Source organism: Paenibacillus sp. 7523-1, from assembly GCF_002276415.1.
Classification (GTDB): domain Bacteria; phylum Bacillota; class Bacilli; order Paenibacillales; family Paenibacillaceae; genus Paenibacillus; species Paenibacillus illinoisensis_A.
On the sequence record NZ_NPBR01000004.1, the window covers coordinates 1 to 57671 of the forward strand.

Annotated in this window: 50 protein-coding genes (1 of these 50 running past the window's edge); 46 read left to right on the top strand and 4 right to left on the bottom strand. The window is 44.2% G+C overall.

The features are described from left to right. From CHH60_RS02025 to CHH60_RS02035, 3 genes are all read left to right on the top strand, one after another. A partial coding sequence (locus CHH60_RS02025; RefSeq protein ID WP_095357667.1) for a glycoside hydrolase family 13 protein occupies positions 1-1356 on the top strand: 1356 nt, incomplete at its 5' end. Positions 1357-1595: 239 nt separating this feature from the next. Continuing rightward, on the top strand, positions 1596-3263 hold the full coding sequence (locus tag CHH60_RS02030) for a glycoside hydrolase family 13 protein (RefSeq protein WP_095357668.1): 1668 nt from the start codon (positions 1596-1598) through the stop codon (positions 3261-3263). A 263-nt stretch (positions 3264-3526) separates the two neighbouring features. Beyond that, positions 3527-4414, top strand: coding sequence for an aldo/keto reductase (locus tag CHH60_RS02035; protein ID WP_095357669.1), 888 nt, complete (start codon positions 3527-3529; stop codon positions 4412-4414). Between the two features lie 115 nt (positions 4415-4529). Here the strand turns inward: CHH60_RS02035 and CHH60_RS02040 are convergent, their stop codons facing one another. Continuing rightward, positions 4530-6290, bottom strand: a complete 1761-nt coding sequence (locus CHH60_RS02040) for a methyl-accepting chemotaxis protein (protein WP_095357670.1) — start codon at positions 6288-6290, stop codon at positions 4530-4532. A 340-nt stretch (positions 6291-6630) separates the two neighbouring features. Here CHH60_RS02040 and CHH60_RS02050 point away from each other — a divergent pair, with 340 nt between their 5' ends. The 9 genes from CHH60_RS02050 to CHH60_RS02090 all read left to right on the top strand — a co-directional run bounded on the left by CHH60_RS02050 (position 6631) and on the right by CHH60_RS02090 (position 15428). Continuing rightward, positions 6631-7032, top strand: coding sequence for a hypothetical protein (locus tag CHH60_RS02050; RefSeq protein WP_095357672.1), 402 nt, complete (start codon positions 6631-6633; stop codon positions 7030-7032). A gap of 177 nt (positions 7033-7209) precedes the next feature. Then, positions 7210-7758, top strand: coding sequence for a PadR family transcriptional regulator (locus CHH60_RS02055; RefSeq protein WP_095357673.1), 549 nt, complete (start codon positions 7210-7212; stop codon positions 7756-7758). 1 nt (position 7759) lies between these two features. Further along, positions 7760-8479: a CPBP family intramembrane glutamic endopeptidase gene (locus CHH60_RS02060; protein WP_095357674.1), complete on the top strand. Its 720-nt coding sequence runs from the start codon at positions 7760-7762 to the stop codon at positions 8477-8479. A gap of 214 nt (positions 8480-8693) precedes the next feature. Next, positions 8694-9392 (top strand): response regulator transcription factor, encoded by a 699-nt coding sequence (locus tag CHH60_RS02065; RefSeq protein WP_095357675.1) that lies wholly within the window; start codon positions 8694-8696, stop codon positions 9390-9392. Next, a complete protein-coding gene (locus CHH60_RS02070; protein WP_095357676.1) occupies positions 9393-10862 on the top strand; it encodes a HAMP domain-containing sensor histidine kinase in 1470 nt (489 codons plus the stop codon). Continuing rightward, positions 10855-12000, top strand: coding sequence for a hypothetical protein (locus tag CHH60_RS02075; RefSeq protein WP_095357677.1), 1146 nt, complete (start codon positions 10855-10857; stop codon positions 11998-12000). The genes CHH60_RS02070 and CHH60_RS02075 overlap by 8 nt, the downstream gene beginning before the upstream one ends. 211 nt (positions 12001-12211) lie before the next feature. After that, positions 12212-14005 (top strand): acyltransferase family protein, encoded by a 1794-nt coding sequence (locus CHH60_RS02080; protein WP_369680171.1) that lies wholly within the window; start codon positions 12212-12214, stop codon positions 14003-14005. Then, positions 13968-14213: a hypothetical protein gene (locus CHH60_RS02085; protein ID WP_141236927.1), complete on the top strand. Its 246-nt coding sequence runs from the start codon at positions 13968-13970 to the stop codon at positions 14211-14213. The genes CHH60_RS02080 and CHH60_RS02085 overlap by 38 nt, the downstream gene beginning before the upstream one ends. 222 nt (positions 14214-14435) lie before the next feature. Further along, entirely contained in the window at positions 14436-15428 is a 993-nt protein-coding gene (locus CHH60_RS02090; protein WP_095357680.1) for an LCP family protein, read from the top strand. A gap of 142 nt (positions 15429-15570) precedes the next feature. On the opposite strand, the gene CHH60_RS02095 is transcribed toward CHH60_RS02090, so the two are convergent. After that, the gene (locus CHH60_RS02095) at positions 15571-16728 is read right to left on the bottom strand and encodes a DUF418 domain-containing protein (protein ID WP_441339378.1); all 1158 of its coding nucleotides are present in this window, start codon (positions 16726-16728) and stop codon (positions 15571-15573) included. Between the two features lie 375 nt (positions 16729-17103). On the opposite strand from CHH60_RS02095, the gene CHH60_RS02100 reads away from it, so the two are divergent. The 5 genes from CHH60_RS02100 (at position 17104) to CHH60_RS02120 (ending at position 22644) form a co-directional block, all read left to right on the top strand. Beyond that, on the top strand, positions 17104-17904 hold the full coding sequence (locus CHH60_RS02100; protein WP_217989968.1) for a carbohydrate ABC transporter permease: 801 nt from the start codon (positions 17104-17106) through the stop codon (positions 17902-17904). Further along, on the top strand, positions 17904-18779 hold the full coding sequence (locus CHH60_RS02105) for a carbohydrate ABC transporter permease (protein ID WP_095357681.1): 876 nt from the start codon (positions 17904-17906) through the stop codon (positions 18777-18779). Before CHH60_RS02100 ends, CHH60_RS02105 begins: the two co-directional genes overlap by 1 nt. 34 nt (positions 18780-18813) lie before the next feature. Beyond that, on the top strand, positions 18814-20154 hold the full coding sequence (locus CHH60_RS02110) for an ABC transporter substrate-binding protein (protein ID WP_141236928.1): 1341 nt from the start codon (positions 18814-18816) through the stop codon (positions 20152-20154). Positions 20155-20386: 232 nt separating this feature from the next. Next, positions 20387-21319, top strand: a complete 933-nt coding sequence (locus CHH60_RS02115; protein WP_095357683.1) for a glycoside hydrolase family 43 protein — start codon at positions 20387-20389, stop codon at positions 21317-21319. 164 nt (positions 21320-21483) lie between these two features. Then, the gene (locus CHH60_RS02120; protein ID WP_095357684.1) at positions 21484-22644 is read left to right on the top strand and encodes an alpha/beta hydrolase; all 1161 of its coding nucleotides are present in this window, start codon (positions 21484-21486) and stop codon (positions 22642-22644) included. A gap of 233 nt (positions 22645-22877) precedes the next feature. Here the strand turns inward: CHH60_RS02120 and CHH60_RS02125 are convergent, their stop codons facing one another. Then, entirely contained in the window at positions 22878-23921 is a 1044-nt protein-coding gene (locus tag CHH60_RS02125) for a pectate lyase family protein (protein WP_095357685.1), read from the bottom strand. A gap of 381 nt (positions 23922-24302) precedes the next feature. Between CHH60_RS02125 and CHH60_RS02130 the strand changes: the two genes are divergently transcribed. Genes CHH60_RS02130 through CHH60_RS02150 form a run of 5 tightly spaced genes read left to right on the top strand, consistent with a single transcriptional unit; the run spans position 24303 to position 29906 of the window. After that, positions 24303-25220: an ABC transporter permease gene (locus CHH60_RS02130; RefSeq protein WP_239297551.1), complete on the top strand. Its 918-nt coding sequence runs from the start codon at positions 24303-24305 to the stop codon at positions 25218-25220. A gap of 29 nt (positions 25221-25249) precedes the next feature. Next, entirely contained in the window at positions 25250-26131 is an 882-nt protein-coding gene (locus tag CHH60_RS02135; RefSeq protein ID WP_095357686.1) for a carbohydrate ABC transporter permease, read from the top strand. 54 nt (positions 26132-26185) lie between these two features. Next, complete coding sequence (locus tag CHH60_RS02140) at positions 26186-27775, top strand: extracellular solute-binding protein (RefSeq protein WP_095357687.1); 1590 nt, start codon at positions 26186-26188, stop codon at positions 27773-27775. A gap of 28 nt (positions 27776-27803) precedes the next feature. Then, the gene (locus CHH60_RS02145) at positions 27804-28784 is read left to right on the top strand and encodes a LacI family DNA-binding transcriptional regulator (RefSeq protein ID WP_176475944.1); all 981 of its coding nucleotides are present in this window, start codon (positions 27804-27806) and stop codon (positions 28782-28784) included. A gap of 27 nt (positions 28785-28811) precedes the next feature. Beyond that, on the top strand, positions 28812-29906 hold the full coding sequence (locus CHH60_RS02150) for a pectinesterase family protein (protein ID WP_095357689.1): 1095 nt from the start codon (positions 28812-28814) through the stop codon (positions 29904-29906). A gap of 219 nt (positions 29907-30125) precedes the next feature. Here the strand turns inward: CHH60_RS02150 and CHH60_RS02155 are convergent, their stop codons facing one another. Next, positions 30126-30575 carry a MarR family winged helix-turn-helix transcriptional regulator gene (locus CHH60_RS02155; protein WP_095357690.1) on the bottom strand — a complete coding sequence of 150 codons (450 nt, stop codon included), beginning with the start codon at positions 30573-30575 and terminating at the stop codon, positions 30126-30128. Between the two features lie 273 nt (positions 30576-30848). Here CHH60_RS02155 and CHH60_RS02160 point away from each other — a divergent pair, with 273 nt between their 5' ends. From CHH60_RS02160 to CHH60_RS02275, 24 genes are all read left to right on the top strand, one after another. Beyond that, entirely contained in the window at positions 30849-32045 is a 1197-nt protein-coding gene (locus CHH60_RS02160) for an MFS transporter (RefSeq protein WP_095357691.1), read from the top strand. Positions 32046-32387: 342 nt separating this feature from the next. Further along, positions 32388-33935, top strand: coding sequence for a response regulator (locus CHH60_RS02165; protein WP_095357692.1), 1548 nt, complete (start codon positions 32388-32390; stop codon positions 33933-33935). A gap of 195 nt (positions 33936-34130) precedes the next feature. Further along, the gene (locus CHH60_RS02170; protein ID WP_095357693.1) at positions 34131-35096 is read left to right on the top strand and encodes an ABC transporter permease; all 966 of its coding nucleotides are present in this window, start codon (positions 34131-34133) and stop codon (positions 35094-35096) included. Between the two features lie 14 nt (positions 35097-35110). Next, complete coding sequence (locus tag CHH60_RS02175; protein ID WP_095357694.1) at positions 35111-35980, top strand: carbohydrate ABC transporter permease; 870 nt, start codon at positions 35111-35113, stop codon at positions 35978-35980. 88 nt (positions 35981-36068) lie between these two features. Continuing rightward, complete coding sequence (locus CHH60_RS02180) at positions 36069-37712, top strand: extracellular solute-binding protein (RefSeq protein WP_095357695.1); 1644 nt, start codon at positions 36069-36071, stop codon at positions 37710-37712. Positions 37713-37810: 98 nt separating this feature from the next. Continuing rightward, positions 37811-39559: a sensor histidine kinase gene (locus CHH60_RS02185; protein WP_095357696.1), complete on the top strand. Its 1749-nt coding sequence runs from the start codon at positions 37811-37813 to the stop codon at positions 39557-39559. Further along, positions 39556-40905 (top strand): ABC transporter substrate-binding protein, encoded by a 1350-nt coding sequence (locus tag CHH60_RS02190; protein WP_095357697.1) that lies wholly within the window; start codon positions 39556-39558, stop codon positions 40903-40905. The genes CHH60_RS02185 and CHH60_RS02190 overlap by 4 nt, the downstream gene beginning before the upstream one ends. 338 nt (positions 40906-41243) lie before the next feature. After that, positions 41244-41462 (top strand): isochorismatase family protein, encoded by a 219-nt coding sequence (locus CHH60_RS02195; protein ID WP_255247809.1) that lies wholly within the window; start codon positions 41244-41246, stop codon positions 41460-41462. Between the two features lie 167 nt (positions 41463-41629). Then, positions 41630-41830, top strand: a complete 201-nt coding sequence (locus CHH60_RS02200) for a hypothetical protein (protein WP_095357698.1) — start codon at positions 41630-41632, stop codon at positions 41828-41830. A gap of 135 nt (positions 41831-41965) precedes the next feature. Continuing rightward, the gene (locus CHH60_RS02205; protein WP_095357699.1) at positions 41966-42544 is read left to right on the top strand and encodes a FeoB-associated Cys-rich membrane protein; all 579 of its coding nucleotides are present in this window, start codon (positions 41966-41968) and stop codon (positions 42542-42544) included. Positions 42545-42633: 89 nt separating this feature from the next. After that, complete coding sequence (locus CHH60_RS02210; RefSeq protein ID WP_095357700.1) at positions 42634-43251, top strand: histidine phosphatase family protein; 618 nt, start codon at positions 42634-42636, stop codon at positions 43249-43251. 201 nt (positions 43252-43452) lie between these two features. Beyond that, positions 43453-44082: a TetR/AcrR family transcriptional regulator gene (locus CHH60_RS02215; RefSeq protein ID WP_095357701.1), complete on the top strand. Its 630-nt coding sequence runs from the start codon at positions 43453-43455 to the stop codon at positions 44080-44082. Positions 44083-44100: 18 nt separating this feature from the next. After that, positions 44101-44610 (top strand): DUF4188 domain-containing protein, encoded by a 510-nt coding sequence (locus CHH60_RS02220; protein WP_095357702.1) that lies wholly within the window; start codon positions 44101-44103, stop codon positions 44608-44610. Between the two features lie 286 nt (positions 44611-44896). After that, positions 44897-45028 carry a sporulation protein YjcZ gene (locus CHH60_RS02225; RefSeq protein WP_095357703.1) on the top strand — a complete coding sequence of 44 codons (132 nt, stop codon included), beginning with the start codon at positions 44897-44899 and terminating at the stop codon, positions 45026-45028. Positions 45029-45597: 569 nt separating this feature from the next. Next, the gene (gene ppsA / locus CHH60_RS02230) at positions 45598-48219 is read left to right on the top strand and encodes a phosphoenolpyruvate synthase (protein WP_095357704.1); all 2622 of its coding nucleotides are present in this window, start codon (positions 45598-45600) and stop codon (positions 48217-48219) included. 382 nt (positions 48220-48601) lie between these two features. After that, complete coding sequence (locus CHH60_RS02235; protein ID WP_176475945.1) at positions 48602-49264, top strand: GntR family transcriptional regulator; 663 nt, start codon at positions 48602-48604, stop codon at positions 49262-49264. 74 nt (positions 49265-49338) lie between these two features. Beyond that, positions 49339-50676 carry an ABC transporter substrate-binding protein gene (locus CHH60_RS02240; RefSeq protein ID WP_176475946.1) on the top strand — a complete coding sequence of 446 codons (1338 nt, stop codon included), beginning with the start codon at positions 49339-49341 and terminating at the stop codon, positions 50674-50676. 23 nt (positions 50677-50699) lie between these two features. Further along, positions 50700-51596 carry a carbohydrate ABC transporter permease gene (locus CHH60_RS02245; RefSeq protein ID WP_095357707.1) on the top strand — a complete coding sequence of 299 codons (897 nt, stop codon included), beginning with the start codon at positions 50700-50702 and terminating at the stop codon, positions 51594-51596. A gap of 2 nt (positions 51597-51598) precedes the next feature. Next, a complete protein-coding gene (locus tag CHH60_RS02250) occupies positions 51599-52468 on the top strand; it encodes a carbohydrate ABC transporter permease (RefSeq protein ID WP_095357708.1) in 870 nt (289 codons plus the stop codon). A gap of 34 nt (positions 52469-52502) precedes the next feature. After that, positions 52503-53558 carry a DUF6282 family protein gene (locus tag CHH60_RS02255; protein ID WP_095357709.1) on the top strand — a complete coding sequence of 352 codons (1056 nt, stop codon included), beginning with the start codon at positions 52503-52505 and terminating at the stop codon, positions 53556-53558. A 53-nt stretch (positions 53559-53611) separates the two neighbouring features. After that, positions 53612-55012 carry an allantoinase AllB gene (gene allB / locus CHH60_RS02260; protein ID WP_176475947.1) on the top strand — a complete coding sequence of 467 codons (1401 nt, stop codon included), beginning with the start codon at positions 53612-53614 and terminating at the stop codon, positions 55010-55012. A 49-nt stretch (positions 55013-55061) separates the two neighbouring features. Further along, a complete protein-coding gene (locus CHH60_RS02265; protein WP_095357711.1) occupies positions 55062-55466 on the top strand; it encodes a PucR family transcriptional regulator in 405 nt (134 codons plus the stop codon). Positions 55467-55887: 421 nt separating this feature from the next. Then, a complete protein-coding gene (locus CHH60_RS02270; RefSeq protein WP_095357712.1) occupies positions 55888-57189 on the top strand; it encodes an ABC transporter substrate-binding protein in 1302 nt (433 codons plus the stop codon). A gap of 314 nt (positions 57190-57503) precedes the next feature. Further along, positions 57504-57671 carry the beginning of a carbohydrate ABC transporter permease gene (locus CHH60_RS02275; protein WP_255247781.1) on the top strand. 507 nt of this gene lie beyond the right edge of the window, so only the first 168 of its 675 coding nucleotides appear in the window; the start codon lies at positions 57504-57506; its stop codon lies off the right edge, out of view.

Here is a 57671-nt window from a genome sequence, read left to right on the forward strand (position 1 = left end):
CGAGATATTCGGATCATTATGGATCTGGTGTTGAACCACACATCGGATGAACATCCTTGGTTTCAAGAAGCCAAAAAAGGGAAAGACAATCCGTACCATGACTACTACGTCTGGAGAGATGGTGTGGAAGGAACGCCTCCGAACGATTTAGGATCCACATTTGGTGGCTCAGCCTGGGAATGGGTTCCTGAAATTGGGCAATATTATTTGCATCTCTTTTCCGTAAAACAACCAGATCTGAACTGGGAAAATCCCAAAGTCCGGCAAGAGATTTACGACATGATCAATTGGTGGATCGACAAGGGAGTCGGCGGGTTTAGACTTGATGTAATCGACTTAATTGGTAAAGAGCCGGATGCGAAGATTACGGGGAATGGGCCCAATTTGCATAAATATATTAGGGAACTTAGCAAGGAAACGTTTCAAAAAGCAGAAAATCTGCTAACGGTTGGAGAAACATGGGGCGCTACTCCTGAGATTGCCAAACTGTACAGCAACCCGGACGGCAGCGAGTTCTCAATGGTGTTCCAGTTTGAACACATCGGCTTGGATGAACAAGAAGGCAAAGGAAAGTGGGATCTCAAGCCTTTGGATGTGCTGGAATTGAAAAAAGTGCTGTCCAAATGGCAGACAGAGCTCAAAGGCGATGCCTGGAACAGCTTGTTCTGGAACAACCACGACTTGCCTCGAATCGTCTCCCGTTGGGGAAATGACGGAGAATATAGAATTGAATCGGCTAAAATGCTTGCGACCCTTCTTCATGGCATGCAAGGCACACCTTATATTTATCAGGGTGAAGAATTAGGCATGACGAATGTTCAATATGCGATTGAAGACTATCGGGATATTGAATTGCTCAATCTCTATAAAGAAAGAATGGGGAAAGGATATCCTGAAAGCAGTGTGATGGAGTCGATCTTCGCCAAGGGACGCGATAATGCGCGAACACCGATGCAGTGGGATTCTTCCGATAACGCTGGGTTTACAAGTGGCGAGCCTTGGATCAAGGTGAATCCGAACTATACCGATATCCATGCCCAAGACAATTTGAATAACCCTGAATCCATATTTCATCACTATCGGAAGTTAATCCAATTAAGAAAAGATCATGAAGTCATCGTGTATGGAGATTATGAGCTGGTTTTCCCGGATGATCCAGAGGTGTTTGCCTATACCCGAACGCTTAATGGAACAAAAGTCCTTGTTGTATGTAATTTTAAAGGAAATACGATCGAGCTCCCGCTTCAGGAACACTTGGCAGAGACGAATCAGCTGCTGATATCGAATTATGCAGGTGAACTGCCTCTGAACGAACTGCGTCCATATGAAGCGAGAATGTACCTTATGCATGCGTAAAGAAAAATACTATAAATAAAGTCTATATAAACTGCTTAAACAGACACACGTTAACGGAGAGGCAGAACCAATCTGGAGAAGCGAAGCGTTCGCCTTTATCACCGGATTTTCCCCTTAGAGAAGGGGATTCAAGAAATCTGGGGATAACAGCGATCGGAAGATGGTACTGCGCTCGTAGTGCCCTTGTGTGATCGATTAGTGCAGTTTATATCGTGGTTGAGAAAGAAGGATTGCATCAAATGAAAAGAGTATGGTGGAAAGAAGCAGTAGCTTATCAAATCTATCCTAGAAGCTTTATGGATTCCAATGGGGATGGGATTGGAGACATCAAGGGAATCATTTCAAAACTGGATTATATTCAAGACCTCGGTATTGATCTGATATGGATCTGTCCGATGTATAAGTCGCCCAACGATGATAATGGTTATGATATCAGTGATTACTGTTCCATTATGGATGAATTCGGCACGATGGATGAATTTGATGAATTATTAAAAGAAGTACATCACCGTGGCATGAAACTCATCATGGACTTGGTGATCAATCATACCAGTGACGAACATCCGTGGTTCATCGAATCGAGATCTTCGCAGGATAGTCCCAAACGGGACTGGTACATCTGGAGAGATGGGAAGAACGGAGAAGAACCGAATAACTGGGAAAGCATCTTCGGTGGTTCTGCTTGGGAATATGATGAAGTCTCCGGACAGTACTATCTTCATCTGTTCTCCAAAAAACAACCGGATTTAAATTGGGCAAATGAAAACGTGCGGAAATCCATATATGAAATGATGAACTGGTGGCTGGATAAAGGTATCGATGGTTTCCGTGTGGATGCAATCAGCCATATCCACAAAGAAGAGGGCCTACTGGATATGCCAGTCAAAGAAGGCTTTAAATATATCTCTTCGTTTGAGAAGCACATGAATGTCAAAGGCATTCAGCGTTATCTGCAGGAAATGAAAGAGGAAACTCTATCCAAATATGACGTGGTAACCGTTGGGGAAGCCAATGGGGTAAAAGTAGAAGACCAGGAAGATCTGTACGATTGGATCTGTGAAGTCAGAGGCAAATTTAATATGGTCTTCCAATTCGAACACCTTGACCTGTGGAAAAACAGCACAGACCGGCAATTGGATGTTCCCAAACTGAAAAACGTCTTGACCAAGTGGCAAAAATCACTGGAAGGCATCGGTTGGAATGCTTTGTTTATTGAAAATCACGATCAGCCACGTAAAGTTTCATCCTGGGGAAATGATGCAGAGTATTGGTATGAAAGTTCAACAGCTCTTGGAGCCATGTACTTTTTCATGCAGGGCACTCCGTTCATATACCAAGGACAAGAAATAGGCATGACGAATGTGGCTTATCCTTCCATAGAGGACTATAACGACGTAGCTGACCGGAATCTATATCAGATTAAACGTGAAGAAGGGATGTCTCATGAGGAAATCATGAACATCATCTGGGCATCGAGTCGCGATAACTCCAGAACGCCAATGCAGTGGTCTTCAGCAGAACAAGCCGGGTTCACCAACGGTACGCCATGGCTTAAGGTGAATGACAATTACGTTCATATTAATGTAGAGAAACAGCTGCAGGATCCGCGTTCCATCCTTCACTTTTATAAACGAATGATTCAGCTGCGAAAAGAACACGACACGCTGACATATGGTATCTATGAGCTTCTTATGCCGGAACATCCTAGTGTATTTGCTTATACACGTACTCTGGCAGACCAACAGGTGCTGGTCGTAGTCAATCTCTCTGACCAAGCCGTAGAGCTTGTGGAAGAAGAGCATAGCCTTAACTTCTCCGAGATCTGGCTTACCAACTACGAAGATAGCAAGCTGCCAAGGATGCTGCGACCGTATGAAACCATCGTTGGGTTAAGCGATAAAGAATAAGTCTGATTTTCCTACAGGTATCCAATGAAGCAAACAGAGACTTCACTCTCTAATTTCTGAAATCAAGCAAGTGCACTCCTTAGAAAAGATATTGGAATAAGCGCCGTTTATCCAATGAATTTCTAAGGGGTTTTATTTAATAGAGCACACCTCAGATTGATAATTTGTTAATTATCCTTTATTATGAAAGCGTTATCGTAAATTGAGTACCTATTGTACCATTCGGTCACTTGACCAACATATTAATCCTCGAGGTGAGTAGCGTGAAATACAGAAGATTGGGCAAGACCGAGCTGGATGTATCCGTCGTAGGTGTGGGCACCTGGCAGTTTGGCGGGGACTGGGGTAAAGACTATACCCAGAAAGAAGTCGATGATATTCTTTACCGTGCCAAAGAACTTGGTATTAATTTGATTGATACAGCGGAATGTTACGGACCTCACCATATGTCGGAAAATTTTATCGGTGATTTTATATCCCGTGACCGGCGTGAGGATTGGGTGATCGCATCGAAGTTTGGTCATCAGTGGCATGATCACTGGACCAATGCCTGGAGCGTGGATCAGATCCGTGTTCAATTGGAAGAATCCCTGAAAGCCCTAAGAACAGATTATATCGATTTGTATCAGTTCCATTCCGGAACAGATGAGGTGTTTGATAACGACGAGCTGTGGACCATGCTGGACAAGCAGGTACAGGCCGGTAAAATTCGAAATCTCGGGATCTCCATTGGCAGCAACGATAATCTGCATCAGACGAGCAAGGCTAGTGAGTTAAACGCGAAGGCTATACAGGTCGTATATAACCGTCTGGACCAGAAGCCCGAGGAGAGGGTATTCCCGTCATGTCAGGAGCAGGACCTTGGTGTGCTCGCAAGAGTCCCACTGGCCAGCGGCTATCTGAGCGGCAAGTACAAGCCAGGCGCAGTGTTCAATGACAATGTCAGAAAGGGACGCGAGCGTCAAGAGATCGATGAGAAACTGCAGCTGGTAACTGAAATCCAGAAAAACGAAGTCCCTGAAGGTGTCGACATGGCCTCGTGGGCTCTTGCCTGGTGTCTGAAGCATCCAGCCGTTAGCTGCGTCATTCCAGGATGCAAAAGTCCGGAGCAGGTTGAAGCGAACGCACGGGCTGCAGATTTGGAACTTTAAGCGAGCTTGATCAGTGTAGTTTGCTGAGGGCTATACAGTCGTGGTTTAAAACGGAGAAAGCAGCCGACCAAAGTTGGAGGGGTCGGCTGCTTTTTTTTGACCTGGAATAATCAAATTAATATTTAAATTGAATTGTCAAACGCTCTAACTTTTGAGACATATCGGACAAGGTTGTGGCTAGGCTCGTAATTTGTTCCATTGAAGCCAGTTGTTCTTCTGAAGAAGCAGCTATATTTTGGGAGTTGTCTGCAGCTTGAAGTGCAAGATTGGAGACTTGCTCTTGGCCCGCTGTGATTTCCTGGACGCTTGCCGTGATCTGCTGCGTAACGCTGGCAAGTTCCTCCGTTTGTTGGGCGATAAAGTTGGTAGACCCTACGATTTTGTTAAACTGTTGTTCCGTCTCATTAGCAATCTGTAAGCCGGAGTCGACGTCCTGTTTAACTCGATTCAACGTTTTGAGCGATTGTTCAATATCTGTACGCATATCTTGAATCAACGTCGAAATCTGCCCGGATGATTGGTTCGATTGTTCAGCAAGTTTTCTCACCTCAGCAGCAACTACCGAGAAACCGCGGCCTTCTTCGCCTGCGCGGGCTGCCTCTATCGAGGCGTTCAGAGCAAGAAGATTCGTCTGCTTCGCAATATCCGTAATGGCATGCAGCATGGTACCGATCTGCTGGCTGCGTTCATCCAGCATTCTCATGACTACATCCGTTTCATTAACCGACTTGTTGATCAGATTCATTTGCTTCGCCGTATGTTCTACGGCTGTACCACCTATGTTCGCGAGTTCCATCGCATTAACAGAAGAATCGGCAATGGTTGATGAGCTTTCCGCTATTCGCTGAATCCCGATCGATATTTCCTCGAGTGAGTTGGTAGTCCGTTGAAGCATCATTTGCTGCTCTTGTGCACCTGCTGCAGATTCTTGGATCGAAATGGTGATATTCTCAGTTGCCTGACTGGTGTGCTCCGCTCCAAGGGTCAACTCTTTGGAAGAAGAGGCTACCTGCTTTGTTGAGAGATCGACTTGACTAATAAGTGTTCTCATGTTCTTAATCATATGGTTAAAGTCCTGTGAAAGCTCACCAATCTCATCCTTGGACTTCATCTTAACTTCTTCAACGGTTAGGTCACCGTCCGCAACGGATTTCAATCGCTTAGCGACCATAAGGATCGGCTTCGTTAAGCGTCCTGAGATGATGCTAACGATAATGGATCCTAGAACAACCGCCACAGCCGTAACGATAAGAACAAGATAGAGAACTTGTGTGGCACCACTATTAAACTCACTTAAGTAGGCACCAGATCCGATGATCCATCCCCAATGCGGGTCCATTTCAACATATGAAACTTTCGTTTCTACCTCACCTGTATCAGGTAGAGCCCACTTGTAGGTGACAAATCCGCCTCCGGCTGTACCAACATTAACGATCTCTTTTCCCAAATATACGCCGTCTTCTGTAACGACATCTGTCAAATCCTGACCTTCATTTGAAGGATTCATTACGGAATGTGCATCCTTGCCAACAGCCCATGGATATCCTGTTTCCCCTACAGTATATTCACTTTTTACAGGCCGTTTATTATCTGCATTCTTTTCACCGAGCAGTTGTACGCGAAGCTTTTCCTGCGCTTGCTCCAATGTTAAACTTCCGTTCTCTACCTGCTCATTGAGGAGATTAATCATACCAATGACCATTCGTACACTATTTTCAAGTGCGGCCTTGCCGGATTCATTCATTTCATTTTTTGAAACGGTATAAGAACTGAACCCTATTACGATTGTGGGCACAATAAGTATAACCAAACACAAAGAAACTAACTTGGCCCTTAACGTTCTCATTTTTAGAATGGATCCTATCTTTGTTTTCACTTCAGTTCCCCCTAAGTATGTCAATGTACAGATCTAACTCAGAACCTGATCGTTAAAATTTAAATTAAATCTGTACCTAATATATCGAAAAAAGAGGAGGCAAAATGAAGTCTTTGAGCGATGAATTCTCTTTAAACGAAATCGTCCGTTGTCCTGCTCATACAGGTCAATTAGAATTTGTAAAAACCAATAGTGGCGATTGCATAGAAATGCATTCTCCACAAAGTAGAGAGGATGAATATATCCTGTCTGCGATGTTTCATAAAACACAGGTGAACAAACACTTATTGTTGTATAATGATGGTAAAATATACAGGTGATATGATAGGAGCGAAGGATTTTGCACAGAAAGATTAAGATTAACCTTTTTTATTTAGCTGCTGGGATTTATCTGGGTATCGCCGTCGCAGCATTTGTTCCGTGGATTGAGATTGGTTTGAAAATAACAGCATACTCAAGCATTATCGCACTATTAATAACGATCTACGACTCTTCTAAGGTTAGCCTTAGAATAACCTCTCAAGAATGCAATTTGCGGAAGCAAAGAGTTCACTATGTATTTATGTTGGCTATGAAAGTATTAATGATAGTATCACCGTTCGTTCTTTTGTTCTGGATTAATTATGAGGATGATGAAGAAGTAATAGCCAAGATAAGTAATTACGTAACGTTTGCTGCAATTGGAATAGTGTTCTTTACAAGAGGCATGGAATTAAAAGGTGTAAGCAGCACTCAAAAATGATTATAGGCATAATGCATTATTATAGATAGGAAGGGGTGTTACCTTACGGTAATCACTCCTTATTTGCATTGGAGAACAGAATTAAAGATATCTAGAAATGAATTGTAATCTTTATCTTAATGGAGTAATATGCTAATTATATATATCTCAAAGATACATTTTGGACGGGGAGGGCATATGAAAAGAATCAATACCACACACTTTGCGATTCTCGGCTTGCTTCGGTTGAAGCCCATGAGCGCCTATGAGCTGGTTAAGTTTTCGAAGGAGAGCATCGGCCTTTTTTGGAACGAATCGTACGGACATATTCATAAGAGCATCAAACAGTTGCAGTTAGAAGGCTCAGTTTCGGTGGTGGAAGAAGCAGAGACGGGGAGACGTAAAATTGTCTACGGCATTACAGAGCAAGGGTGTGACCAACTTGATTCCTGGCTGGTTCTGCCACCTGAAGAACCTGTTATGAGAAATGAACTGCTTATGAAGCTTTTTGTCTCCGATGAACGTCATATCCCGCAACTCATCACTTTTCTTGAAGAGGAATTAATAGCTAATGAACAGCTCATCACGATGTTGGCAGGAATTAAAGCGAGTGTTCCCACAGGGGAAAGCAAGCAGGCCCAGCTCTGGTTATTAACCCTGGACTATGGGGAGAGATATCTTCGGATGACCCTGGAATGGTGTAAGCATGCGCTGGAAACGTTAAATCATCCAAATACGGGAGATTAAAATGGATAAAAAACGATACGTCCTCATTCCCATCCTATTGATCACGATCGTGGTGGTTGCCTGCGCACCCCTCCTGTTATGGTTTAGAAGCAGTCCGCTTCTCCGATTAAAGGTCTTCGACAGCGATGTATACAACCTGGAGATTAGTTATCAGATCACGGTGTTGTTATTAGCTGTAATAGTAATTGGCATAGTATATGGCTTGGCAGGTAAGCAGGGACTTAGGTATTTAAATCTGAAAAAGCGAGACGGAAAAATTCGGCCCGAGCCGTGGATTGGCATTAAGCCGAAAGAAACAGAGACATGGAAACACTTAGGTCAAAACTTCGCGGTCATCATAACGTTGGTAACGGCTGTCGTTATCTATTTCCAAGTGGTGCACGGGAAAAGCGTGAGCTTGGAGCTGTATCCCGGTGTTATCCTCATCCTTGTATTTGCCCTAATGAATGCTTTTTCTGAAGAAATCATCTTTCGGTTTTCATTTGTTGCCGTTGTAGGTAAATATGGTTTGTCCCCTTATGCAGCTCAAGGAATGGCCGCTGCAATCTTCGGCGCCGTTCATTATTTTGGACATCCAGGCGGGATAGCGGGTGTATTGATGGCAGCGTTTATCGGATGGTTTTTAGCCAAATCGATGTTAGAAACGAAAGGATTCTTCTGGGCGTTGATGATTCATTTCTTGCAGGATGTTCTTATTTTCAGTGCCTTATTTATGAGATAACTATGCAGGATCCTTTGGGCAATCCAATATAAGTGAACGAGTTGCAGAAGAAACATTCAGATAACTACAATTTAAATGGGCGGATGAAGCGTGACATAGCTGTTGAAAGTTCACGAGAAAACAGGAAATTGATTAATTCAAAACAAATCGTTAACATAAGTAACAATGTCAGTAAGGATTAAGACATGATTATTTATACGAGACGGGGATTATCATGAATAACGCTAAAATTCTAATCATCGAAGACGATGAACCGATTGCCGATTTACTCTCATATGGTCTTTCCATGGAGGGATTTCAAACAAAGATCGCCTTAAATGGAACAGCTGGGATGAGTGAAATACAGATGTTCCAACCTGATCTGTTACTTCTGGACTGGATGCTTCCCGACCTGAGCGGACTGGATATATGCAAAAGAGTAACCTCCGAGTATAACATTCCTATCTTCATGATTACTGCAAAATCGGATATTACCGACAAAGTGTTGGGTCTTGAATTCGGAGCAGATGATTATATCACCAAGCCTTTCGACCTTCGAGAAGTCATTGCCCGGATTCGAACCATTCTTCGCCGATTGGAGCAGTCCAATCAAAAGGATCATCATGATCTACATCATAAAGTCGTTCGTTTTCATCACATTGAGATTCGATCTGAAGAAAGGTTTGTCAGTAAACACGGTCAACAGGTTGAATTAACGCCAAAGGAATACGATCTACTCATGACACTAGTGAGAAATCCAGGAAGAACGTTTAGCAGATCTGAATTACTTGATGTAGTGTGGGGATACCATTTTGCAGGGGATACACGAACTGTGGATACCCATATTCAGCGGCTTCGCAAAAAACTGGATGCGATGGATTATATTGCAACGGTGTTCGGGATCGGTTACAAGTTCAAAAAAACAGGTGATTAAATCATGCATAGAATCAGTCTCAAATTTCTCCTCGGTTTTCTGTTGCTATTCTCTTTTTCTTTTGTGGTACTAAGTCAAACAGTGAAAGAGATCATTCATACAAGCAATCAAAACCTAATTACCACCGAACTCGAAGGGCTTAAAAATAATAGCAATGTCTATGTACGTCAGACCTTTCTGATAAATCACTTCACGAGCAATGAACTTTATTTTGGAGAGATGGCCGAAGAACTTGGAAACAACTTGAATCGTGCCACCGGAAATAGTGTTGGCGTGTATACCGTTAACGGAGAGTTGTTGTATGCGTCAGATAAGTCCCTATTCTCCCAACCGCAGCGAACGGATCTGCAAGAGGCTATTCATGGCAGCACCGCATTTAACATCGAGTACGATGAGGACAAGACGTCCGTATTGTTTTCTTATCCAGTTGTGATCGATGGAGCAAAAGTGGGAATTCTGCGTTTTTACAAAGATTTTAGTTTGTTATATCAACAGAGCAACCGAATTTTGGATACTACGCTCTACATTACGCTGGCTATTTTTGCCGTAACTTTTATTTTCTCCTTCATCTTGTCCAGACATATTACTCTTCCTCTAGGCAAACTTGCACGGGCCTCTTCCGAAGTGAAAAATGGAAATTTGAACATACGTATCGGATTTAAACGGAAGGATGAGATTGGCCGGCTTGCTGACAATTTTAATGAGATGATTAATCAGATTGAACTGCAAATGAGCATCATTAGAAAGGATCGGGACCAGCTCAAAGAACTTCATCAGCAGGAAAAACGTTTCTTTGATAATATTACTCATGAACTTAAAACGCCTCTGACCTCCATATTGGGTTATGCGGAGCTCATTAAGACCCACGGAGAACGAGACCGAAGCTTTTTTGAAAAAGGAATGAACCATATCATTGAAGAGAGCAAGCGCCTACACAACATGGTACTCAAGCTGCTTGAAGTGTCTCGACGTCATGCAACTAATCAAGAATTGGACAACGTTGAAGCTGGAGAAGTTCTTCGAGATGTATGTGAATCCATGTCCATACGAGCACAGCGTTACAAAAAAAACATAACGGTAGATATTGAAAACGGATTATATTTGCTTGCGCAAGAGGACCGAATTCGACAACTCTTTATTAACCTGTTGGATAATGCGATTAAATACAGCCTGGACTTCTCGGAAATAAACGTAAGAGGTTTCCACGTGGACAGTAAAATTCGATTCATCGTAGAAAATTCAAGTGATCCAATCGATGCGAAGCAGCTCTCCAAACTATTTGAACCTTTCTATCTGGCACACTCGAAGGATTCAGAAGAGGGTAGCGTTGGTTTGGGGTTAAGCATCGTCAAGTCAATTGTGGACGAATTGGAAGGTTCAATTTCGATGGTGAACCAAGATAACCATACCGTAGTCACTGTAGAATTTAATCGAATAAAAGCGGTAGAGGAGGGGACCCGTCATGGCTAAAACACATAGTGGATGGTTTTTAGGTATGATGGTTCTTATGATCCTTGTTCTTACAAGCTGTGGTACACGTCCGCAAAACGAAACTATTATCATTTCTGGCTCGGAAGAATCGGAACAAACACATGAGGACTTGAGTCCCGTTCAAGTGCGTAAAATCTATCGTCTCCCCAAGGAAAATGTAGATAAGGGATATTGGTTGGGCTGGTCCTCAACGAAATCAATGATTGGAGCATTCAATTCTGCGTTAGATCCTGAACACTTACAGTTGAAAGGGTTGGTGTATCCCTTCGAACAGAGTGGAAATATTTCAGAGATCGATATGGACAGTACGCGTATGATGCTCTCGCCGGATGGGACCCAAATTGCTGATGTTAGCACAACAAGAATCACTGCAACGTTAAAATTATTTTCTATACAGAACAAGAAAGAAACAGAAGTTGAAACGCTTAATTTAACAAGCCAGAATTACTTGCAGAGTTTGTCCTGGTCGGACAACAGCGAGTATATCAGTTATCTGATTGTTGACGCTGTCCATCCAGAAAAGAATATGCTAAGGATCTACGACTTAAAAACCAGGAAATCCGCATCGTACGTATTAAATGGTTTCAATGATGATGACACGTTGATTGGGGTCCAGGTATCCAATGATGGCCAAAATGCATTGATCAAGCTGTTTGATTCCACTCAATCGAGCAGAACAACTGTAGTGCTTGGCAAACTGATTGATGGTCAATTGCAGATTAAGTACAAACGTCAAATAGCAGATAAGCAGATGACCTGGATCGGAGATGATCAGTTTGCGTTTTTGGGAAGGGACGGTACGTTGTATGAATACGATCAGCGTAATGGAGAGTTATCCGTCATTATGGAAAGAGTCTCTGCATATGAACTCTCTTCAGACAAAAAGTTTATAGCGTATACACTTCAAGATGAGGATGCTGTATATGTTGGCATAATGCAAGGAAGAAATGTGCTATACAACGAGCCCGTCTACCATGGTGTTTTACCGTTAAATATGAAGTGGAGTCCGGACAATAACCGTCTGTTCATTCAAGGCCCTAAGGCCTTTACAAGTCCGAACGTCATTCAGAGTGATGATCCCACAGAGGAGCCTGCTTTTATTATAGAATTTGAATAGCACCAATTCATTCAAACACGCATCACGGAGTCATCCGTGTCTGCGTGTTTTTTCTGTGTCAACAGACATACGGCTGTTGTGACAACTTGTTTACATCTTGATCAAACTTTGGCGACATCTGCTGATTATATTGATTAAAGAGAACAAGCCCATATACAGACAAGGACTGAGACATATGAGTGGGGAATTGAATCAACCGTTAAAGCGTTATTTGCCTGGGATTGATGGCTTACGAGCCATCTCTGTTTTGGTTGTCATTGCGTACCATTTGGATTTGAAGTGGGCCCAGGGTGGTTTGCTCGGAGTAGGCGTGTTTTTCGTGCTATCTGGTTATTTGATAACAGATCAGCTCCTCATGGAGTGGAAAGTGAACCATTACGTCTCGATTTGGAACTTCTGGATGAGAAGGTTTCGCAGATTGTTGCCTGCTATGTTGTGTATGCTCATTCTGGTTGCCATGTGGTTATTGACTACAGATCATGAGAGGCTCCTATCACTTAAAGGAGATTTTATCTCATCGATTTTCTACGTGAATAACTGGTATCTCATTTTTCATGAAGTGTCCTACTTTGAGAGGTTTGGTCCAGCTTCGCCCATTGGACATCTCTGGTCACTTTCCATCGAGGAACAGTTTTATGTCGCATGGCCCATCTTACTACTCCTTGGCCTTAAGTTCGCTTCACAGCGTGGAAAGTTGATGCTGTGTATGTTGGGTTTGGCATTCCTCTCTGCGATGACTATGACACTAATGTATGTGCCAGGTACAGATCCAAGCCGGGTGTACTACGGAACAGATACCCGAGCCTTTGCCATACTGATTGGCTCTGCTCTGGCGACGATATGGCCGAGTTGGAAGTTAGGTGAGAAAGTTACACCTGCAATACGCACATCACTTGATATCATTGGCTCGGCGGGGTTGCTTATATTATTCATTTTGATTAATCGTACGAATGAATATGATGAGTCATTGTACCAGTTCGGTTTTCTTTTTCTGTCCATTGTGACAGTAGTCATTATTGCTGTCCTGGTGCATCCAGCTAGCCGATTGGGTAATATCCTGGGATGTCCACCGCTGACCTGGCTGGGTAAGCGTTCTTATAGCCTGTATATTTGGCACTATCCCGTGATTATCTTAATGAAACCAGAAGCGACGATTGAAGGGCTGGGGATGGCACAAATTTTATGGCGTCTCGTCATCATTGTATTATTATCTGTTTTATCGTACGAGTTCATTGAAGAACCAATTCGCAGGGGACAATTTCGTGAAAAATGGCGTACTGTCTGGCATCATGATCGCTTCAAACCTTTCGTCGGATTGGGTTTAACGTTATTGGTTTTCTTTGTGGCTCAATCTTGGATCACCAATGCAGCACAGAATCAACCTGAATCGGTTCAACCTGTGAGCATTCAAAACAATGTACAAAATGAAAATTCGGAGAAGACAGATCACGATCAATCCGCCTACTTCGATGAAAAGCATCCGGCCAGTGAAGATCTTTCAAACGGTCAAAAGGATGATCCTAATAGCTCTTCCTCTACAGGAAAGGGAATCACACTGATCGGCGACTCAATTACGCTGGATGTGGATTCACATATCAAAGAGTTGCTTCCTGGTATTGTGGTTGATGGCAAAGTTGGAAGACAAATGTCACGTGCTCAAGAAGTGGTGGATGAACTGCGAGCCAAAGGAGAGTTAGGGGACCGCATCATCATAGAACTCGGAAGTAATGGGGTCTTTAATAAAGGTAAATTGCGAACCTTGTTGGATACTTTACATGACAAGCAGCTTTATCTGATAACCACGCGGGTGCCCAGACCATGGCAGGATACTGTGAATGAAGCTTTAAAAGACGTTACTAATGATTATCCCAATGTCAATATTATTGATTGGTATGCAGCCAGTGAGGACAAAAGCGAGCTGTTTACACAGGATGGTGTTCACTTGACTCCGGAAGGAGCTCGCTACTATGCATCTCAGCTGGTGGAACACCTCATGCAGAACTGAAGTTAACGATATCAAGAGAAACATAATGAAAGAGTGCACGGAAGATGAGACAAAGAAAAACAGGGTTGGTTTGGGGACTTGCAACGGTGAAGGTGTTACCATCTTTGAAGACTCAGTCATCGTTGGTGTAGAGCCATATTTAAAGGAGAAATTCCCCAAAGCTACTGTTGATGGGAAGGTAGGCAGGCGTAACAAGCCGAAAAATTAATTTAGCAATGAAGTGCTACGGGCAAATTGGGAGACCACATCATTATCGAACTTGGAACCAACGGTCCCTACGCTAAAGATCAACTACGCAGTTTGCTCACATCTCTAACTGAAGCCAAGGAGGTTCTCGTCGTAACAACTCGGGTTCCAGAAGTAGCAGGTGAGTTGAGAAAGCAAATGTGCAAGAACAAATTCATTGAAGACTCAAAAAGGGAGTAGCCGCATGTTAATCAAAAATAAAAGAATTACACTTATTCTAAGCATTATTATTCTAGCTGTTATCGCTTTTGGAATTTATTATTCCTTGTCCATATATAAAGGATTGGAAGGTCTGAGAAAAGCGTCCGAAAATTCTCCCTTTGCCGAAGTGATGGCGAGCGAGGAACAAGTGGTAGAGCCCCCAAAATGGACTGGTACGGAGCCGGTCAATATATTGTTGATGGGGGTAGATGCACGTGGAAACAAGAAAAATGAGATTCCCAGGTCTGACAGCATGATGGTTGTTTCTCTGAACCCGGTCAAACAAAAGATCCACGTATTCTCCATTCTTAGGGATACGTATACAGATATTCCTGAGCACGGTAAAAACCGTGTTAACACAGCAGTCACTCATGGACCCAAGACGGCAATGCGCGCTGTTAGCGACTTACTCGGAATTCCAATTCAATTCTATGTTTATACGGACTTCCAGGGCTTTATCAAACTTGTGGATGCTGTCGGCGGGGTTGATTTCCATGTAGAGAAGGATATGACTTATGAAAGTAAAGCCGATAATCACGAGTATGATATCCATCTGAAAGAAGGGGAACAGCATTTGGATGGGGAAACAGCACTTCAGTATGTTCGTTTCCGTCATGATGCCCTGTCTGATTATTCCCGGACGAAGCGGCAGCGCGATTTTGCCAATGCTATCGTAGAAAAAATGAAAACGACGACATCCATTATGAAGCTTCCATCCATCCTGGAGGAAGTCAGTCCGTATATCGATACCAATCTATCTGTAAGTGATATGTGGCAGTTGGCCTCGGTCGGATATAAAAGCAAGATGGAGGCAAGTGAGCAAATTCCCCCAATGAAGCTGCTTAAAGAGACCTATGTCGGTAGAGCAGCAGTACTGGGCGTAACAAGCAGCAACGATTTGAAAGAGTATGTCCGTACCATTATTGAATCTGATGATACAGACCCCTCTGAAGAGATGGAGACGATACAACAATAGTGAGTGAGAGACAGCTGCTTTCTAAATGTATCAATTGAAACACCGTTGCTCCATATACACGAGAACTTAAACTTAAAAACAAAAATCCCCATTCGAATTCGAATGGGGTTCTTGCATTACTCTTATGGTTATTAGAAACTTTTCATTTGGTTGAAGCTGAACCAAACGAACTGAATATTCGGTCAAAGCGTCGCATTATTGACTCTAACGGACCATTGGGCATTAGAGCAATGATGGAGCCAATAACGAGTGTGACGATTATAACGATCAGATCACCAAGGGGGACTTCGCTTAAACCATAATCAATTCCAAAGAGTGTCAACACCCAAACGATGATGAACTGCGCGGCGTACATCGTAAGAGCTACACGTCCAACGGATGCAAAAGGGGTTAACATTACACTTATTTTTCTTGGTACGAGGAATGTGAGGCCTATGACCACAAAGGCAATCCCAACTCCAATCATCGTTTGGAACGTGGATGCGGTATGCGGAGCTGTCTGCAGGAGCATATGCCACATTAGCGGTGGTGTTACGTTATTTGGCCAGATGGCATATTCGTCAATTGGAGTTGGACTTGAAGGTTGAACACGAACAAGCCAAGCTTCAAAGGAAGTTGTTAAATCTGGTAAAACATAAATGGCTAGTAACTTACCAATGATGAGCATAACGAAGCCTACACACGCAAGTGTCATGGCTACTCGTTTGTTAGATAAATTGAAACGTGCGATCGTCATTCCTGCAACAAAAGCAGGAGCAAGAGCGAGAGCAGACATTGGACCACCAGCTATATCTTGAAAGAGATACGTTCCAGAGAAATAACTCATTCCCAGAATCATAAGTGGCGGAGCGAATAACCATAAGACAAGGGTGGTGTATACGAGAACGCGAGTTGAACGGTTGATCAGCACCAATCCCAAGACAAACATGGCAGCGTACGCTGGTAAGATAATGCCGTAAGGGGTGTTTAACATGATAAGGAAATAACCGATCACATCAACAAATACAGCACGAGCAAGCATTTTTGAACGAAAAATAGTTTCTGCTTCTCCACGTTCTTTCATTCGCTGGGCCATTATCGAATAGGAGATGCCTCCACAAAGAACAAATAGCAGCGTCGTATTTCCCGCGACAAAAGCATTTCTTTCATTCAAAGCGAAATGCTGTAAGAACATGCCGATGACTGCAAGCCCCCTTGCTGCATCGAGAGCGAGAAGGCGTCGTCCCGTTGCGCGTTGATTCTCCCGCTCAGTCGAAGACTTTGAGTTATCGTTCTGAGAATCGGAGTCAACAGTGTTCACCTCTTTCGCTTTCTTAGATCTGGGCACATTTGATGATAAAAAGGGTAATGACAATTCAACTTCCTCCTTAGTCTGTTGTTAGCTTGTGTATTTAGCAACTTCACTAACTCAATATATAAGGGACTTGTCGCTAAAGTTTGATCAAGTTGTAAACAAAATGTCACAAGCCAAATATCTGGAGAATACCCGTTTACAAATCGTAATTATTACGATAATATATTCCTTTGTCTATAACGTAATGATTACGATTAATAAACAGGGAAAGTTTTTGGGAGGATGATTATGAGACAGAGTGGGATGATCAGAAAAAATAATAATCGATGGATACATACATGGAACGGTTGGCATTGGATCTTGCCGAGCCTAATTGGAGTAATGACTTTTTCAATCATTCCATTTGGTCTTGTCTTTTATTTCAGCAGCATTCGCAATATTTTCACCAAGCAGTTTGTCGGATTACAAAACTATGTAGATGTACTTTCTAATGATGCGTTCCGATTAGCGGTCAAAAATACATTGATTTTCACAATAACTGCCATTCCGCTCTCAATGATTATTGCCCTGTTATTTGCAGCAGTGTTGGATTGGTCTATTCCAGGGAAGAACTGGATTCGCACATTTTTCTTCACACCGATGATGGTGCCGACCACTTCCGTTGTATTGATATGGCAAGCTTTGTTTCACGATCGGGGTTACGTCAATTCCGTCTTGCAACTCGGTGGAGACCAGGTGCTTCACTGGCTTCATTCCGATTATGGCATGGTTGTTATTGTCTTAATATTCGTATGGAAAACGATCGGGTATAACATGATTCTGTTTACGGCAGGCCTTTCCAGCGTTCCAGAGAATCTTGTGGAAGCAGCCAGATTGGACGGCGCCTCGGAACGATATATATTTCTTCATATTAAATTGCGATATTTATCTCCGGTTATATTTTTCGTTGTGTTGTACGCTGTGATCTGTTCATTCAAAATTTTTCGGGAAGTATACATGCTCGTGGGAAACTACCCTGTAGACGGTCTGTATATGTTACAGAATTTTATTAACAACACGTTTCAAAGCGGGGCTTATCCAAAGCTGTCCTCTGCAGCAATCTGGCAAGCGGTGGGTATGGTCATCATCATCGGCGTTTTGTTTGGGCTGGAACGAAAATTTGGAAAGGAGGTTGAAAATTAATGAAGCGAAAATTCAATCGGAATATTAAAAGAGCAGTTCTATTTGCATGCCTGGGATTCATGTCCATCTTATTTCTGATGCCGATGATCTTAACCGTTAGCAGTTCCTTCATGACAGATCATGAAATTACATATCACTACCATGCCATGCTGAATCCGGGCAGCGACACAGACAATGTGTCTGATGCCATATCACTGACACTGGTTCCCGAAACCGTGACGATAGATCAGTATTGGGAGACCATTACAGATCCTACGTTTTTAAAACGGTTTTGGAATTCAGTGATTTTAGTCGTTCCCATTACGTTGATTCAGATTATCATTTCATTGTTTGCAGCGTATGGCTTTGCAAGGTTCCAAGGTAAAATCAAACGAATCGTATTTTTCTTGTTTGTTATATTGATGTTGATGCCGAATCAAGTAATGTTGGTTCCCAACTACCTTATCGGTCAAACGATCGGAATAGATGGCAGCCGCTGGATGGTAATTTTACCGGGGGTTTTCTCTGTATTTCCAATCTATCTGCTTACTCGAACGATGAGACGGATTCCAAGTTCCTATTTTGAAGCTGCGAAGCTGGATGGGGCAGGAGAATTTCAAATCTTTCGTCATGTCGTCATTCCATTGTGTAAAAGTATGATCGTATCCGTCCTGCTGCTTGTGTTTATCGATTACTGGAATATGGTAGAACAGCCACTTTTGTTCCTGGAGCCGGAGCAACAGCCGCTTTCTTTATATCTCTCCAAAACAGGCAATCAGCATCTAGGCCAGACGTTTGCAGCAGCAGTTTTGTATATGATCCCGCCAATGCTGCTGTTTTTATTTGGCAGAAAAGACTTGTCCAAGGGGATTTCATACACAGGAACCAAAGAATAATAAACTACTACACCAATGAAAGTAGGTAAAAAGAATGAAAAGAATATATGCACTACTATTAATAATGATCATCTTGGTGGTGACAACCGTGGCATGTTCTTCCTCACAAAGTGCAGAAGAAAAAGGTGCGCAAACGTTAACATTGGCGACATGGCATGCAAGCGATGGGTTATCGAAAGCAGTAGAGGGATTTAATGCTTCTCAAACCAAATACCAGATTGAAGTTAAAGATTATGGTCAATATGATAATTATGATAGTGATGATCAGACAGATTATGTGAAAGGCCAAACGATGTTGAATATGGATATCGCTGTAGGAAATATTCCGGATATTATTAATCTTCATGGAATAGACCGAACGGTTTACGCAAAAAATGGTGCTTTTATCAATTTATATGATTTTATGAAGTCGGATGAGAAGTATAATAAGCAAGCATTCCTAACGAATTACTTGCAAGCTAACGAAGTAGACGATGGGCTCTATTGGCTTTCTCCAACGTTTTTTGTGGATAGTCTGTTTGCCAATGCAAAATTTACCAATGGTATGACCCAGTGGAGCATGGAGGAATTCCTGAAAGTGATCCAAACTGTACATGAAGATCACATCGAAATTATGGGACATCAAAGTCCTACGGAGTTTATGACGTTTGTTGGGGCCGGAAACCAATTTCTGAATCAAGTTCAAGAAACCGTTCATTACAACAATCCGGTATATGCACAATTATTGGAATTTTCTGCGAAATTGAATGAAATTAATCATGGACATGACCACAGTCATTCGCATGGAACGGCGTCAGCTGACGAAGATGCAACGAAGTTCCAGAGTGGTCAGCGATTACTGGAGAGAGGAGTCTTTGGGAATTTTGATGAATATTTAAGTTATTTTGCTCTTTATGGCGAGCAGCCTGTGACAATGATTGGTTATCCAACCCTCGATGGAAGCAGCGGATCCTATTTTGGCATGGGACATGATCTGTATGCCATTAGTGCAGCTTCCAAAGCTTCAGAAGGCGCATGGGAATATATCAAATTTGCATTGGATATGGATGTAGATCAATTGGATCAAGTACCAGAATTCTCTGTCGTCTTGGATCAGTTGCATGAACAGATTCAAAAGAGTGTGAACAACTATACAGACGGACAGTATATCTCGCGAAAAGGAATTCATCTTCACCTGAAAAAACCGAGTCAAACAGATGTAGATGAATTTATGACCATGCTCAAGAACATTAAATCATTTGCCAACTATGAGTCCATGTTCTCGAAAGAAATCTATACTCTATATGATGACTTTTATGCAGGCACGAAAACGTCTGCTGAAGTTTCCCGGATTTTACAAGATAAATACACGTTGTTCTTCAAAGAAAATCAATAATTAGCTGTAATCAAATTAAATCTATGGAGCGGATTTTTTTTAGATCCCCTTCATAGTTTTTATTTATGCTCTACAACGTGGAAGCAAATGACTGTGTTTTGTGCTAGCATGGAGTAACCAGAATGAAAATTCCATTTTATTGAAACCTTACTTTCGTTCGCAGCTATGAGAAAGCAGGCGTTATCATGAAATTTTTAGCACAGGAAATTTATAAAAAGAAGGAGACCGTTCCATGTATGGATACTTGTTCGTTTACTTTACTGGAGAAAGTAACCCCGATGGAGAGCAAATCTATTTCTCGTTAAGCCGGGATGGGCTGCATTGGGAGGATTTGCATAAGCGTCAACCGGTCCTCCGATCTGTTATTGGAGAAAAGGGCGTAAGAGACCCTTACATCCTGCGCAGCAAAAGCGGCGATCGATTCTACATCCTTGCAACTGATCTAAGCATTTATCACAGGGGAGGGTGGGAGCAGACAGAGGCCATGCTCACCGGAAGCCGTTCGCTAATTATTTGGGAGTCTTCCAATCTGATCGATTGGTCCGTGGCACAAAAAGTCGACGTAGCACCACAGGCAGCGGGATGTGCATGGGCTCCGGAAGCCATTTATGATGATCTCGTGGATGCATATCTCGTATTCTGGGCTTCGAGTATGGAAGCTAGCGACGGAAAAGGCCGGGGAATGCACATCTATTGCAGCACGACGAAAGACTTCAAATCTTTCTCGCCTGCCGAACGGTATATTACCCGCGGCGCGAATGAATCGATTATTGATACAACGATTATTCAAGTTGGCAACAAATATTATCGGGCTTCAGGTGATGGTCAGATTACCATTGAGTCCTCCGAACAACTTCGCGGTGACTGGAAGAAAGTATCCACGTTACAATCTCTGGGACTAGAATTAACAGGCAAGGATGTCGAGGGACCTGTATTTTTCAAGTTTAATGATCAAAAACGGTGGGTTTTACTTGTTGACCAATATGCTACAAGCGGAGGATACTTGCCGATCGTAACGACCGACATTGGAGATACCAGTGGAGCATGTTGGGAGAAGCTGAAGGCAGAAGATTACTCGTTCGATATTCTAAAAAAACGGCATGGATCTGTACTGCCAATTACACAGCATGAATATGATTTCTTACTTGCCCACTGGGGAAATTAAGCATCAGAATTCGCAGATCGAAAATGTTAAGCGTGCTATTCGTATACTTATATTAAGATATTCACACAATAATTGATTCCTGCTTGATCCAGAAACGATATTTATGTAAGCGATACCAAATAGAAATGTTTAGTTGTTGTCTATACTTTGAGAGGAGAAATGTAATGAAAAACGAGGTCATTGAACGTGATTTTAGTTGCATAAGAGATGGACTGACTATTCGTGGAAAAGAATTTCTGCCTATAGGAGATCAACTTCCAGCGATAATCGTAAGTCATGGATTTGGAGGGAATTCCAAGGATTTGGAAGAATACTGTAGAACGTTTGCATCGTGGGGGTATGCTTCGTATTGTTTTGACTTCTGTGGTGGTTGCGCGAATGAAGAGGGAAGAAGTGACGGGAAATCAACGGATATGACAGTTCTGACGGAATGTGATGATTTGGAAGTCGTAATGAATTATGTTCAAGGATTATCTTATGTAGATGATAACCGATTGACTTTGATGGGGTTTAGTCAGGGCGGATTTGTTTCAGCGCTTACAGCTGCCAAATGTGCAAAAGAAGTGGAAGCTTTAATTCTCCTTTATCCAGCGCTGTGTATTCCAGACGATGCCCGGCAAGGTGCATTAGCAGGATCATCCTATGATGTCCATGATGTCCCTGAAATAATAGAGTGCGGCAAGATGACGATTGGCAAAAAGTTTCATGAGACTGTCGTTGATATGAATCCGTATCAAGAAATCATGCCTTACAAAAATCCAGTGTTGCTGATCCATGGTACCGCAGATGAGACAGTACATTATAATTACTCCGTTGAAGCCCAAAAATCTTATGAATTAGGCCAATGTCATTTACAATTAGTAAAGGAAGCCGGACATCATTTTACCGATAAACAAAAGGCGAGTGTTCTTGTATCCATACATGAATTTCTACTTGGAAAGAAAGAAGTGTTAACGATCGATGTACGGATTACAGGCAGTGAAGTACGTATAGAAGAAGGCGATGATAAACAAATTTCCATCTCTTTTACTGGGAGCTGCGAATGCCCTTACTTCAAAGGCGAGATTTTACAAGGAGCCGAGGACATACAAGACTATCATGAAGGGAAGTTGGTCAAGGTTCGAGCAGAGTATGCTTTGGAAGGGGTAGACTATGAGGGGAAAAGGTGCATTATTCATATCGTTAACCAGTATGTGAAAGGCGAACTGAAGCCTACTATAACTACCGATAGCAGAGCACTTGACTTTCTGAACCATGCAGATCTGACCGCTACTCTTGAGGGGTTCACCGATGGTCTTACGGTACGTATTTTTTCAGTAGAGTAGTTTCATCTCCTGGTCACTTAAGAATGTTTTTTTAGTCTCAATGATGTTACGACTCAGCTATACATGAAGGCGTTATAATTACAAACAAAGTTCTTGTCTTTTGATTTTTTAAGACAAGAACTTTGTTTCATTTCTCAAGTCAACACAATTACAACGTTGTAATTTAACTCTAAATGTTTATCTACTATTGCATAAAATAGCGGTCTCTACTTTTTATCCATGCAATGGATCGCTCATTTGCCAAAAACAAGAGTTGTGTTAGAAGAACCAGCGTATTTAGTTACGAATTCACGTGTATAGTTTGCATCCCTCACTTCATAGCTGTAATTATTGCTTGGTCTCCAGTTTGTTTTGGGTGATCTTGGGGCAGATAAAGCTGGTGTGCTACCTGTATCGGTAAATTCCCCATTCCCTTTGTCATCAAGGATGCCGCCTTTTTCCGCACCGGCTCCAAAGTAGTTATTCTCTGAATAGATGCGCGCTTTTTCCCCAATCGTAATTGCTTGGTTGAAATTGTTTGCATAGTTGTTTTTGATATGGAAATATCCATATCTCATCAGCCCAGGACCTCGAACGTTCAAGTTTTCAAAGTAATTGTTAGCCATCGTCACATGAGGCACGCCGTTATAACTGCTGTTGCCATCATTGGGGTGACCCAGAATAATTCCATATTTGTGATTTGCGAATTTGGAATTGCTGATGGTTATATAATCCGCTCTGTCGCCAATATAGAGCAATTTATCTACTTCAGTACCACTAGAGCTATAGCTATGGCCTGAAAAAGTGACATGATCTATCCAATAGTTTGACCCAGAGGTAATGTACATTTGGATATCATCGTTTGCATTGATGCCAGCAGAATGAACAAAGTTGAGGTTCTGGAAAATAACATTGCTTGAAGAGGAGGTTGAGCGGAAATGAATGTTAGTCAATGTGTGGTTGTCATACGAGCCAACGATTGTTTTGTTAGCCCCGAAGTTTACTTTTTGTAAAGTGGAAGAGGAAATATTTTTTTCTATGACAAGAATTTTCGGTACAGTATCAGCAACGTGTGTCCTCAGATCATTTAGATTATTGATGTAAATAATTTGGCCGTTTTTGCCGCCTGTTACGGCAGACTTCGCAACTCCATTTTCATTCTTAGCATTTCCTGCAAACCCTGTCAGACCGGTTGCACCAGTATTCGGAAAATTGGCTGCCCCATACGTAGAGGGAAGAGTGGGGAAATTTAGAACCATTAGAACGAAAGCGAGTACCAAACATGAAAGCCTTTTCAAAACAAGTCACCATCCTTTGATAAATGTATTTTTTTTACAGGTACATTGTATTTGAAGGTAATGTTTGTGTCAACATTAACTACGTAACATTTATGCAATTGTATATACTTGATGATAAGAAGTGCTCCATTGGAGTCATCAACATAGCACTGATTTTTGTTGTTGCCAAATACAGGGGAGTTTGCTAAGATGTAAAAAATGTTATGGAAGCGCATACATTTAGATTGAAATTACAACGTTGTAAATTTTGGATTGAAGTTCTCACCTTGTTCGAATAACTGTATTAATACTATTAAATCCTAATTACTTTCGAGAATGTGGGAGTATGTATACTTAAAAATTACAACGTTGTAATTCTGAGCGAAGGGAAGTGTCTTCAAGGTGAAAAAACGTTTGTTCACGTTGTATGTGCTGGCCAAAAGGGATAGGTATTTGCTGCTTATGTTCGCGCCTATTTTCTTGTATTACATCATTTTTATGTACGTTCCCATGCCTGGTGTACTGCTTGCCTTTCGCAATTTTATGCCAGGTCAGGGAATGTTCAGTGGTGAATGGGTAGGTCTGAGATGGTTCGAGCAATTTGTGAATTCAATTTACTTCTGGAGACTGTTGCGTAATACATTTTTGCTTGCTTTTCTTCCTCTGCTCTTTGGTTTTTCCATCCCCATTCTATTTGCTGTCTGCATTGTAGAGATTAAAAACCGAACATTCAAACGTTTTGCCCAAACGGTTACGTATCTCCCTCACTTCATCTCAACCGTGGTCGTGGCGGGTATGATTATCAACTTTCTGTCACCCACGGATGGGATTGTCAATACGCTGATTGCCAAATTTGGAATGGAAAAAGTGAACTTCATGATGGAAGCTGGCTGGTTCCGTACTATTTTCACGAGTTCCGATATCTGGCAAAGCTTCGGTTTTAGCTCCATTATCTACATCGCAGCCATTATGGGCATTGATCCAGAGATGTACGATTCCGGAAAAATTGACGGCGTCAACAAGTTTCAGGAGCTCTGGCATCTTACCCTTCCGAGTATCAAGCCGACTATAGTTATTCTGCTCCTGCTGTCACTGGGAGGCATTATGAGCGTAGGCTTCGAGAAAGTATATCTGTTATACAACGGGGCCACGTACGAGACTGCCGATGTGTTATCAACCTATGTATACCGAATGGGAATCGAAGGACAAAACTATGGTTTTGCAACGGCTGTTGGCCTTTTTAACTCCATTATCACCTTTGTACTTGTTTTTGCAGCGAATACAATGACTCGTCGCCTGACTAAGATGTCACTCTGGTAAGATTCCAAACTGAATCAAAGGAGACCTGTATGCAAAAATCGAGAAGTGACCGGATGTTCTACGGATTTGTCTACCTGCTTACCATTTTGGCAGTTGTCGTCACGTTGTACCCGTTCCTGTATGTGGTTAGTATTTCATTCAGCTCCGTGGAAGCCATCGATAAACAAAAAGTTGTCTTGTGGCCAGTCGGTTTTACCCTTTCAGGATACCAAATGGTACTTCAATACAAGGAGTTATGGGTGTCCTTTTATAATACCCTTTGGTATACCGTTGTGGGAACGCTGCTCAACATTGTGGCAACTTGTCTTGCTGCTTTTCCGTTATCCAGACAGCAGTTCTTCCTGCGCAGGAAACTTAATTTTTTTATCGCATTCACGATGTATTTCTCCGGCGGGCTCATTCCGGTCTACATGCTGATTACATCACTCGGTCTGTATAATACCCGCTGGGTAATGGTGCTGCCGGTCCTGGTTATTACATTTAACGTGATGATCTGTCGTTCTGCATTTGAAGGTATTCCGAATGAAATCTTTGAGAGTGCGAGTATAGACGGAGCAAACGAACTCACAATGCTGTATCGCTTGGCAGTTCCCATCATCAAGCCGACACTTGCTGTCCTTACCCTCTACTACGCAGTGTTTCATTGGAATAATTTTTTCTCGGCTTTGCTGTATCTGGGCAAACAGGATATGCAGCCTTTACAAATGTTCCTGAGGCGGGTACTGATTATGGCTTCCCCAGAAGTGATGCAGAAGATGGGAGGTACGATGACCTCAGGTGCACTGGCTGTCTCCACACTTCAGGTTCGATATGTATCCATCGTAGTCAGTATTCTGCCAATTGTTACGATCTACCCGTTTATCCAGCGGTACTTCGTCAAGGGTATTACACTCGGAGCCGTGAAAGGATAGTCCAATTGAGTATTATGGTTGACCAAGTTTGTTCATACCAAGGAGGAATGATGGATGAGAATTAAAGGGGCAGGAAGAAAAAGTGTAATGGCAGCAATACTTGCAGTCAGCCTTGCGGGTTGTAGTGGCGGAACAGGAACAGATGTAGGTAGCAGTCCACCAAGCTCGGAACCGGCATTTAATTACACAGGTGCAGGACCTGTGACGGATCAGACGGATGCTAAGTTATCTATCCTCGGGACGAATGCATGGACGACAAATGTAGATCTATCTACTGCTGCAATTGTGAAGAAAATTGAGGATATTGCGGGTGTTCAGGTTGATTGGGATCTAATCCCGCCGCAAAACTATGCGGATGCTGTTAATCCAAGACTTGCCGCTGGTACGGGGTTACCAGACATCGTTTATTTGCCTGATCAGGATCAACTTATGAAGTATATTAACAGCGGGTTATTTATTCCGATTAACGAATTGGTGGATAAGTATGGGGTGAATCTCAAAAAAATATATGAAAAATCTCCTTCAGTCAAAGCCAGTTTAACCACGCCAGATGGTAAAATGTATTATATTCCGCAGCAAACATTGACCAGAAACTATATGCCTGTGTTTATGATCAATCAGCGCTGGTTGAAGAAGCTCGGAATGAATGAGCCTACAACATTGGATGAGTTCACGGCGATGCTTCGCAAATTCAAGACAGATGATCCAAATGGCAATGGTCAAGCAGATGAGATCCCATTATCTATGGAGTCGAAGTTTGTGTCGATGGCGTTTGGACCGGTCTTTGGCCTGGATCTGGCCAACCAGTTTTATGCGGATGATCAGGGCAGGGTCCATTTTAGCTATTATGAGCCTGCCTACAAAGAATACCTGACTTATTTGAACGGGCTTTACAAAGAAGGACTGCTTGGAGTGGATTATGCGAGTACTACAAGCGATCAGGTAACCTCACGTATATCTCAGGATGTGACCGGAGCAACGTTTAATTTTAGCTGGTACATGTCAATGGTCTACAGTCCGTTGTTCAAGGATTACGATCCGAAGGAGCCCATCTTCAAAGGCATTCTACCTTTGAAAGGGCCAAATGGAGATCAGTTCTATGTGGGACGTACACCCGTAAGTGGTATCTTTGGCATTACGCGTGACAGTAAAAATCCAGAACTTGCTTTTCGATTCCTGGATTATGCGGTAAGTGAGGAAGCACAAACATTTTATACATGGGGCATCAAAGATGATACGTATACGGAGGAGAATGGGGTGAAAGCGTTTACGGACAAGGGTAAAGACAATGAGTATATCCAGAAACTCGGCATTGGTCCTGTCAATCTGCCTAATATTCAGTCCACTGACTCTGCCGATTCCGTGGTGGCAGAGTGGCATGCAAAGCTCGACAAGGAGCTAGAACCATATATTCGTGAACCTTTTCCATTTGTTTATGCTCTACCGGATGAAGCCAGTGTAGAGAGCATGTCAATGCCAGATATTACAACGTATGTTGAAGAGATGAATTTTAAATTTATAAGCGGAGATACCAGCTTGGATCAGTTTGACAGTTATATTGAAACATTGAAAAAAATGAACATTGAGCAGGTTATTGCTGGCAGACAGGCACAATATGACCGTTACAAGGCTGCTCAGCAGTAGTATTTGAAGGCGGTCAGTACGAGAGGTGTTGATTGAACTGATAACGATTAAGGACATTGCCAAACTGGCGGGGGTTAGCTATAGTACGGTATCCAAGGCGCTTAATGGAGACCCCCGGATTAAACCGGCGACTAGACAGAAAGTCCTTGCAGTCGCCGAGAAACACCAGTATCGAAAAAACATTCTAGCTCAGCAGCTCTCTACTGGAAGAAGCAATATTATAGGTTTTGTGCTTGATGAATTGAGCAATCCATTGTTCTCGAATATATCGGGCATTCTGCATGCAGAACTGAAACAGCGTGGATACCAAATGATTCTGGTCGTTGCAGATGATGGGGTAGATGTGTTCAGCCAGCTCCGCGTAGATGGCTGCATATTGTGGGATTATGCACTAGAAAATCGGGATGCATTTTGGAAGAAGTTTTCCACTCTTAATATGCCTTGCTTTGTATTGGGTACAGATGAGACGCCCAATTCCCCTTATATCAAAGTTGATCGTAAAGAGGGAATATTTAAAGCGGTAGAGCATTTGAATTCGCTCGGACACACCCGTATCGGTTTCATTGGTAACTCGCAAAATATCAAGCTGGAAGGGTACCGAGAAGCTTTGCAGCGCACAAATCTAAAATTTGAAGAAGATTACGTACTGCCAGCACATTCCTCTTGGGAGGACGGGTATTTTGCAATTCGAAATTATACATTTGGTCCAAAGGCACCGACGGCTTTTATCGGTTTGAATAACCTTGTAACCCGAGGAGCGCTGCGGGCTTTGCTGGAGGCAGGCTACAACGTACCCCGTGAGATATCATTAATCGGTTATGATGATCTGCCAGATATGCAATATGCTGAAGTTGCACTGACCACAATTGGCCCTGCACTGGATGAACTGGCTGTTCAGGCTGCAGAACTAATCGTATCATTAATCCGCAATGAAGAAGTGGATTATCCAGTTGTCATCCAACCGAAACTGAATCATCGTAATTCAACTGCGATAGCCAGGGAGTTTTAGCAATAATAACGCCAGAGGAGGTGGAATATGGAGGCACACAAGAACAACTCTTGTATAAATAGACTTGAAACGAAAGCGGTGGATGAACAGGTGTTCAATGGTATAAATCAGTCCTGTCCATCTCGTTACTACACGGTGGCTCAGGATGGAAGCGGAGACTTCTCTACCATTCAGGCTGCAATTAACGCCATGCCAGATAATGCCATCAATGAGCTGGAGATTCGAATCAAGCAAGGTGTTTATTATGAGAAGCTTCATATGGATAAGCCTAAGATTCATTTAATCGGGGAGGGGGCAGAGCAAACAGTTGTTACTTACGATGACTATGCGCTAAAAAAATTCCCAGACGGACAGCTATATCATACCTTTCATTCGTACACGGCCTTCATCGGAGAGGATGATTTCACAGCAGAGGGACTTTCTTTTGTGAATTCTGCAGGTCCAGGCAAGGAAGTTGGGCAAGCCCTTGCCATATACGTGGATGGTGACCGTGCAGCGTTCCGCAATTGTCGCTTCATCGGGCATCAGGATACCATTTTCACCGGACCGCTCCCACCAAAGCCCATGGACCGAAGCTTTTTCGGGGGGCCGCGCGATGGGGCAGAACGCCGGAAACTCCGTCAGTACTTTGAGGACTGTTATATAGAGGGCGATGTTGATTTTATATTTGGCTCGGCTACGGCCGTGTTCAAGGGGTGTGAAATCTTCTCCCAAAATCGTATATCAGATACTGCTCCAGCAGAGAATACGGTAAATGGGTGGATTACTGCGGCTTCGACACCCGAAGACGTTCGCCATGGCTATGTGTTCATCGATTGCACCCTGACCAGCAATGCTCCCCCGCAGTCGATATACCTCGGCAGGCCGTGGCGGAACCATGCTAAAGTGTGCTTTCTGAACTGCTGGATGGGTGCTCATGTTAAGATGGAGGGCTGGCATAACTGGAACAAACCAGATGCCGAAACTACTGTTGTATACGCTGAATTTAATAGTAAGGGTCCCGGAGCAGCGAGTGCGGAAGAGAGGGTTTCGTGGGCTAAGAGGCTGACTGAAGAAGAAGCATCCGAGTATACAGCGGCTCACATTTTGTCCGGGGTCGATGGCTGGCTTCCCTTTAGATAACCCTTTCCGAACGAAACACTTTATGCCTAATAAGATGTCTTTCAACAAACGAGAAACGATAGGGAATAAACAAGGAGGCAGCCGATCAACATGATCGGCTGTTTTCGGTATCAAACGGGCGATTAGCGAAACGGAAAGCAGTCCCGAGACATATCAGATCAGGTGCAAAATCCCTCCACAACTACTCAAGTGCAGGGATTTTGCATTTAGGAAGCATCATTACTCGACTAAAACGTGAAGCATTTCCCTCATTTGTCGCCGCTGCTCGACTGTAAGTTTAGCCATGAGCTTCTCAGAGATTTCCGCGCTTATTGAGCGAATCGTCCGAATATGGGGCTTGGCCTTATCAGTAAGTGAAAGAATGGTCGCACGCCGGTCTGTCGGGTCAACGGTACGCTGAATCAGTCCGTTTTCTTCCAAGGCGTTCACGAAATCCGTGATCGTTCGTGGTTTTAAGTCCATGACAGCCGCAAGCTCATTCATGCGTATATGCTCCGCTTTCCAAACTTCCATCAACAGTCGCAGACGGGCCCCTGAGAGGGGGATGGGCAGATCCAACGAAGCCAGACGTTTATCGAATTCGAATTTCAAAATACGTGAGGTGGTGGTGAGTAAATAAAAGGTATCGGCAGCTTCTTCATCCGGGTAGTCATTTGACGATATGTTCATTTGCTTATATATCCTCTTTTCACAATAAGTCTCCTTCTATTTTATCGTAAAGAATCTCTTTTTCAAATTGTGTCAGCCCAGAAGGATTGACTTCCTGAAAATTAGTGAGTAAACTCACTATATATTAAAAAAAGGTGAGGTTACTCACTAAATTAACCATACTGGAGGCTTCACCATGACTAACGTATTATTCGTCAGACCAAATCCAAGACCGACTGTACAAGGGCTGGCAAACACAGCAAGCCTGGCTCGGCAGTTCTAAGGAGGCGTGTGATGGACAATGAACTTTCACAGCAACAGCAGTCGCCTAGGTTATGGACAATGGATTTTGTACTGATCACAGCTGCAAGCTTCTTTTTGTTCTTCGGTTTTCAGATACTGCTGCCTACGTTGCCGGTTTACATGCTGGACTTGGGTGGAAACAATACGGCGGTCGGCTTGATCATTAGTATTTTTACCGTATTCTCTTTATTCACACGGCCATTGGTCGGAGCACTTATGAATCGGAGCAAAAAAGGCTGGCTGGTTGCAGGACTTATCCTTTGTTTTCTCATTATATCCTCGTACAATTGGACGGTTTCGGTTGCCATGCTTCTACTGGCGCGCTGCATTCACGGCGTTGGTTGGGGGATTGTCACGGTCACATCGAGCACCATCGCCTCAGATATTATTCCGGCTAATCGGCGGGGAGAGGGGATTGGTTATTTCGGTCTTGCAAGTACTCTTGCCATGGCTTTGGCGCCTGCGATCGGACTTGCACTTCTGGACGGAAAATGGCAGATGCCTGGTGTTATTGTCGTTGCAGCCGTCAGTACGGCCCTGTCTTTGCTATGCGTATGGGGCGTTCAGAAACAGCGTAAACAGAGCGATTCCTCTTTGGGTAGCGGAGATCAGGTACAAGTGAAAACCTCTTTTCGGTTACAGCTGTTCGAGCCAAAGGCGCTGTTTCCTTCCTTGCTTGGTCTGCTGATCGGGATTGTTTATGGCGGGATCGTCAGCTTCATTACACTGTTTGGTGAAGAAGCTCAGATAGGTAACGTTGGTTTGTTCTTTACGTTGAATGCCATTTGCCTGCTTATTGTGCGGTTTATCTCAGGACGTCTATTCGACCGCAAGGGCCACACCTGGGTCATATTGCCCGGCAGCGTATTACTGGCCGCTTCGCTGCTCGTTCTGTCCTATGCCCATAGCATGACCATGCTGGCAATTTCAGCAGTTCTTTTTGGTTTTGGGTTCGGAGCAGTGCAGCCTTCGCTGCAAGCATGGATCTTAAACCGCGTGGAACCCGAACTGCGCGGACCTGCGAATGCGACTTTTTATTCGGCGTTTGACCTTGGCATCGGCGGAGGTGCGTTACTTCTTGGGCGTCTAGCCGAAGCCAGCAGTTATGCGATGATGTATCGTTATTCGTTTCTCGTCATCATCCTATTCTGTATCGTCTATATAGCGTATAGCTGGAAGGAATCTTAGTAGAAGGGGCACCTGAAGAGGTGCTTCTTTTTGCTTTCATCCAAGTCCAGCGTGGGTTTGTAAGCCAGAAGTGAATAGGGAATCAGAATTCTTGACAGATCGTTACAAAATACCTGCACTGTGTCTGTACCTGCTTCTGAGAAAGGAGATATCATGAGTAAAAACGGAAGACCTCGTGAATTTAATAAGCCAGCGTACTAGATGCGGCAATGGAAACCTTTTGGTTAAAAGGAAGTGCAGGAATTGAAGATATTTCATGATTAGACTACAATTCATTCTTCGTCATGAGGCACTATCTCATTATAATAGAGACATAAGCATATCCAACAGGGGGAATAGCGAATGTACAAGGTTCTGCTGGTTGATGACGAATGGATGATTCTTGACGGAATTGCCAGCGTAATGAGTTGGAATCGACTTGGTACAGAATTGATAGGCACCGCTCAGGATGGATTGGAAGCGCTCGCTTTTATAGAGCTTCAACGTCCTGACATTATTATTACGGATATTCGTATGCCTGGCATGGATGGCCTGCAGCTGGTTGAAGCGGTTACCGAAATGTATCAGGATATATCATTTGTTATGCTGACAGGCTTTACTGAATTCGAGTACGCCAAGAGAGCAATGCAGTACGGAGTCAAGCACTATTTGCTTAAGCCGTGCAGTGAAGAGAGCCTGATGGAGGCTATCGCTGAACTGGTAGGCGAAAAGGATGAATGGACGGATCAGGCCCAGTTTGTGCAAACGATCCAAACTAACTTGGAACGTGTATTGCCGCATGCGAAGCAATACTTCCTGAAGGAACTCGTCACTAACAAGACCTATGGTGCCAAGGAGTGGGGACACTTCGGCGAGTTGTTCGGCGTGGATTTTCGAAGTCAGCAGGTGCGGATGCTGCTGGTTGAGATAGAGGGAGAGCATGAGTACTTGCACCTGTTTGCCATCCAGAACATCGCCGAAGATGTCTTTCACAATCCCATTCTCAGCACAACCTTGGGACGTCATGTGCTGTTGATCATGGAAGACAAACTTCCAGAGAAGCAATTGTTTCATAATATCGACGAGATTCGTCACACGTTCACCCGGTACTATCACTATGACTTAACGATGGCTCTCAGTGAGCCGGGAGAATTGGCACAGACACGTCAGTTGTACATGCAGACTATATCGTACCTGAACCACCGCTTTTACCTGGGGGAGGGCAGCCTTATCATGGAAAGGGATATTCTATCTCCGGAGGAACATGGCTATTCGGAATTTGAGATGGATCAGGAGCGGCTCGTTGCGGCCATTCAGGCTGGACATTGGCAGGTGGCAGAGGATGAGCTGAAGCAGACGTTCTGCTTACTGTCAGATCAACGTTATGACATATTTCAGACCAAGTCCTATCTCATTCAGACCTTTATGGAGATCATTCGGCTTAGCAGTCCTACGGGGATGAAAGAATACATGGATCGACTGCCCTGTATGATGGAATCAAGTACACTTCAGTCGTTTCAACTTTTTATTCTGGATGCAGCACGAGATATTGCACTGGAGCGCTACCGGCAGCAGCGCTCCAGACAATCGCAAATGGTGCAGGCTGTCAAGGAACTCGTGGAGTCACGGTATGAGGATGAATCTCTGACACTTCAGGCTATTGCTGGTGAGATTTACATGAATCCGGACTATATCGGCAAAATATTTAAAAAGGAAACTGGAGAGAAATTTACGAATTATGTACTGCGCTACCGGATGGGCAAAGCATTGGAACTCTTGAAGCAGGATAGCAGCTGCACGGTTTCATCGCTCGCCGAGAAGACCGGTTTTGGAGCCAACTGGCCATATTTCAGCAAAGTGTTTAAGAAATATACGGGTTTCTCGCCTTCCGAATATAAGAAGGTTCCATAGCCTTGTCGGTTGTTCTAATGCATTCTCAGCATCATACACCCTGTATGCCTCAAAAGGCGTCAGGGTGTTTTTTGTCGGTTGAAAGTCGGTTTTGAACATGAAGAGAGCGGAAATGAGCATGGGAAGCATGACCTCCAAATTTTATGATTACCATAGGATGTTAACGAATGAACATCGGAATTGGAGGCAAGGAGAATGGAACTGAAGCGAGGTCCGGTGGTGCAAGCGGGTACATTGAAACCACCAGGCAGATGGGGTGTCGTCAAAAAGGAACTGGCTCGAAACAAATATGTATATCTGATGCTCGTTCCTGTCGTCGCGTATTATTTGATATTCAGTTATGGCCCAATGTACGGGCTGCTGATGGCTTTTCAGGAATCCTATAGCCCCGTCAACGGGATTTTGGCAGGAACGTGGATCGGTTTTGACAATTTTACGATGTTTTTCGAGAGTTACTATTTTTGGCGGCTGATTAAAAACACACTCATTTTAAGTTTTTACAGCATTGTATTTGGATTCCCGGCACCCATCTTGCTGGCTATCCTGCTGAACGAGGTTCGCAAGAAATGGTTCAAGAGCACAGTTCAAACGATAAGCTACATGCCTCATTTTATATCAGTCGTTGTGGTGGTCGGAATGTTGAAAACGTTCTCAACACTCGATGGCGGCTTGTTTAATGTCATTCGGGATTTTTTCGACTTACAGCCGGTCATGTTTTTGGCCGAAAAGGACATGTTCCGTCCCATTTATATCTTATCGAACATATGGCAAGGGGCTGGCTGGGCATCCATTATCTTTTTGGCGGCACTCAGCGGCATTGATCCCCAGTTGTATGAAGCCTCCAAAATCGATGGTGCCGGACGCTGGAGACAACTGCTGCATATCACGCTGCCAGGCATTATGCCGACGATTGTCATTATGTTGATCCTTCGTCTTGGTGCGGTGATGAACTCCGATTTTCAAAAGATCCTCTTGATGCAGACAGCACCAACGTATGAAACATCAGACGTTATCTCCACCTTCGTGTACCGATCAGGGATATTGGAAGGTAACTATACATATTCCACGGCTATCGGGTTATTTAACGGCATTATCAATTTTTCACTGCTTATTATCGCCAATGCGATTAGCAAAAAAATGAACTCAACCAGTCTCTGGTAAGCGGAGGTGAAACGATGAAAAGGTCTGTAGGGGAACGCATCTTTGATGCAATCAATGTTCTTGTTCTGATCATCTTTATGTTGATCTGCTTTTACCCCATGTTATACGTGTTCAATTCCTCCATCAGCGACCCGGATCAGATGCTGCGTTCCAGATCCCTGATGCTGCTGCCGGAAGGCTTTCAGCTGGAAGCATATAAGTCCGTTTTCAAAGATACAAGGATATATACGGGCTACATGAACACGCTGTTCTACGTGGTCGCCGGTACGGCGATTAACCTGCTGATGACCTCCTTGGCTGCCTACGGATTGTCAAGAAAGGATCTGATGGGGCGAAAAACATTAATGAAAATGATTACCTTCACCATGTTTTTTGGTGGCGGCATGATTCCGACGTTTTTGTTGATTCAGAATCTGGGCCTTGTGGATACAAGACTGGCCATGATTATTCCAGGTGCAATCAGTACATTTTATTTTCTCATTATGAAAACGAATTTCGAAGGCATTCCGACCAGTCTGATCGAATCAGCGAAGCTGGACGGGGCAAACGATTTTCTGATCCTGTTCCGTATCGTATTGCCGTTATCGAAGCCGATCCTTGCCGTGATGATGCTGTATTATGCAGTGGATCACTGGAACGATTATGTAGGACCGATGCTTTATTTACGCAGTCAGGAGCTTTATCCCATCCAGATCATTATGAGGGATATTCTGATCAGCAGCAGTACGGAAGCCATGGGCGCCGGGACAGATACCGGTTTTGCCATCGGGGAAAACATCAAATATGCAACGATTATCATCTCTACACTGCCAATTATGCTCGTATACCCGTTTATCCAGCGTTTCTTCGTTCAGGGAGCATTAATTGGTGCTGTCAAACAATAAAAGCAATTTAACTGAAATATTTAGGAGCCGTGACTGACTAAGGTCACGACTTCTGATATTATAAATGACTTATGTGGAGGCGAATGACATGAAAAAAAGAATGGGGTCCATCATGCTCTCTTCTCTTCTGACGATGGCGATGCTGGCAGGCTGCACCGGAGGAAGCGAAACCACTAAACCTGACGACAACACGGTAACTCCGTCAGAGGCACTTACCGAAATTCCTTTGCCGATTACAAGCGAGCCATTTACCATTGAATACTGGCGTGCCAATGATGCTAAATTGACGGCTTCCCTGGGGAATTTCGGCGAAACGGCAGCCTACAAAAAGAAAGAAGAGCTGACTGGCATCAAGGCAAATTTTACACATCCGCCTCTGGGACAGCAGCGTGACCAATTCAATCTGCTGATTTCGACGAAGCAGTTGCCTGATGTGATCTACTACAACTGGGCGGATGCCGTTGGCGGCCCGGAGAAGATGATTAAGGATGGTCGAATTATTCGGCTTAACGAACTGATAGATCAATATGCTCCAAACCTGAAACGAATCATTGAATCCGATCCAGATGTGAAAAAGCAAATTGCCCTGGATGATGGAACGATCTACATGTTCCCGCTAATGAAGCTGGATGCACTGAAGCTGAACGCCACTTCAGGATTGATTATACGCAAGGATTGGCTGGATAAGCTGGGGCTGGAGGTTCCTACCACAATCGACGAGTGGCATACGGTACTCAAAGCCTTCAGGGAGCAAGATCCGAACGGTAACGGCAAAGCGGATGAATTGCCATTTACCGGCAACTGGGGACCAGGAAATCTGACCAAGCTGCATGATTTTGCACCCGGATTTGGTGTCATCGGTGGCTTTCAGCTGAATGGAGACAAGGTGGAGTACGGACCTATACAGCCAGGGTATCGTGACTTTCTGGAGAACATGTCCACCTGGTACAAGGAAGGATTAATTGATCCCGAAATCATGACGAATGATGGCAAGGCGTTTGATTACAAAGTCACCAACAACCTGGCGGGAGCCTATCAAGGTGGCGTATTTAGCGGAATGGGCAAGTATTTTAACCTGATGCGGGACACAGACCCGAACTTTAATGTGACAGGCGCTCCATGGCCGATATCCCCGGATGGAACAGGCTATTCTTCCTTTAATTTGGAAAACAAAGTGCTGAGTTACGGCGAAGCCATCACTTCATCGGCGGACGAGGATAAATTGAAGTACATCGTACAGTGGATGGACTATAATTACAGTGAAGATGGCAGTGATCTGTTCAACTTTGGCATCGAGAATGAGAGCTATGTGAAGGAAGGTGATGGTGTGAAATTTACAGAAGTCATCACCGATAATCCGCAGGGGCTGACCTATGACCAGGCACTGGCTTCTTATGCACTATCAATCATGGATGGACCAATCAATCAGGACAGCAGGTATCTGGATGCGCTTCTCTTCGATGACGGGCAGCGGGCGGCCAACGAGGAATGGATGAAAGCCAGCTCGGCACTTACCCTTCCCACGATTCGCTTGACTACGCAAGAAGCCAGTAAAAGCACCTCGATCATGAGCCAGGTCGATACGTATCTGAATGAAACGATGACCGCGATCATTAACGGCCAGAAACCTATCACGGAATTCGATAAAATGGTCGAAACCATTAAAAGCATGGGCATCGACGAGGCCATTGCCGTGCATCAAGCTGCCTACGACCGCTACCAATCAAAATAAAAGTCAGTTTGTGGCTGTTCATGTTTGTTTCGACAGGAAATTTCTCCTACATGTGTTATAAGTATAGAGAACACGTGGTGCAAAGGAGCGCACTTGCCATGACAGCCTATCGCAAATTAAGCATTAAAATGAAAGTATTTCTGATGATTATGCTGATGATGGCTCTGGTCATCACACTGGCATTTACTTCTTTATATTATACGTACTCGGTCTATGACAGACAGTTGTATGACAAATCGTCCAGTCTGCTTAACCTCTCTTCGTCCACCGTGGATGCAGAGCTCAGGAAGCTGGAGGCATTATCGCATGCGATGATCTCAGATAGAGTTATTCAAAAGTCCCTGAAGTCGCTTGCCCAGGATGATACGGATTATACGGGGTTTGTTGAGCGAAACCGGATGGCTGACCGGATATGGGAACACGCCAGTGGGGCTGCACGATATGTGCAGTCCGTTCATCTTATTGACTCTCAAGGTGGGTTGGTTAAATACGGCGAAGCGCTGACTTTTTCCAGTGAAAAGTACAACCGAATGATCCGAGCGGCAGAAGGGGCAAACGGAGCGGTACGCTGGCTGTATCCGGATGAAGACGATCCGATGCTGGCCATGGTGCGTCAAGTGAGAAGCTACGAGCCGATGACGCTGGAGCCTATAGGCATTCTGTTTTTTCGGATCAACATTGACAAACTAATCGAGGAATATGCCGGAATAGACAACAAGGACAGTGATATTGTGCTCAAAGCAGGGCAAAAGGTAATATATCCGTTCCGGGAGTTTTCAGATAGCCTATCTGCAGATTTGCAACCGCTTCCAGGGAGTGGAGGGTATGAGATCAAAGAGTTGGATGACCAAATCGTACTTGTGGCACAGAAGAAGTCTGCGCAGACAGGCTGGGTTTATTATAATATGGCACCTTATGAACAGATATTTGAACGCATTATTTTATTGAAGAATGCACTCATCGTGGTCTATGTGATTGCAATTGTTGTGGTACTGACACTCGGTATGGCTTTTGCGCGCAGCTTGACCAGGCCAATTCAGCAATTGATTACCCAGATGAGAGACATTCAGCACGGAAGTTTGGAGAATATGGATACCACCATTACTATGCCAGTTTCCAAGCATGTGGACGAGCTAGGTATGCTGCAGCGTACGTACCGGCTCATGATTACCCGCATCAATACGTTAATCAAGGAGAATTATGCTAATCAGCTGGTGATCAAAGAAACAGAATTTAAAGCATTGCAAGCTCAGATTAATCCCCACTTTCTGTATAATGCCTTGGATTCGATCCATTGGCTTGCCAAAAAGAGCCGGCAGGAACAGATATCACGCATGGTCTTGTCTCTTGGATATTTGCTCCGTACTTCTATCAGTTTCAAGCAAAATGTAATTACCATTGCGGAAGAGCTTGAAATTGTGAGCCATTATATCACGATTCAGCAATACCGCTTTCAGACAAGACTGGATTTGCAAATGGATATGCCCTCTGCCTATTTACAGTGCAGTATCCCCAAAATGACTTTACAGCCACTGCTCGAAAACGCCATCCAGTATGGTCTGGAATTACAGACAGGTCCTTGCGTGATTCGTCTGTACGCTCAGATGCATGAAAATAAGCTGGCTGTATTTGTAGAGGACAACGGTCCTGGCATGGAGCAAGAATACGTCAAACAGGTATTGCGTGGAGAGGTTCAAACCAGAGGAAGCGGGATCGGGTTATTGAATATCAGGGATCGGCTCCATCTTGCTTTTGGGGAAGAGTACGACATGATTCTGGAGAGCAGTCCGGGTAGGGGAACGCGGGTTATCTTGCTGTTACCACCACCAAAGGGGGAAGCACTATGAGCATATGGTTTCGATTCCTCGGCATACTGTGTCTCTTAACGATTCTTGCGGGGTGTACGCCCCAGCTTGTCTCGAGACCCGGCATGATTGTCGAAGAAGAGCCCATTACACTGCATATGGCCTGGTGGGGTGGACAGATGCGCAACGAGGCAACCGCTGCAGTGATAGATCTGTATGAACAGCAGAATCCTCATGTCCATATTAAGTATGAGTACAACAACTTCAATGAATATTGGAAAAAACTAGCCCCTTACGCAGCGGGGAATACGTTGCCGGACATTATACAAATGGATATCTCCTATCTGTCTCAGTATAGTTCCCTCAACTTGCTTGAAGATCTTGCACCATACATGGATCGAGGCATAATTGACACAAGCGACATGGACGAAGGCAAGGTCCGGATCGGTGAAATGGATGGTAAAGTTTACGGCATGAGTCTGGGTGTCAATGCCTTGATGGGCTATTACGACCCGGAGATTTTGCGCGAGCAAGGTATCGAAGAACCCACTGTGGACTGGACGTGGGACGATTTCTACGCCATGGGAAACAGGTTGCATGACAAAGACATGTATCTAGGCACTTACTTTACGCCAGAACAGTTTTTTGCATATTATCTAAGGCAGCATGGAATGAAGCTCTATGCTGAGGATGGACAGCGGCTGGGGTACGAGGATGATACGTTGTTTATCGATTACTTTGGCCGTATGCAGCAAATGGCCAAAGAGAAGCTAATTTTTCCGCCAGATATATGGGCCTCGGATATTGGCAAGCCGGATAGGGATCCATTTTATAGGGGGCAAGCCCTGTTTAACTGGGGCTATTCGAACCAGTTCATTGCCACGTCCAGAGAATACGGCAAGCCTTTGGCTATTGCCCCCATGCCGGGACCCCATAGCCAGGAAGCACTTTTCCTAAAGCCGGGCATGTTCTTCTCAGTTGCAAGTAATTCCAGACACAAGGAAGAAGCAGCCCAGTTTATCAGCTTTTTCGTTAATGATATTGAAGCGAATAAACTGCTTAAGGGTGAACGGGGTGTCCCTCTCTCATCAAGGGTCAAAGTGCAGATCAAACAAATTGTGGACCCAGAGGTACAACAGGTATTTGATTATGTGGATTGGGTAGAAAGGAACAGCAGCCCAATGGACTCCCCCGATCCGGTTAGCGGATCAGAAGTGACCGCGGTCCTGCGGGAGATTTACGACCAGCTGCTTTTTGGCCGAGTTACACCGGAACAGGCGGCCAGGCAGTTCCGAGAGGAAGCCAGTGCAATTTTGGGAGAGAAACCCAAACTTACGTTTAAAGTATCTGAAGTATCTGATGTATCTGAAAAACAAACGATGGAATGATATGAGTAAGAGGATACAATATCGTGAAAAATATCAGTTTCATTATGGTAACTGCCAGGATAACGTCTTGCTGTCGATGTTACTTAACCTAAAAACAGTTGCCTATGTAGGCAACTGTTTTTTAATAGTTAATAGCGACTGCTTATTTATTATATCGGAACAAGTAAGGATGAAAATTGAGCGGTACCATTCAACTCAGGACAGAATCATACCAGTTAATTGATTTTAAATGGCACGATTCACTTGAAATCAACCGTACTAAATTAGAGGGAGTAGAATAGGTAGGATAGATCAATTCAAATTCTGTTTAATCTCTTGTTGTAACGATTACTGTCATCCTGACAGGGGTTAGCACGAATTTGTGTGTTGAGTCTACAGCAAGGGAAGGTTTTATGCTTGATTATCACATTGTCCTTATACAAGATGCCTGCGCAGCTTTTTCACAAGCAGAACATGATATGACGTTGAAAACAGTGGATACGTATTGCGGCATGGTTACAGATACAGCAGGAATAGTTTCTCATATAGATACCTCACATCAGACAACATTAAATTAAACAGAGACGTGGGGTTTCGCAGAAAAAAACAATGTTCCATTCAAAGTCGCTATAGTAGCGGCTTTTTGTTTTAAGAAATTAATGTTTTCTCACGATGGTGTTTGGAGCTATATTGTTGGTATTCTATATGTAAATAAAATAACTTGAATACAGTATTGGAGGTCTACATGGAATTTAGAACTGCAACGTTAACCCATCTTCCTACCATTATTCGTTTATTAGCAGATGATGAAATGGGTGCTACACGAGAGCATTTCATAGATCCACTGCCAAAAGAATATGTTGAAGCTTTTGCAAAAATGGAAAAGCAAATCGGTAATTCCATAATCATTGCCTTGGATAACAACGAAGTCATTGGTTGTCTTTAGCAATATAGCTAAGAGAGCAGCTGACTTATGTGATTGGCTGCTCTTGTTCAACTAGCTGAGGGATGAGTGCAACTTTTCGTCTGCTGAGAAAGTCAATAAGATGTAAGATGGACGTAATAATATGATGATAAGTAGGTGGAGAAACTGAAGCATCGTTTACTCACGATCATATTTCTTTTCACTACCATATTCTATTTTTCGAGTGGTCAAGACGTTAATGCTCTATCCTGTGCTGAGAAGGGAAACCTTCAAGAAGAGTTAGACGTATATACTGGTGCTGTTTACGGTGAAATAAAGAAAATTAAAGTTGATCTGAAGCAAGAAGGGATAACGGGCACAAAAGAGAAAGTTAGATATATACTAGTGGAAGTTGAGCGAAGCTGGAAAACGGAAGTTGATTCTCAAGTCATTGTCGCAACCGACTACACTTGGGGTTTTAACTTCAAGGAAGGCAGTAAATACTTCATATTTATTAGTGAAATGGATGGCGAATTAAGCAGTAGTCCGTGCAGCACGACAATTGAAATGAATAACCTTAAACAAGCAACTGAACAATTCGGTGAGGGATTCGGGCCAAAACAACAAGTGAATCTGGAATCCAAGATGTGGTTTATGATGGAGCAGGATTTTGATTTGTATATCGTCCTTGCAATAATCCTTGTGGTGAGTGCCGTCATCATCATGAGAGCAAGGAAGAAAAGGAAACGGGGCTAAGCATCATTGGTCTAAGGGGAACATTCGTTGAATAAATAGAAGCTTTCTCTTGACCAAATTACATAATACCGAGGAAAAGAGGGATACCAATGACGACGTTAGGATTGATCCGACACGGAGTAACGGATTGGAACGACGAATATCGGACACAAGGCCATTCAGATATCCCGCTCAATGAAAAGGGGCGACAACAAGCTGAACTCTTGTCCCGAAGAATTAGCACAGAACAGTGGAATTATATTTATTCTAGTGATTTGTCCAGAGCACTTGAAACAGCGGAAATCATCGGCAAATTCAAGAATATTGAAGTAAGAACCGACCCACGCTTGAGAGAAATGAACTGTGGGCTTATAGAAGGGACAACAGAACAGGAGCGTGTCAATCGATGGGGGTATGGATGGTTTAGACTGGATCTCGGCATCGAATCAGACGATGAGATTGTAAAAAGAGGAAGGGAGTTCCTTGCTGACATATCAGACAGACACCCAGACGAGAATATATTAATCGTGAGTCACGGTGCATTCCTTGGGATGACTTTGAAGAGACTTATCCCGCATATCGACATGACAGAAAGTTTAATGAATACTTCTATCACCATACTGCATACAGCACAACCTCGATGGGAATGTTCGTTGTATAATTGCACTACACATTTAAATGTAAAATCTATCGAGATTGTAAAAGAGAATATGGAAAATGAAATATAGAAGCCGTGATAAGCGGCTTTTTTTATCGGTACAATAATACAATATGCGTCCCAATGGAATAAAGATTATTTCACTAGGGCTGTACCCCTGCATCTGTGTAGCGAATGTTAGGGGTATTTAGTCTGTTTAGCCGTATTGACTAAATAAGTTAACTCGTGTTAATTTATTAACTGTAGTTAACTTTGAGGGGATGCAATCAATATGAACCATGATATCTCACTAAGGGAATTAAAAAAAGCCAAGAACAAAATTGCGCTGTATGAAGCTGGATTATCTTTAATGAAGGATCGAATGTTCAGCCAAGTCATGATTGAGGACATCTGCAAGACTGCAGAAATATCCAAGGTCACCTTTTTCAAGTTTTATCAACGTAAAGAGGATTTGCTGATTTATTTTATGCGGGTTTGGCTTACTGAACGAATGATCGAGATCGAACAGGAAGAGAAAAAAGGATTCCAGGCATTCCGCCATTTGCTGTCCAGGGTTGCTAAGGAGCACCAAGTAAGGCCGGGGATGATGCCGAGTTTGATTTCCTTTCTAGCAGAACAGAACATGCAGCCTTGTATGCCTGAACTGAGTCAAGCGGAAGTATCGCTGCTCTTTCCAGGTCACGAGGAAGCGGGGAGTCAATCGCCTAATATGTTCGTTTTATTTCAACAGTTCATGAAGGAAGAACAACAAGTGGGTAAGCTCAACCCATCTCTCACCTTGGAGCAATCTGTACAGATCTGTTTCACCATTTTCTATGGTGCGTTTCTGACGGCTCAACTGTACAATTCAGCGGATATTGGCCGCTTTTATGATACGCATCTGGGTCTGCTTGAAATATAGGAGAAGGAGCGAATAAGCATGGCTAAAGTGATTGCAGGTCGTTATACCGCACAGATGGAAGGTTCCTTCGTTGTTTTCGTGATTGGTTTTCGGATTAACAAATGGTGGGCGATACATAAATGGCTGCCTGTTATGAATTCCATGTCCCCGATGCTTCAGGAGCTGTATCGAAACAAAGAGGAGCTCGGATTCATGGATGGTTCCTATCACTTTTCAGGCCGTGGACTTACACTTATCCAATATTGGAGGAGCTTTGAACACCTGGAGCACTATGCCCGACACGGAGCTAACCACCTGAAGGCATGGAGGGATTTCAACCGCAAAGTTGGAACTGGGGGAGATGTAGGAATTTTCCACGAAACCTATCTGGTTCCTGAAGGGCAATATGAATGTGTCTACAACAATATGCCGACCTTTGGATTGGCAAAAGCGGGAGCCCACGTTCCAGCAACGGGGCGTAGAGAAACGGCAAGTCGGCGGCTTGGCCGCGAAGGAGATCCAGCTGTTCCAACACCTCCGAATCCTTAGTCTGAGCGTCTCCTGCCATTGCCGAAGCAAACAAACAAAGGGTGCAACCTAAGTTTATGCTTGCATGGTGATATCCTGTATCTAAGTAGCGTGTTTGTAGATAATGGGGTAAACATAACTGAATACAAGAATAAGGCAGCCGACATCGTGATCGGCTGTTTGTTTTTTATGAACGAACAGAAAACAAGCAAAGGCAGCGTTGCTATAAGCCCTTTTTGTATATAGCCTTGTCAAAAGATTCATTTCTGAATAATCTAACACATACCACAGAAGAGGGGGAAGAAATATGAGTTCAGTTGGATACAGCAATGATAATGTAGGAGGAATTGGTGGAGGATATGGTGGTTTTACGTCCATTGGTGCTATTCTGGTACTTTTTATTCTGTTAGTCATCATCTCCAAAGCTTTCTTGGTGTAATGATCACTGAATAAGCCGCAAGTAGTGAAGAGATAAGAACTTGTAAACCTTCAAAACTAACTGTGCCTTAAGCAAAATTGGTATGACTAGCGGAGTTTCGGTGTTTCGCCTGTAATGTAAAAAAAAGGAACTGCTAATATGGCAGTTCCTTTTTTTAAGAAGTTAGAGGTAGGGTCAATACAGGAGTTGGAGAGAAATCTCCTAGTTCTGTTATGAGCATTTGTTTAATAGATTCATTTATACTTTTCCTGGCCATCTATTCTCTATACATAAGAAAGTTATTCAGACTGTTTACGTAAAAAGAGATGCCCCCATAAAAACAAAGGTCATCTCTTTTTAGCAAAAAAATAATTGAACACAAAAAAACGCTATGATATAATCGATAAACGTCATTGATTTCAATCAAAAAAAGTATGTACGTATTATTATTCCTATATTTATAGTACATCTTTTAATTTGATTTGTCAATGCTATTTTTTTGAAAGGTGGGGAAAGGTGGTATTTGAGGGGAAAAGGACTGAAGCGATCATATTTGTTTTTCACATTTTAACGGATAGAGGAGAGGTTGAATGAATTCACTGGTTCTCGATTTTCAAGAAATAGATCACACTCAGCTTTGGCTGGTTGGTGGAAAAGGGCTGCACTTAGGGTTGTTATCCAAATTGGAAGGGATTCATGTGCCTGAAGGGTTTTGTGTCACAACGGTGGGATACCAAACAGCGATCAAACAGAATAAAATGGTTCATGCATTGTTGGATCAGCTGTCTGAGCTTAAGGTAGAAGATCGAGAACGTGTTAATAAAATCCGTGAGGAGATCCAACAGGCCATCTTGGAAGCAGTCATTCCTTCCGATGTTGTGAAAGCAGTCGTCCAATCTCTCTCTCGCTTTGGTGAGGATCATGCCTATGCGGTGCGCTCAAGTGCAACTGCTGAAGACTTGCCCCATGCTTCTTTTGCTGGTCAACAAGACACGTATTTAAATATTATCGGCACTGAGGCCATCTTGGAACATATCCGTAAATGCTGGGCTTCTCTATTTACAGAACGCGCGGTAATTTACCGGATGCAGAATGGATTTGACCACAGGCAGGTTTATTTATCTGTTGTGGTTCAAAAAATGGTGTTCCCGCAGGCATCAGGGATATTATTTACTGCGGATCCGATCACTTGCAATCGGAAGTTGATCTCAATCGATGCCAGTTTCGGACTCGGAGAGGCGCTTGTTTCCGGCCTAGTGTCTGCTGATGGTTACCAAGTTAAGGATGGGGGAATCGTCAGCAAGCGAATTGAGACCAAAAAACTTGCGATTTATGGACGGAAGGAAGGCGGAACAGAAACCAAGCAGCTCCAGCTTGAGCAGCAACAGAAGCAAACACTTACGGATTCACAGATTTTACAACTCGCTCGTTTGGGTAGACAGCTCGAAGAACATTTCGGATGCCCCCAAGACATCGAATGGTGCATGGACGAGGATACATTTTACATCGTTCAGAGCCGACCCATTACCACTTTATATCCAATTCCTGAAGCACAAGATGAGGAAAATCACGTGTATGTATCTGTTGGTCATCAGCAAATGATGACAGATCCAATCAAACCATTGGGAATGTCCATCTGGAAGCTAACGGGCAACCCCTCCATGTTTAAAATGGGGGGTGGAAGGTTGTTTGTCGATATTACCAAGGGTCTGTCTACCTCGGCGGGCAGGCAGAATTTGCTGGGTGTCTTGGGACACTCCGATCCGCTTATAAAAGATGCACTAATGACCATTATAGAGCGGGGAGATTTTATCCCACTGGACCCGAATGAACAAAGCGAACAGGGACCTATAAAAAGCCATAAGGGCATGTCTCCTGCGGATATTTTAGAAGAGGCAGGAAGCGATCCAGCCATTGTGGCTGCGTTGATACAGAGTAGTGAGACCTCGGTATCTGAGTTGAAACATACGCTGCAAACGAAAGCAGGATTGGACGTATTTGATTGCATTCTGGAAGATATGCAGCAGCGGAAGAAGCGTTCTTCCGACTCGAAAAATTTGAGTGTGATCATGGCTGCTTTTCACGCATCCGCATGGATTAATGAAAAAATGGATGACTGGTTAGGTGAGAAAAACGCTGCAGACACACTTTCCTTGTCTGTACCTCATAACATTACTTCAGAAATGGGTATGGAGCTGCTGGATGTTGCCGATGTGATTCGTCCCTATCCGGAAATCATTGAGTATTTACAACAAGTAAGAGATGACCATTTTATGGATAAATTGGTTCAATTCGAAGGCGGCCAGCAAGCATATGAAGCTATTTCTGCTTTTCTCAATAAATATGGAATGCGATGTGCCGGGGAGATCGATATTACACGGACTCGATGGAGTGAAAAACCGAGTGTGCTGATACCCATGATCCTCAGTAATATCAAGAACCTTGAGCCTGGAGCCAGCAAACGGAAATTTGAACAAGGACGACAGGAAGCTTTGTCAAAAGAACAGGACATATTAGCTCGTTTGAAGCAATTACCTGGCGGCGAACAGAAAGCTAGAGAAACAAAACAAATGATTGACCTGATCCGTAATTTCATCGGTTATCGTGAATATCCGAAATACGACATTGTTAGTCGTTACTTCGTTTATAAGCAGGCTTTGCTGAAGGAAGCGGAACAACTCGTCCAAGCCCATGTAATTCGTGATAAGGAGGATATATACTATCTTTCATTTGAAGAACTGCAGGAAGCCGTACGCACGATGAAATTGGATTACGAGGTCATTGACAGACGGAAAAATGATTACAAGTTGTATGGAAAACTAACTCCGCCACGGGTGATCACGTCGGATGGCGAAATTATTACAGGCAAGTACAGACGTGGGGACCTTCCTGCTGAAGCTGTTGTCGGTCTCGCTGTATCTTCAGGCGTGATCGAAGGGCGGGCGCGTGTCATTCTGAATATGGAGGAGGCGGATCTGGAAGATGGAGATATACTTGTGACCACTTTTACTGATCCCAGCTGGACTCCATTGTTTTTATCCATAAAAGGCTTGGTTACGGAGGTGGGTGGACTGATGACTCATGGGGCTGTTATCGCACGTGAATATGGTTTGCCTGCCGTTGTTGGAGTGGAGAATGCGACTAAATTGATAAAAGATGGACAACGAATTCGTTTACACGGAACTGAAGGGTATATCGAATTGCTGTCGTAAATAGATAAACAACTCAGAATGAACTGCCTTACAGATGCAGTATCGTTATATGTGAGACAAGAATACAATCCCGATGAAAGTCGCTATTTTATAGCGGCTTTTTTATTTTTATCTATACAATTTCTAGTTAAGTACCGTGGAATTACACATTAACAAATGTCTACATGAATGAATACATATCATAATTATGTTAGGTATTAACTTATATATGGTGTGTAAATGAATAAACAGGAATGTTGGTAGGTTTTATTGTGCATTTTTCCGAAATAAGGTTACATATATTGACGTTCGATAGGACTAAAACTATCATAATATTCAATTAAGAGTTCATTCATTCTTAATTTAGTAGGTAACCCTAAGAAGAGATGGAGTGATGAAGTATATGACTAAAGGAAAGGAGAGGGAAATCTACCGGGACATCAAACTGGCGATCACACAGCACAAGCTGCTGCCGAACTCCCAACTGGTGGAGGATGCACTGGCCGAGGCTTTTGAGGTCAGCCGCACTCCAATCCGAAACGTGCTGAGAAGGCTCGAAATGGAGAAGCTGGTCACGGTTATACCTTACCGGGGAGCTTTTGTCTCTTGTCCTAGTGTTGATGAAGCAAGAGAAGTTTTTGAAATGCGTAGGGTTATCGAAACCTCAATGGTCCGAAAGTTATGCGCAACCGTGAAGCCGGAGCAGTTATTCCCTATCGAGACTCTGATCCGGGAGGAGCATCAGGCTAGCCATGAAGGCGATATCGTTGGCGCATTGGATGTCACGGTTGATATACACCTTAAGCTGGCTGAACTATCGGATAACTATTACTACTATCATTTTCTCGAGGAGTTGATCTCGCTCACCTCTGTCATCATCGCCTTGTATGGGACGGATCAGAGCTTCTGCCATGATCATGTAGACTTGCTAGCGGCGATTCAGCAGCAAGATGGTGAGCAGGCAGCTCGCATTATGACAGAGCATCTCTGGCAAATCGAACGTTCGTTAAATTTTACAGAAACGGCGCCCAATGTCCTGAATTTTAAAGAGATCTTTCAAAAGTGATTTTTTTTGGATAGGATTGTATCCAATTTTGGATTCTAAATTACCTGAAAATGCATCCAAAGGAGTGGAGAGATTTGAACAAACGGTCATTCATGCTGGGGTTAATGGTGGTGGCATCGTCTGTGCTTAGTGCTTGCGGCAGTGGAGAGAACGAGGAATCAGCAGCTGAAAGTGGCAATACCATTACGATATCGCTCATGCACAGGTATCAGGAATCCAATATCGGCAAAAGTCCGGAAGATACTGCAGTACTTGATGGACTGAAGCGGTTCAGGGAGGATTATCCGGATATCGAGATCATAGAGGAGCAGCTTCAGAACGAGGACTATTCCATTAAGGCTCAGGCACTGGCCGCGGCTGACGATATGCCTGACGTATTCATCGTACCCGGCTCATGGATGACCAATTTTGTGGACAACGAAATCGTACGCCCTCTGGACAAGGAATTGGACAAGCGCCTTGAATGGCGAGACGGTTACCGTGCTGGAACACTGGATGCCGGAACCCGTGAAGGCCAAATTTACGGGATACCCATTGCAGCAGGGCCTACGCATCTGATCTACTATAATGCTGATATGTTCGAAAGCATCGGCTACGACCAGTTTCCCGTGAGCTGGCCTGATCTGATGGATGCCGGAGACAAACTGGCCGAAAAAGGCATTAACCTGTTCTCATACGGAGACAAGTCCAAAGGATATGCCATGTCCAGCTGGATCAGTGCGTTGACTGATCGGATCAACGGCCCGGAATGGACCGAGTCCATTTTGAACGGTGATGGTGCCAAATTTACCGATGAAGGTTTCATACAGGGAATTGGCATCATGAGTGAGCTGGCGAAAGCCGGTTATCTGAATAAGGACCTGAATTCTGTCGACAACGACACCATGGTTAACTATTACTTTGAAGGTCGATCGGCTGCCTTTGTCAGCGGAATCTGGTCAGCAATGAATATCGTAAACAATGCGCCGGATGGGATTAAGGCGAGTACACGAGTTGCCGTCTTTCCGGGCGTCGAAAACGGACTTGGCAATCCGCTCAGTTCTTCCGGGGGCGCCGGTGTCTATTATAGCGTTAACTCTGCGTTAGAAGCCGGAGAAAAGTTAGACGCCATCATGACGATGCTAGAATATATGACCGGTTCGGATAGCGCCAAGCTAATGGCAGAAGTCGGAGGATTCCCAGCCTATGATCCCGGAGACTTCGATACTGGGAAGCTGCATCCGGTAGCCCTGGCTGCTTACAAGGCCAGCGCGGCAGCTGACGCAACTAAAATCTTTGACCTCTGGTTTGATGCTTCGATCGTAGAAGTGCTAAATACGGGGATTCAAGGTGTAATGGCTGGTTCCAGAACACCCGAGCAGCTGGCTGAGGAAACTCAACAAGCCTATGAGACTTTTTTAAATCAACCCTAACTTATTATTGAAGGAGTGAGAACATGGGCAAGGCGCTGCGACCGAGAGGCTGGGTGCTTGTGGCATATCTGCTTCCGGGTCTTCTTATCTATTCATTTGTCGTGCTGGTTCCCATACTTGCTGCTCTTCGAGACAGCTTCTACTCCTGGACAGGAGGTCCCAAAAAAACGTATATCGGCACGGGAAACTACAAGGAAATTCTTCAGGATGATGTGTTCTGGCATTCCTTTCTGAACAATGTGCTGATGACAGCTTATGGCTTGATTGGACAAGTAGGGTTCGGTTTTGTTTTTGCCCTGCTGCTGATGTCCAAGATGGTAAAACTGAAAGGGCTGCATCGGACAATGAGCTATTTCCCCTCTACGCTTGCCCCGGTAATTATCGCTTTTCTATGGATGCTGGTCTACAACTATAACTACGGTTTACTTAATGCCGGACTAACCAAGCTTGGCCTGGGTGCATTGGTGCAATCCTGGCTGGATCTGACAGGACCAATCGTTCTGCTGGCCTCCATACCTCTGTCTTGGCAAAACATCGGGTTCTTCACACTGCTTATGCTCGCAGGGCTATCGACAATCAATAAGGAAGTTCTGGAGGTTGCTGAACTGGATGGAGCAACAGGAGTTCGCAAAGCCTGGTATATCATCATTCCTTTGGCCAAACCTACCCTGGTCGTTGCTTCACTGCTCTGTATTGCCAACAATATGCGCGGGTTCGAGCATATCTACGCACTGACCGGAGGCGGTCCGGGCAACTCTTCTTCGGTGATGGCGCTATACGCGTATGAAACGTCTTTCCTGCGTTTCCGGTATGGATATGGTTCTGCGCTCGCCATAGCCATCATTACGCTCACTATGCTTATGATCCTGCTATCCACACTTTTACTCCAGCGCCGTAATCACTCCAAGGGAGGTGCGTAAAAATGGAGTTACAACTGGAACTACAATCGCAGCGCAGTCCCCGTCGGTTCCTTCCCAATCCAGCCAAGCTGGCCGTGAACGCCTTGCTGCTGCTCTTTACCGCCAGCTGTATCATACCGCTGCTCTGGATCGGTTATTCATCATTGAAAACACAAGCAGAATTCGCCAACAATATTCTTAGTTTGCCAAGTGCACCGCAGTTTAGTAATTATTGGGAAGCGATTAAGCTGACGAATATGCTGCAGCTATCGTGGAACAGTGCGAGGGTCACCTTCCTGTCCGTCATTGGCATTACAGCAATTGCATATGTAACTGGCTATATCACGGCCCGGCTGGACTTCAAGGGGAAGAGAGCAATGATCTTTTATTACCTTTTCGGTATGCTGGTACCCATTCACGCTCTACTTGTTCCCATCTACCTGTTATTTAAAAATTGGGGGTTGGCAGATCAATGGTATACGCTCATCATCCCTTATATTGCCTTTAACCTGTCTTTACCAATTATGTTGGTCAGCAGCTACGTGATGGGCATTCCAAGAGAAATTGAGGAAGCAGCAGCAATCGACGGTCTTAGCTTCAGTGGAACCATGTACCGTATCATCCTGCCGATAGCCGTACCTGTACTGACAACGGTCGCAATTCTACAATTTTTCTCCTGTTGGAATGAATTTTCATTTGCTCTCGTCCTGCTGAATGATGAGTCGCTGCGCACGGTTCCGCTCGGGATGTCCTATTTTAAGTCCCAGCACAGCACCAACTATCCACAGCTTATGGCCGGAATGATATTATCGATGCTGCCTGTCACGATTATTTATTTTGTATTCAGTTCACGGATTATTGCCGGCGTTATGGCGGGAGCTATTAAGGGATAATCACTAAAAATTCATCGTTCACGGAGGGATTACTATGCTTACTTTTGATTCCAATCAAGAACAACCACAGAAACGGACACCAGATCGTACCAGATGGAATGAATCCTTTTATCGGAGGTCAATGGAACTGCCAGATGAGCTTCTGATTGGTGCCATTGATAGTCATGTACATGCAGGGCCAGTGTTGAACTCTAACCCTGGGCATCTGGACCCGATTCAGGTAGCGCAAGAAGCTGCAGCTGCAGGCATGAGGAGTATTGTGTACTATGATGTATTCGGCTGGGCCTCAGGGATGGCCTGGGTAGTGAACCGTCATGTACCGGACATTCACACGTATGGGGGTTATTTGATGAACTCCTGCCATGCCGGTATGAATCCGCGTTCCGTAAAAACCGCACTACATCTGGAAGAGGGCTGCCGCTTCATCAGCTTCGGTTCACATTGTACACGCCATTCAGCTGAGCGTGAGTCCACACTGATCGATGGCAAGCTTGTTCCGTTTAAGGATGCCTATCCGAAATTTGTGGAGAAAGAGCTGTCTGTGGCGACGTCGATACCGCTGGAAGGTCCTGTTCCGGAAGCGCTGGATGAGATCTTAAGCATGGTGGCAGAACATCCGGAGGTCTATCTGAATACGGGTCATGTATCTGTGCCGGAAGCGCTCCGTCTGCTGGACCTTGCAGAACAATACGGCATAGCAAAGGTGTTAATCGCTCATCCCGTCCGCGGACAAATGACAATCGAAGAGCAAAAATCTGCTGCAGCCAGGGGTGCTTTTTTAGAAGCATGCCTTGTGGATTGGCTGTATCCTGATGTCCCCCGGACCCATTACTATGTAGAACGAGAGTACATGGATATGGGAGCTGAACTCGGCAGATTCTCGAATGCGACAAAATGGATGAATACCATCCGTGAAGTGGGAATCGATCAGTTCGTTCTTGGTACGGACTATGGGATCCGTGCGGCCTCAACGCCTGTGCAAGGGATGAGAACAATGATTGCCAGCATGCTCGATTATCAATTCTCTCCGGATGATATTTACCGGATGGTAGCGACAAATCCGGCAAGGCTTATCGGCATGAACACATAGAAGATTGCTGGTGTGCTGTTACAACCTTACGTATGGATAAGGAGGAGCGGAGCATGAAATCCGCAACATCGCATGATCTAGTCATTACAGGCGGAACGATCGTTACGGAAGCAGCCGTTGAGCGAAAGGATATCGGTATTAGGAATGGATTGATTGCTGAAATCGCAGATAACATGGATCCTTCGGGGGCCCAAATCATTAATGCACATGGATTGACCGTGATGCCTGGTGTCATCGACACTCATGTACATTTTAATGAGCCGGGTCTGGAATCCTGGGAAGGATTCCAGACGGGTTCCGCTGCTCTGGCTGCCGGAGGAGGAACGTGCTTTCTGGATATGCCGCTCAATGCTGTTCCTCCTACAATTACAGTTCGTGCACTTCAGCAAAAAAGAGACCGCGCGGCAGGTAAAACGTATGCGGACTATGGATTTTGGGGCGGACTTATGCCTGGTTATCTTCAGGAGCTGCCGCTGTTGGCAGACGCCGGAGTCATCGGTTTCAAAGCCTTCATGTCTTCTCCGGGGGACAAGGACAAGGACGGATTTCGTCGGTCAGACGACGAAACCCTTAGAGAAGGGATGAGAATGATTGCGGAGACAGGCAAGCTGCTGGCACTCCATGCTGAACATGAGCCTACTATTGCAAGACTCACTCGTGAAGCCCGCAGATTGGGGAGGTTTGACCCGGCGAGCTATACAGCTTCACGTCCGATAGAGGCAGAGGTGGAAGCAGTGGAAACGGCGCTGCGTTATGCAGCCGAGAGCGGATGCCGATTGCATTTTGTCCACATTAGCAGTGAATCTGCTGCAAAACGAATCCGTGAAGCCCGGCTAGCAGGAGTCGATGTAACCCTGGAGACTTGTCCGCACTATCTATGTCTGACCGATAATGATTTTGCAGTCATGGGTGCTGTAGCGAAATGTGCACCTCCACTGCGTAATGCGGAAGAACAGGGGAAGCTATGGGACAGGTTACAGGGAGGCTGGTTCGACTTTTTATCTTCGGATCATTCACCCTGCCCAGCCGGCATGAAGACAGGGGATGATATGTTTGAAACGTGGGGCGGCATTGCTGGTGTACAGAGCACGTTGGAGTTGATGCTGGATGAAGGATATTTGAAAAGGGGAGTTCCTCTTCCAATGCTGGCGCGTCTGTTGTCTGGTGCCCCAGCCGAACGATTCGGACTGGATCAGGCGAAGGGACGCATTGCATTGAACTGCGATGCCGACCTGGCCCTGGTTGACCTAAATGCTCCCTATAGACTTAAAGCATCAGACCTCTATCAGAAGCATCGTCATTCCCCTTACATTGGCCGCAGCTTTGGCTGTAAAGTTAAGATGACACTGCTGCGAGGCCAGTTGACGTATAGTGAAGGTTCGCCATTTCCTAACCGGGGTACCGGGAGGGAATTCAGTATCGTCTGCCCGGGAGAGGTGAACATAAGTAGCTAGTCATGCTTGATCTTGAAAAGAGTACGTCCCATTTCAAGGAGGGAAAGCAATGACCGCAAAAGCTGGTAGATTGTCTGCCGTTCAGGAAGATCTTCTCCGATTGGTTCAAGATATTCCACGAGAGCAGATGCAACAATATGTCGACCGCTATATTGGCAGCCTGCTTACAGTAGAAGGTTATGACCCTGAGCTTCTACAGACACTGGAAACGTACGCAATTTGTAATGGCCACATCAATGAAATGTCCTCCAGGTTGTACATTCACCGCAATACAGCGGCTTACCGGCTGGAGAAGTTGGAACGGCTCATAGGTATTCCGCTTAAAGAAACCGAAAACCTGTTGCTGCTAAATTTGGTGTTCCTGTTCCGCCGCCTGCTTGATGAAGAAAAAGCCAATGCGTCTGCCAATGGCCTTCTTACTCTGGACTATCGAAGCCATTATCGCACATCATAATTCCAATAAGAAAGGTGAAAGAATAGAAAGAGAAAAGGCGACTCTAACCGTTTTGAACAGCGGAGATCAGAGTCGTCTTTTTTGGCATTCATTGAATTGAAACCCTGGATTTCAAATTCAGAATATGATTATTCATCAATAATTCTTAAGGATATGTCATTGTATCAAGCACGAAGAAACCTTACTTTTAAATAACGATGGAAACGCTAACAAGGCAGAAAGAGTGGTGTTTTAATATGTGCTAACTGTAATTTCACCTTGCAATGTAATGACAAATTCAGGTTGGGAAGGTTGTAGATCCTCGGCGTTACATGAGGATAGATTAGTATTTCCTTTTTATTCGATTGCCACTTGAGAACCTAAATTCATTCATCGGGTTACGACACCAGTCGCTCGCCTAAGTATAAAAAGGAGGATATATATGAGAAAATTTGCAATCATTCTGCTTATCGGAATATTCGTGACAGTGATCACCGCCTGCTCAGCAAACAGTGATCAGGCAGCGGAAAATTCATCGGGTAATGGAGAAATTTCCGGTGACCTTACCGTATTTGGGTGGGGCGGCGGCGAGGAGCTCCAGTCTCGAAAGGAAGCCACCAAAATTTTCAAAAAATTGTATCCAAAAGTGAAGGTACATGAAGTTTGGCTCCCGGCAGATAACATTGATGTCAAGCTCGATGCAGCTCTGGCTGCTGGAAATGCCGGTGATGTGATCATGATGTCTCCAGACTGGAAAGGGTTGAGATCCAAATGGTTCGAAGATTTAAACCCTTATATTGAGAAGGATCAACTGGACCTCGAGACTTTGTTAACAAAGGGGGTTGATGGGGGATATGTCGATGCGGACGGAAAACGCGAAGGGATGCCAACAACCGCTTCTGATTTTATGATTGCTTATAATAAAGACATTTTTGACAAGGCGGGGCTCCCGTATCCAACGAATGACTGGACTTGGGATGATTTTTCGGCAACAGCCAAACAGGTCTCCTCGGGTGAAGGTGCCAATCGGGTCTATGGCATTGTGTCCCACTGGATCTTGCAGAGCTTCGCTCCTTTTATATACGGCGGGATGCCATATAACGAGGATTGGAGCAAACAGACTCTGGATGATCCCAATACCCTGAAGGGGTACCAGTTGTTCGGAGACCTAGTGAATGCAAAAGCAATGCCAGATGATGCAGCCGCCAAGAGCATGCCTATGGACCAAATGTTCGCTGCAGGTAGAGCTGCGATGTATCCGCTAGGTGTATTTGAAGCTTCGACGATCGCCAAAAATGTCGGTTCCAATTTTCAATGGGGTATCGTGATGCCTCCAAAAGATCCATCCGGTAAAACCGTCAACATTAAATTCCAGACAGGCTTCGCCATGAACAAGGACTCCAAAAATAAGGAAGCAGCGTGGGCTTATATTAAAACGGTCTCCCTGAATAAAGAGGTCGGAGATCTGTACAGTAAGGTAAATCTTCCTGCGGCAAAAGAATCAGCGGACAGTACTTTTGCCAATTTGAAAATTGAAGGCACAGATATCTCCATGGTGGATTTCGTAACAGGGTTGCAGGATGCTATAACTTTCCCGTGGGGTGGCTCCATTGCAAAGGCGGGGGACCTCTATGAGCAAACCTGGCAGCAGGTCACCGTTCAAGGGAAATCCGCAGAGGAAGCGGCCAAAGCCTATACATCCCAAATTCAGTCCGCTCTCGACTCCATTCATCAGAGTAAATAAACGAATAATGATCACCTGGTTACAACGAGGGGGAGCGATCTTCCCCCTTTTATCCTAAACCGGTCTCAATAGGAGGCAGCTTTGGAGGCGAAAGAATGAAGGCGCGAAACAACCGCATTGCAAACAGGGAGGAGAAACAATTCTTCCTTTTTATCTCGCCATGGCTTTTAGGTTTTCTAATATTCACCTTGTATCCAATGGGTTATTCTATCTTTTTGGTTTTCACCGATATGGATATGACCGGCTCAGGCCAATTTGTCGGCTTAGATAATATCATCAGGGCCTTTACACAGGATCCACTTTTTTACCGTTCTTTGTTAAACACATTATATTTTGTGTTGGTTTCTGTTCCGGCCAGTTTACTCATGTCGTTTCTGATTGCTCTTCTGCTCAATCAAAAAATAAAGGGAGTTGGTTTTTTCAGGACCAGCTTCTATATCCCGTATATCACATCAGGGGTTGCGGTTACCTTGCTTTGGGGC

Excerpts from the sequence above, each read along its gene's own strand:
- CHH60_RS02030 (WP_095357668.1), top strand. The coding sequence starts at position 1,596 with ATGAAAAGAGTATGGTGGAAAGAAGCAGTAGCTTATCAAATCTATCCT.
- CHH60_RS02055 (WP_095357673.1), top strand. The coding sequence starts at position 7,210 with ATGAAAAGAATCAATACCACACACTTTGCGATTCTCGGCTTGCTTCGG.
- CHH60_RS02060 (WP_095357674.1), top strand. The coding sequence starts at position 7,760 with ATGGATAAAAAACGATACGTCCTCATTCCCATCCTATTGATCACGATC.
- CHH60_RS02065 (WP_095357675.1), top strand. The coding sequence starts at position 8,694 with ATGAATAACGCTAAAATTCTAATCATCGAAGACGATGAACCGATTGCC.
- CHH60_RS02075 (WP_095357677.1), top strand. The coding sequence starts at position 10,855 with ATGGCTAAAACACATAGTGGATGGTTTTTAGGTATGATGGTTCTTATG.
- CHH60_RS02085 (WP_141236927.1), top strand. The coding sequence starts at position 13,968 with ATGCATCTCAGCTGGTGGAACACCTCATGCAGAACTGAAGTTAACGAT.
- CHH60_RS02090 (WP_095357680.1), top strand. The coding sequence starts at position 14,436 with ATGTTAATCAAAAATAAAAGAATTACACTTATTCTAAGCATTATTATT.
- CHH60_RS02100 (WP_217989968.1), top strand. The coding sequence starts at position 17,104 with ATGACTTTTTCAATCATTCCATTTGGTCTTGTCTTTTATTTCAGCAGC.
- CHH60_RS02105 (WP_095357681.1), top strand. The coding sequence starts at position 17,904 with ATGAAGCGAAAATTCAATCGGAATATTAAAAGAGCAGTTCTATTTGCA.
- CHH60_RS02110 (WP_141236928.1), top strand. The coding sequence starts at position 18,814 with ATGAAAAGAATATATGCACTACTATTAATAATGATCATCTTGGTGGTG.
- CHH60_RS02115 (WP_095357683.1), top strand. The coding sequence starts at position 20,387 with ATGTATGGATACTTGTTCGTTTACTTTACTGGAGAAAGTAACCCCGAT.
- CHH60_RS02120 (WP_095357684.1), top strand. The coding sequence starts at position 21,484 with ATGAAAAACGAGGTCATTGAACGTGATTTTAGTTGCATAAGAGATGGA.
- CHH60_RS02135 (WP_095357686.1), top strand. The coding sequence starts at position 25,250 with ATGCAAAAATCGAGAAGTGACCGGATGTTCTACGGATTTGTCTACCTG.
- CHH60_RS02140 (WP_095357687.1), top strand. The coding sequence starts at position 26,186 with ATGAGAATTAAAGGGGCAGGAAGAAAAAGTGTAATGGCAGCAATACTT.
- CHH60_RS02150 (WP_095357689.1), top strand. The coding sequence starts at position 28,812 with ATGGAGGCACACAAGAACAACTCTTGTATAAATAGACTTGAAACGAAA.
- CHH60_RS02155 (WP_095357690.1), bottom strand. The coding sequence starts at position 30,575 with ATGAACATATCGTCAAATGACTACCCGGATGAAGAAGCTGCCGATACC.
- CHH60_RS02160 (WP_095357691.1), top strand. The coding sequence starts at position 30,849 with ATGGACAATGAACTTTCACAGCAACAGCAGTCGCCTAGGTTATGGACA.
- CHH60_RS02165 (WP_095357692.1), top strand. The coding sequence starts at position 32,388 with ATGTACAAGGTTCTGCTGGTTGATGACGAATGGATGATTCTTGACGGA.
- CHH60_RS02170 (WP_095357693.1), top strand. The coding sequence starts at position 34,131 with ATGGAACTGAAGCGAGGTCCGGTGGTGCAAGCGGGTACATTGAAACCA.
- CHH60_RS02175 (WP_095357694.1), top strand. The coding sequence starts at position 35,111 with ATGAAAAGGTCTGTAGGGGAACGCATCTTTGATGCAATCAATGTTCTT.
- CHH60_RS02180 (WP_095357695.1), top strand. The coding sequence starts at position 36,069 with ATGAAAAAAAGAATGGGGTCCATCATGCTCTCTTCTCTTCTGACGATG.
- CHH60_RS02185 (WP_095357696.1), top strand. The coding sequence starts at position 37,811 with ATGACAGCCTATCGCAAATTAAGCATTAAAATGAAAGTATTTCTGATG.
- CHH60_RS02190 (WP_095357697.1), top strand. The coding sequence starts at position 39,556 with ATGAGCATATGGTTTCGATTCCTCGGCATACTGTGTCTCTTAACGATT.
- CHH60_RS02200 (WP_095357698.1), top strand. The coding sequence starts at position 41,630 with ATGGAATTTAGAACTGCAACGTTAACCCATCTTCCTACCATTATTCGT.
- CHH60_RS02210 (WP_095357700.1), top strand. The coding sequence starts at position 42,634 with ATGACGACGTTAGGATTGATCCGACACGGAGTAACGGATTGGAACGAC.
- CHH60_RS02215 (WP_095357701.1), top strand. The coding sequence starts at position 43,453 with ATGAACCATGATATCTCACTAAGGGAATTAAAAAAAGCCAAGAACAAA.
- CHH60_RS02220 (WP_095357702.1), top strand. The coding sequence starts at position 44,101 with ATGGCTAAAGTGATTGCAGGTCGTTATACCGCACAGATGGAAGGTTCC.
- CHH60_RS02225 (WP_095357703.1), top strand. The coding sequence starts at position 44,897 with ATGAGTTCAGTTGGATACAGCAATGATAATGTAGGAGGAATTGGTGGA.
- ppsA (WP_095357704.1), top strand. The coding sequence starts at position 45,598 with ATGAATTCACTGGTTCTCGATTTTCAAGAAATAGATCACACTCAGCTT.
- CHH60_RS02235 (WP_176475945.1), top strand. The coding sequence starts at position 48,602 with ATGACTAAAGGAAAGGAGAGGGAAATCTACCGGGACATCAAACTGGCG.
- CHH60_RS02245 (WP_095357707.1), top strand. The coding sequence starts at position 50,700 with ATGGGCAAGGCGCTGCGACCGAGAGGCTGGGTGCTTGTGGCATATCTG.
- CHH60_RS02250 (WP_095357708.1), top strand. The coding sequence starts at position 51,599 with ATGGAGTTACAACTGGAACTACAATCGCAGCGCAGTCCCCGTCGGTTC.
- CHH60_RS02255 (WP_095357709.1), top strand. The coding sequence starts at position 52,503 with ATGCTTACTTTTGATTCCAATCAAGAACAACCACAGAAACGGACACCA.
- allB (WP_176475947.1), top strand. The coding sequence starts at position 53,612 with ATGAAATCCGCAACATCGCATGATCTAGTCATTACAGGCGGAACGATC.
- CHH60_RS02265 (WP_095357711.1), top strand. The coding sequence starts at position 55,062 with ATGACCGCAAAAGCTGGTAGATTGTCTGCCGTTCAGGAAGATCTTCTC.
- CHH60_RS02270 (WP_095357712.1), top strand. The coding sequence starts at position 55,888 with ATGAGAAAATTTGCAATCATTCTGCTTATCGGAATATTCGTGACAGTG.